At 56.6% G+C, this 57,144-nt stretch carries 51 protein-coding genes and 1 tRNA gene; 25 read left to right on the top strand and 27 right to left on the bottom strand.

The features are described from left to right. Nucleotides 1–124: 124 nt before the first annotated feature. The 5 genes from mnmH to ppiB form a co-directional block, all read right to left on the bottom strand. Nucleotides 125–1,198, bottom strand: coding sequence for a tRNA 2-selenouridine(34) synthase MnmH (mnmH, locus tag IAE48_RS22290; protein WP_200135618.1), 1,074 nt, complete (start codon nt 1,196–1,198; stop codon nt 125–127). Between the two features lie 163 nt (nt 1,199–1,361). Next, a complete protein-coding gene (purK, locus tag IAE48_RS22285; RefSeq protein ID WP_200135617.1) occupies nt 1,362–2,426 on the bottom strand; it encodes a 5-(carboxyamino)imidazole ribonucleotide synthase in 1,065 nt (354 codons plus the stop codon). Next, the gene (purE, locus tag IAE48_RS22280) at nt 2,423–2,932 is read right to left on the bottom strand and encodes a 5-(carboxyamino)imidazole ribonucleotide mutase (protein WP_094419569.1); all 510 of its coding nucleotides are present in this window, start codon (nt 2,930–2,932) and stop codon (nt 2,423–2,425) included. The genes purK and purE overlap by 4 nt, the downstream gene beginning before the upstream one ends. A gap of 128 nt (nt 2,933–3,060) precedes the next feature. Beyond that, the gene (gene lpxH / locus IAE48_RS22275) at nt 3,061–3,783 is read right to left on the bottom strand and encodes a UDP-2,3-diacylglucosamine diphosphatase (RefSeq protein ID WP_200135616.1); all 723 of its coding nucleotides are present in this window, start codon (nt 3,781–3,783) and stop codon (nt 3,061–3,063) included. Nucleotides 3,784–3,786: 3 nt separating this feature from the next. Continuing rightward, nucleotides 3,787–4,281, bottom strand: a complete 495-nt coding sequence (ppiB, locus tag IAE48_RS22270; RefSeq protein WP_023479044.1) for a peptidylprolyl isomerase B — start codon at nt 4,279–4,281, stop codon at nt 3,787–3,789. Between the two features lie 174 nt (nt 4,282–4,455). Between ppiB and cysS the strand changes: the two genes are divergently transcribed. Continuing rightward, nucleotides 4,456–5,841: a cysteine--tRNA ligase gene (gene cysS, locus IAE48_RS22265; protein ID WP_200135615.1), complete on the top strand. Its 1,386-nt coding sequence runs from the start codon at nt 4,456–4,458 to the stop codon at nt 5,839–5,841. Nucleotides 5,842–5,931: 90 nt separating this feature from the next. Here the strand turns inward: cysS and IAE48_RS22260 are convergent, their stop codons facing one another. The 5 genes from IAE48_RS22260 to folD form a co-directional block, all read right to left on the bottom strand. After that, complete coding sequence (locus tag IAE48_RS22260) at nt 5,932–6,453, bottom strand: metal-dependent hydrolase (RefSeq protein WP_124969296.1); 522 nt, start codon at nt 6,451–6,453, stop codon at nt 5,932–5,934. A 66-nt stretch (nt 6,454–6,519) separates the two neighbouring features. Continuing rightward, nucleotides 6,520–7,536 carry a substrate-binding domain-containing protein gene (locus tag IAE48_RS22255; RefSeq protein ID WP_023479039.1) on the bottom strand — a complete coding sequence of 339 codons (1,017 nt, stop codon included), beginning with the start codon at nt 7,534–7,536 and terminating at the stop codon, nt 6,520–6,522. A gap of 66 nt (nt 7,537–7,602) precedes the next feature. Beyond that, complete coding sequence (locus tag IAE48_RS22250; RefSeq protein ID WP_128483459.1) at nt 7,603–9,105, bottom strand: PTS transporter subunit EIIC; 1,503 nt, start codon at nt 9,103–9,105, stop codon at nt 7,603–7,605. 290 nt (nt 9,106–9,395) lie between these two features. Beyond that, nucleotides 9,396–9,608, bottom strand: a complete 213-nt coding sequence (gene ybcJ, locus IAE48_RS22245) for a ribosome-associated protein YbcJ (protein ID WP_023479056.1) — start codon at nt 9,606–9,608, stop codon at nt 9,396–9,398. A gap of 1 nt (nt 9,609) precedes the next feature. After that, the gene (gene folD / locus IAE48_RS22240; protein ID WP_042717786.1) at nt 9,610–10,476 is read right to left on the bottom strand and encodes a bifunctional methylenetetrahydrofolate dehydrogenase/methenyltetrahydrofolate cyclohydrolase FolD; all 867 of its coding nucleotides are present in this window, start codon (nt 10,474–10,476) and stop codon (nt 9,610–9,612) included. Nucleotides 10,477–10,989: 513 nt separating this feature from the next. Here folD and fimA point away from each other — a divergent pair. The 5 genes from fimA (at nt 10,990) to sfmF (ending at nt 16,382) form a co-directional block, all read left to right on the top strand. After that, nucleotides 10,990–11,544: a type 1 fimbrial major subunit FimA gene (fimA, locus tag IAE48_RS22235; protein WP_200135614.1), complete on the top strand. Its 555-nt coding sequence runs from the start codon at nt 10,990–10,992 to the stop codon at nt 11,542–11,544. 94 nt (nt 11,545–11,638) lie between these two features. Beyond that, nucleotides 11,639–12,325, top strand: coding sequence for a type 1 fimbria chaperone FimC (fimC, locus tag IAE48_RS22230; protein WP_200135613.1), 687 nt, complete (start codon nt 11,639–11,641; stop codon nt 12,323–12,325). 21 nt (nt 12,326–12,346) lie between these two features. Further along, nucleotides 12,347–14,872, top strand: a complete 2,526-nt coding sequence (gene fimD / locus IAE48_RS22225) for an outer membrane usher protein FimD (RefSeq protein ID WP_200135612.1) — start codon at nt 12,347–12,349, stop codon at nt 14,870–14,872. A gap of 4 nt (nt 14,873–14,876) precedes the next feature. Further along, nucleotides 14,877–15,872, top strand: coding sequence for a type 1 fimbria D-mannose specific adhesin FimH (gene fimH, locus IAE48_RS22220; RefSeq protein WP_200135611.1), 996 nt, complete (start codon nt 14,877–14,879; stop codon nt 15,870–15,872). 9 nt (nt 15,873–15,881) lie between these two features. Beyond that, entirely contained in the window at nt 15,882–16,382 is a 501-nt protein-coding gene (gene sfmF / locus IAE48_RS22215; protein ID WP_094419578.1) for a fimbria assembly protein, read from the top strand. A gap of 52 nt (nt 16,383–16,434) precedes the next feature. On the opposite strand, the gene fimZ is transcribed toward sfmF, so the two are convergent. Together fimZ and IAE48_RS22205 are read right to left on the bottom strand one after the other, a co-directional pair. Continuing rightward, the gene (fimZ, locus tag IAE48_RS22210; protein ID WP_042717797.1) at nt 16,435–17,067 is read right to left on the bottom strand and encodes a fimbria biosynthesis transcriptional regulator FimZ; all 633 of its coding nucleotides are present in this window, start codon (nt 17,065–17,067) and stop codon (nt 16,435–16,437) included. A gap of 612 nt (nt 17,068–17,679) precedes the next feature. After that, nucleotides 17,680–18,405, bottom strand: coding sequence for a response regulator transcription factor (locus tag IAE48_RS22205; RefSeq protein ID WP_042717839.1), 726 nt, complete (start codon nt 18,403–18,405; stop codon nt 17,680–17,682). Between the two features lie 356 nt (nt 18,406–18,761). Between IAE48_RS22205 and IAE48_RS22200 the strand changes: the two genes are divergently transcribed. After that, a tRNA-Arg gene (locus IAE48_RS22200) sits at nt 18,762–18,838 on the top strand. Nucleotides 18,839–19,023: 185 nt separating this feature from the next. Beyond that, nucleotides 19,024–19,491: an Hsp20 family protein gene (locus IAE48_RS22195; protein WP_200135610.1), complete on the top strand. Its 468-nt coding sequence runs from the start codon at nt 19,024–19,026 to the stop codon at nt 19,489–19,491. A 76-nt stretch (nt 19,492–19,567) separates the two neighbouring features. On the opposite strand, the gene IAE48_RS24185 is transcribed toward IAE48_RS22195, so the two are convergent. Then, nucleotides 19,568–19,801 (bottom strand): YnfU family zinc-binding protein, encoded by a 234-nt coding sequence (locus IAE48_RS24185; protein WP_308810495.1) that lies wholly within the window; start codon nt 19,799–19,801, stop codon nt 19,568–19,570. Nucleotides 19,802–20,089: 288 nt separating this feature from the next. On the opposite strand from IAE48_RS24185, the gene IAE48_RS22190 reads away from it, so the two are divergent. The 3 genes from IAE48_RS22190 to IAE48_RS22180 all read left to right on the top strand — a co-directional run bounded on the left by IAE48_RS22190 (nt 20,090) and on the right by IAE48_RS22180 (nt 24,001). Then, nucleotides 20,090–20,311: a hypothetical protein gene (locus IAE48_RS22190; RefSeq protein ID WP_023479079.1), complete on the top strand. Its 222-nt coding sequence runs from the start codon at nt 20,090–20,092 to the stop codon at nt 20,309–20,311. 280 nt (nt 20,312–20,591) lie between these two features. Next, nucleotides 20,592–21,995, top strand: coding sequence for a glycoside hydrolase family 1 protein (locus IAE48_RS22185; RefSeq protein WP_200135609.1), 1,404 nt, complete (start codon nt 20,592–20,594; stop codon nt 21,993–21,995). A gap of 122 nt (nt 21,996–22,117) precedes the next feature. Then, entirely contained in the window at nt 22,118–24,001 is a 1,884-nt protein-coding gene (locus tag IAE48_RS22180; RefSeq protein WP_200135608.1) for a glucose PTS transporter subunit IIA, read from the top strand. 148 nt (nt 24,002–24,149) lie between these two features. Here IAE48_RS22180 and IAE48_RS22175 read toward each other — a convergent pair whose 3' ends face one another. Further along, complete coding sequence (locus tag IAE48_RS22175; protein ID WP_023479043.1) at nt 24,150–24,554, bottom strand: H-NS family nucleoid-associated regulatory protein; 405 nt, start codon at nt 24,552–24,554, stop codon at nt 24,150–24,152. Nucleotides 24,555–25,413: 859 nt separating this feature from the next. Here IAE48_RS22175 and IAE48_RS22170 point away from each other — a divergent pair. Continuing rightward, a complete protein-coding gene (locus tag IAE48_RS22170) occupies nt 25,414–26,505 on the top strand; it encodes an NADH:flavin oxidoreductase/NADH oxidase (RefSeq protein ID WP_200135607.1) in 1,092 nt (363 codons plus the stop codon). A gap of 59 nt (nt 26,506–26,564) precedes the next feature. On the opposite strand, the gene IAE48_RS22165 is transcribed toward IAE48_RS22170, so the two are convergent. The 3 genes from IAE48_RS22165 to IAE48_RS22155 all read right to left on the bottom strand — a co-directional run bounded on the left by IAE48_RS22165 (nt 26,565) and on the right by IAE48_RS22155 (nt 29,330). After that, complete coding sequence (locus IAE48_RS22165) at nt 26,565–26,762, bottom strand: hypothetical protein (RefSeq protein WP_042717826.1); 198 nt, start codon at nt 26,760–26,762, stop codon at nt 26,565–26,567. A 93-nt stretch (nt 26,763–26,855) separates the two neighbouring features. After that, the gene (locus IAE48_RS22160) at nt 26,856–28,565 is read right to left on the bottom strand and encodes a pectate lyase (RefSeq protein ID WP_200135621.1); all 1,710 of its coding nucleotides are present in this window, start codon (nt 28,563–28,565) and stop codon (nt 26,856–26,858) included. Between the two features lie 63 nt (nt 28,566–28,628). Then, the gene (locus IAE48_RS22155; RefSeq protein WP_200135606.1) at nt 28,629–29,330 is read right to left on the bottom strand and encodes an oligogalacturonate-specific porin KdgM family protein; all 702 of its coding nucleotides are present in this window, start codon (nt 29,328–29,330) and stop codon (nt 28,629–28,631) included. Between the two features lie 779 nt (nt 29,331–30,109). On the opposite strand from IAE48_RS22155, the gene IAE48_RS22150 reads away from it, so the two are divergent. Continuing rightward, the gene (locus IAE48_RS22150) at nt 30,110–30,664 is read left to right on the top strand and encodes a helix-turn-helix transcriptional regulator (protein ID WP_200135605.1); all 555 of its coding nucleotides are present in this window, start codon (nt 30,110–30,112) and stop codon (nt 30,662–30,664) included. Here the strand turns inward: IAE48_RS22150 and IAE48_RS22145 are convergent. From IAE48_RS22145 to IAE48_RS22125, 5 genes are all read right to left on the bottom strand, one after another. Further along, the gene (locus IAE48_RS22145) at nt 30,661–31,593 is read right to left on the bottom strand and encodes a nucleoside recognition domain-containing protein (protein WP_042717832.1); all 933 of its coding nucleotides are present in this window, start codon (nt 31,591–31,593) and stop codon (nt 30,661–30,663) included. The genes IAE48_RS22150 and IAE48_RS22145 overlap by 4 nt on opposite strands. A 130-nt stretch (nt 31,594–31,723) precedes the next feature. Beyond that, a complete protein-coding gene (locus IAE48_RS22140; protein ID WP_042717833.1) occupies nt 31,724–31,822 on the bottom strand; it encodes a YoaK family small membrane protein in 99 nt (32 codons plus the stop codon). A gap of 118 nt (nt 31,823–31,940) precedes the next feature. Next, nucleotides 31,941–32,360 (bottom strand): helix-turn-helix domain-containing protein, encoded by a 420-nt coding sequence (locus IAE48_RS22135; protein WP_200135604.1) that lies wholly within the window; start codon nt 32,358–32,360, stop codon nt 31,941–31,943. Between the two features lie 62 nt (nt 32,361–32,422). Next, the gene (locus tag IAE48_RS22130; RefSeq protein ID WP_042717837.1) at nt 32,423–33,658 is read right to left on the bottom strand and encodes an EAL and HDOD domain-containing protein; all 1,236 of its coding nucleotides are present in this window, start codon (nt 33,656–33,658) and stop codon (nt 32,423–32,425) included. A 611-nt stretch (nt 33,659–34,269) separates the two neighbouring features. Continuing rightward, entirely contained in the window at nt 34,270–36,522 is a 2,253-nt protein-coding gene (locus IAE48_RS22125) for a TonB-dependent siderophore receptor (RefSeq protein WP_200135603.1), read from the bottom strand. Nucleotides 36,523–36,774: 252 nt separating this feature from the next. Between IAE48_RS22125 and fes the strand changes: the two genes are divergently transcribed. Genes fes through entF form a run of 3 tightly spaced genes read left to right on the top strand, consistent with a single transcriptional unit; the run spans nt 36,775 to nt 42,121 of the window. Beyond that, a complete protein-coding gene (fes, locus tag IAE48_RS22120) occupies nt 36,775–37,974 on the top strand; it encodes an enterochelin esterase (protein WP_200135602.1) in 1,200 nt (399 codons plus the stop codon). A 33-nt stretch (nt 37,975–38,007) separates the two neighbouring features. Then, on the top strand, nt 38,008–38,223 hold the full coding sequence (locus IAE48_RS22115; RefSeq protein ID WP_200135601.1) for an MbtH family NRPS accessory protein: 216 nt from the start codon (nt 38,008–38,010) through the stop codon (nt 38,221–38,223). A 10-nt stretch (nt 38,224–38,233) separates the two neighbouring features. Beyond that, on the top strand, nt 38,234–42,121 hold the full coding sequence (entF, locus tag IAE48_RS22110) for an enterobactin non-ribosomal peptide synthetase EntF (RefSeq protein WP_200135600.1): 3,888 nt from the start codon (nt 38,234–38,236) through the stop codon (nt 42,119–42,121). A gap of 539 nt (nt 42,122–42,660) precedes the next feature. On the opposite strand, the gene fepC is transcribed toward entF, so the two are convergent. Genes fepC through fepD form a run of 3 tightly spaced genes read right to left on the bottom strand, consistent with a single transcriptional unit; the run spans nt 42,661 to nt 45,448 of the window. Continuing rightward, nucleotides 42,661–43,458 (bottom strand): iron-enterobactin ABC transporter ATP-binding protein, encoded by a 798-nt coding sequence (gene fepC, locus IAE48_RS22105; protein WP_042713302.1) that lies wholly within the window; start codon nt 43,456–43,458, stop codon nt 42,661–42,663. Beyond that, nucleotides 43,455–44,447, bottom strand: a complete 993-nt coding sequence (gene fepG, locus IAE48_RS22100) for an iron-enterobactin ABC transporter permease (RefSeq protein WP_200135599.1) — start codon at nt 44,445–44,447, stop codon at nt 43,455–43,457. Before fepG ends, fepC begins: the two co-directional genes overlap by 4 nt. Further along, the gene (gene fepD, locus IAE48_RS22095; protein WP_200135598.1) at nt 44,444–45,448 is read right to left on the bottom strand and encodes a Fe(3+)-siderophore ABC transporter permease; all 1,005 of its coding nucleotides are present in this window, start codon (nt 45,446–45,448) and stop codon (nt 44,444–44,446) included. The genes fepG and fepD overlap by 4 nt, the downstream gene beginning before the upstream one ends. A gap of 112 nt (nt 45,449–45,560) precedes the next feature. On the opposite strand from fepD, the gene entS reads away from it, so the two are divergent. Further along, a complete protein-coding gene (gene entS / locus IAE48_RS22090) occupies nt 45,561–46,796 on the top strand; it encodes an enterobactin transporter EntS (protein ID WP_128483442.1) in 1,236 nt (411 codons plus the stop codon). 226 nt (nt 46,797–47,022) lie between these two features. Here the strand turns inward: entS and fepB are convergent, their stop codons facing one another. Beyond that, nucleotides 47,023–47,949 (bottom strand): Fe2+-enterobactin ABC transporter substrate-binding protein, encoded by a 927-nt coding sequence (fepB, locus tag IAE48_RS22085; protein ID WP_233631709.1) that lies wholly within the window; start codon nt 47,947–47,949, stop codon nt 47,023–47,025. Between the two features lie 218 nt (nt 47,950–48,167). On the opposite strand from fepB, the gene entC reads away from it, so the two are divergent. The 7 genes from entC (at nt 48,168) to IAE48_RS22050 (ending at nt 55,464) form a co-directional block, all read left to right on the top strand. Further along, the gene (gene entC, locus IAE48_RS22080) at nt 48,168–49,343 is read left to right on the top strand and encodes an isochorismate synthase EntC (protein ID WP_200135597.1); all 1,176 of its coding nucleotides are present in this window, start codon (nt 48,168–48,170) and stop codon (nt 49,341–49,343) included. A 9-nt stretch (nt 49,344–49,352) separates the two neighbouring features. After that, nucleotides 49,353–50,951, top strand: a complete 1,599-nt coding sequence (entE, locus tag IAE48_RS22075) for a (2,3-dihydroxybenzoyl)adenylate synthase EntE (RefSeq protein WP_200135596.1) — start codon at nt 49,353–49,355, stop codon at nt 50,949–50,951. A gap of 10 nt (nt 50,952–50,961) precedes the next feature. Next, nucleotides 50,962–51,813, top strand: coding sequence for an isochorismatase (locus IAE48_RS22070; RefSeq protein WP_200135595.1), 852 nt, complete (start codon nt 50,962–50,964; stop codon nt 51,811–51,813). After that, nucleotides 51,813–52,568 carry a 2,3-dihydro-2,3-dihydroxybenzoate dehydrogenase EntA gene (gene entA, locus IAE48_RS22065; RefSeq protein ID WP_200135594.1) on the top strand — a complete coding sequence of 252 codons (756 nt, stop codon included), beginning with the start codon at nt 51,813–51,815 and terminating at the stop codon, nt 52,566–52,568. Before IAE48_RS22070 ends, entA begins: the two co-directional genes overlap by 1 nt. After that, on the top strand, nt 52,568–52,981 hold the full coding sequence (gene entH / locus IAE48_RS22060; RefSeq protein ID WP_124969240.1) for a proofreading thioesterase EntH: 414 nt from the start codon (nt 52,568–52,570) through the stop codon (nt 52,979–52,981). The genes entA and entH overlap by 1 nt, the downstream gene beginning before the upstream one ends. Before the next feature lie 165 nt (nt 52,982–53,146). Then, on the top strand, nt 53,147–55,252 hold the full coding sequence (gene cstA / locus IAE48_RS22055) for a pyruvate/proton symporter CstA (protein WP_200135593.1): 2,106 nt from the start codon (nt 53,147–53,149) through the stop codon (nt 55,250–55,252). Between the two features lie 14 nt (nt 55,253–55,266). Next, complete coding sequence (locus tag IAE48_RS22050) at nt 55,267–55,464, top strand: YbdD/YjiX family protein (RefSeq protein ID WP_200135592.1); 198 nt, start codon at nt 55,267–55,269, stop codon at nt 55,462–55,464. A gap of 42 nt (nt 55,465–55,506) precedes the next feature. Here the strand turns inward: IAE48_RS22050 and IAE48_RS22045 are convergent, their stop codons facing one another. Further along, nucleotides 55,507–56,250: a 3-oxoacyl-ACP reductase family protein gene (locus IAE48_RS22045; protein WP_200135591.1), complete on the bottom strand. Its 744-nt coding sequence runs from the start codon at nt 56,248–56,250 to the stop codon at nt 55,507–55,509. A 107-nt stretch (nt 56,251–56,357) separates the two neighbouring features. Here IAE48_RS22045 and IAE48_RS22040 point away from each other — a divergent pair, with 107 nt between their 5' ends. Next, on the top strand, nt 56,358–56,951 hold the full coding sequence (locus IAE48_RS22040) for a TetR/AcrR family transcriptional regulator (RefSeq protein ID WP_233631707.1): 594 nt from the start codon (nt 56,358–56,360) through the stop codon (nt 56,949–56,951). Nucleotides 56,952–57,144: the final 193 nt, after the last annotated feature.

The raw sequence follows: 57,144 nt of genomic DNA, 5'->3' as shown, positions 1-57,144 counted from the left end.
GCCGCCATCCGGCAATTGAGTTCGGTGCGGCACATGCCTGATGGCGCTTCGCTTATCAGGCCTACAAAACCTATTGGCATCACGATATGTAGGCCGGATAAGCGTTAGCGCCATCCGGCACGCTTTACTGTGCTGCCAGCCAGGCAGAAACCTCTTTGAATGTGCCGCGAAGATGGACGATCGGCGCGCGTTTCTCCAGCTGGTAGCGATACATCGGATCGTAATAGACCTCCAGCAACGGGGCGAGCCAGGCGAAATGCGCCTCTGTGGTGCCGCGGCTTCGCTGCTCAGCCAGCGCCGCCTCCAGATGGACAGTCAGTTGGTCATAGCGCTGTAAACCGAGCCGGCGGCGAATGGCAAACAGCCCGTGGCGCAGATACTCCGCGTAAGTCTCCCATCCTGCCTCTTCACCGTCACGGTCAATAAAAGCCTGCAGGGTCTGCACAAAATACTCCTCGCGCAGCCGCTCAAGGCGCAACTCAAACGGATCGTCGACAATCACCAGCGGCGATTGCGCCATACGCTCGCGCAGAGCTTCGGGCAGATGGTTTGCGCCAATCGCCCGGCCTTCATCCTCCAGCAGCCAGAACGGCGGCGACACTTTTAGCAGCGCGGCCGCCAGGTGGTTTTCAAACGTCGCCTGCGCGTGCTGCGCCTGGGCAGTGCGGCCAAACGACGAACCGCGATGGTGGGCAAGCCCCTCCAGATCGATTCCGTTAGGGTGCTCGCGCACCAGCAGGGTTTTGCCGCTGCCGGTACAGCCGCCCACCAGCAGTAGCGGGCGCTGAATGCGCGCCTGCGTCGCCTCAATTGCCGCCTGGCGCAGTGCTTTATAGCCGCCTGCGACCAGAGGTAGATCAATCTTCCGCTCGCGCAGCCACTGCTGCACAATATGCGAGCGCTGGCCGCCGCGCGCGCAGCAGAGCAGGGCTTGTGGCGAGTTTTTATGGGCTGCGACCCACGCCGCAATTCGCTGCTCGCGGGTATCGCCATTAACCAGTTTGTGGCCGAGCTTCAGCGCGGCTTCTGCACCGTCGCGTTTATAGCAGGTGCCGACGGCAGCGCGTTCGCTGTCGTTCATCAGCGGCAGGTTGATGGCGGCGGGCATCGCGCCTTTGGTAAATTCAACCGGGGCGCGGAGATCAATAAGGGGCGTGTTATCCCGCAGGATGGCGAGATAATCGGTGGCGTCGTTCATCGGGCGTCCTTCTGCAAAAACTGGTGCCGATTTTACGCCGGAATGTGTCGGGTGTGGGGGAATTTTGCCTGATGGCGCTTCGCTTATCACGCCTACAAAACCCGTCGGTGTCATGCAATGTAGGCCGGATAAGGCGCAAGCCGCCATCCGGCAGCTGTGACCCTTACAGCTTCGACTGCGCCCAGGCAATGCCGCTGGCATACTCGGGTGGCAGTAACGGCACCAGCGCTTCCAGCGTCGCGCTGAGGCGGCCTGTATCGCTGTCATTCAGGTTGAGATGGCCCACTTTGCGCCCGGCGCGCACCTCTTTGTCATACCAGTGCAGATGCACCAGCGGCAGCTTCAGCCAGTCGTAGTTAAGATCGCTGCCGATCAGGTTGATCATCACCGACGGGCTGTTGACCACCGGCGGCGGCAGGGGTAAATCGACTATCGCGCGCAGATGCAGCTCAAACTGGCTGATCGAGGCACCATTTTGCGTCCAGTGACCGCTGTTGTGCACGCGCGGTGCCAGCTCATTGATCAGTAGACCGCCAGGGGTAACGAAACACTCCATTGCCATTACGCCGACATAATTCAGCTCATGCATGATCGCCGACAGCATCGCTTCCGCCTGCTGCTGCTGTTTAGCATTCGGCTGCGGGAAGACCACGCTGGTGCGCAGAATGCCGTCCTGATGCAGGTTGTGGGTCAGCGGATAAAAAACGGTGCTGCCATCGTGGGCGCGGGCACCGACTAGCGACACTTCGCCGGAGAAGTTGATCCCCTGCTCAACGATGCACTCGCCGTAGCACTCCTCGGGCAGCTGATCGATATCGGCTGCGCGTAAACGCCACTGGCCGCGACCGTCGTAACCGCCAACGCGGCGTTTCACGATCGCCAGTTCGCCCAGGCGCTCGAACACGCCTGGCCACTCGCTTTTATCGGCCAGCAGCTGCCACGGCGCGGTGGCAAGGTTAAGTTTGTCGAACAGCTGTTTTTGCGTGAAGCGATCGGCAATCACCGGGAAAACGTCGCGGTTCACAAACGCCGGATGGCGCGCCAGCTCGCGGGTTAACGCGGTTTCCGGCCAGCGCTCAATCTCGGCGGTAATCACGCTCTGCTGAAACGGCACCGCTTCCGGCGCGTCGTCCAGCCCGACCGGCCAGACGGCAATGCTTAACGGCTCGCCCGCCTGGCGCAGCATGCGCCCAAGCTGGCCGTTGCCTAATATGCAGACCTGTTTCATGCCGCACCCCGTGGATCCGGGTTATCCAGCACTTCATCCGTCTGCCCCTGGCGCCAGTCGGCCAGGCGCTGATGCAGTTCTGCATCATGCTGGGCAAGGATCTGCGCGGCCAGCAGCGCCGCGTTTGACGCGCCCGCTTTACCAATCGCCAGCGTACCGACGGGAATACCGCGCGGCATCTGCACGATGGAGTAGAGGCTGTCGACACCGCTTAAGGCTGCGGTTTGTACCGGCACACCCAGCACCGGCACCAGCGTTTTGGCGGCAATCATGCCCGGCAGATGCGCCGCGCCGCCAGCGCCTGCGATAATCACCTGAAAGCCGTTTTGCTCCGCCTGTTCAGCAAAGCTAAACAGTTTATCGGGCGTACGGTGGGCAGAGACGATTTCAACGTGGTGCGGGACATTCAGGGTATCGAGGATTTCTGCAGCGAATTGCATGGTGGCCCAATCGCTTTTAGAACCCATAACAATGGCGATGCGCGCCGGTTGGTTGCTTAAAGACATGCGTCTCAAAACTCCTGTGGGTGTGCTTCAGACTACTTCAGAGGGCAGAGAGAATAGCATGGAAAAAAGGCAAGGAAAACGGTTGCGCAATGAAGTTTGCCTGATTCGTGGGTAAGCCAGTTGGGGTTTCAGAAAGGGAATTGCACCAGTTCAACGTCGCTTTCGCTGACGCGGATCATTGAGCCTTCGCTGTGCCAGGCACCGAGTACGGCGCGAAAGGCGGGCGCCTCATTCGCGGTCAGTTGATGAACGGCCGGGCGGTGGGTGTGACCGTGGATCAGCCATTGGACGCGATGCTTTTCCATCGCCTCAATTACGGCCTGCTGGTTGACATCCATGATCGCCAGCGATTTGCTGCTGTTGGCTGCACGGCTGCCAGCGCGCATTTTTGCCGCCACGCGGTGGCGAATAAACAGCGGCAGGGCGAGAAACAGGGTTTGTAGCCACGGCTGATGCACTTTGGCGCGAAAGGCCTGGTAGCCAGCATCGTCGGTGCAAAGCGTGTCGCCGTGCATAATCAGCACGTTACGACCATAGAGATTGAGTACTTTTTCCTGCGGGAGAAGCTGCATACCGCTTTCGCGGGCAAAGCGTTTACCGAGCAGAAAATCGCGGTTGCCGTGGATGAAATAGCAGGGGACACCGCTGTCGACAAGGGCGCGGAGGGCGGCTGCGACGCGCTGGTGCAGCGGGTTGGGATCGTCATCGCCGATCCAGGCTTCGAACAGATCGCCCAGAATGTAGAGCGCATCGGCCTCACGGGCAACGCCGTCTAAAAAATGGAGAAAACCGGCGGTGATCGCCGGTTCTTCAGTGTGCAGATGCAGATCTGCGATAAAGAGTGTTGCCACGAATTACTCGCTGACGTCCACGCTTTCGATGATCACATCTTCTTTCGGAACGTCCTGGTGCATGCCGCTGCGACCGGTAGAGACCGCTTTGATTTTGTCGACCACGTCCATACCTTCAACCACTTCTGCGAAGACGCAGTAGCCCCAACCCTGCAGGTTTTCACCGCTGAAGTTCAGGAAGTCGTTGTCCGCAACGTTGATGAAGAACTGTGCGGTTGCGGAGTGCGGAGCCTGGGTACGCGCCATAGCCAGCGTGCCACGGGTGTTTTTCAGGCCGTTGTTGGCTTCGTTTTTGATCGCGTCTTTCGTGACTTTCTGATTCATGCCCGGTTCGAAACCGCCGCCCTGAATCATAAAGCCGTTAATCACACGGTGGAAAATCGTGTTGTTGTAGAAACCTTCACGGCAGTAGTCCAGGAAGTTTTTAACTGTTTCAGGCGCTTTGTCATCAAAGGTTTTGATTACGATATCGCCGTGATTAGTGTGGAAAGTAACCATTATTGCATCCTGTTCTGATAGTGTGGTGCGTAGACCCGCGTTTGGGTCAGAGATAGTGGCTTGTTATAGCATAACCGCGAGGCTGGATCACCTTGCAAAGTGAGCTGCTTCGGGTTTGAATTACAGGTAATATATACGGTTTTCACGCCCACACACGTCTACATGGAATCTTCGATGTTAAAAATTTTTAATACACTGACGCGCCAAAAAGAGGAATTCAAACCTATCCATGCCGGGGAAGTCGGCATGTACGTGTGTGGTATCACTGTTTACGATCTCTGTCACATTGGTCATGGCCGTACCTTCGTAGCCTTTGACGTCGTCGCCCGCTACCTGCGCTTCCTCGGCTATAAGCTGAAGTATGTGCGTAATATCACCGATATCGACGATAAGATCATCAAGCGTGCCAATGAGAACGGCGAAGATTTCGTGGCGCTGGTCGATCGCATGATCGCCGAAATGCACACCGATTTTGACGCCCTAAATATTCTGCGCCCGGATAACGAACCGCGCGCGACGCACCATATTCACGAAATCATTGAGATCACCGAAAGCCTGCTGGCGCGCGGCCACGCCTACGTGGCAGATAATGGCGATGTGATGTTCTCCGTGCCGAGCGATCCGAACTACGGCCAGCTTTCGCGCCAGGATCTCGACCAGCTGCAGGCAGGTGCACGCGTTGAAGTGGCAGATATCAAACGCAACCCGATGGATTTCGTGCTGTGGAAGATGTCCAAGCCGGGCGAGCCGAGTTGGCCGTCGCCGTGGGGCGAAGGGCGTCCGGGCTGGCATATTGAGTGCTCGGCGATGAACTGCAAGCAGCTAGGGTCGCATTTTGATATTCACGGCGGCGGATCGGATCTGATGTTCCCGCACCATGAAAACGAAATCGCCCAGTCGACCTGCGCCCACGATGGCGAGTACGTTAACTACTGGATGCACTCCGGTATGGTGATGGTTGACCGCGAGAAGATGTCAAAATCGCTGGGCAACTTCTTTACCGTGCGCGACGTGCTGAAGTATTACGATGCGGAAACCATTCGCTACTTCCTGATGTCCGGCCACTACCGCAGCCAGCTTAACTACAGCGAAGAGAACCTCAAGCAGGCCCGCTCGGCGCTGGAGCGTCTCTACACCGCGCTGCGCGGAACCGATGCGTCAGTCGCGGCTGAGGGCGGCGAAGCTTTTGAAGCGCGCTTTATTGAAGCGATGGATGATGACTTCAACACGCCGGAAGCCTACTCGGTGCTGTTTGATATGGCGCGTGAAGTGAACCGCCTGAAAACGGAAGATGCTCATTCAGCAAACGCGCTGGCGTCGCATATGCGTAAACTCGCGGGCGTGCTGGGTCTGCTGGAGCAGAACCCGGATCTCTTCCTGCAGGGCGGCGCGCAGTCAGATGATGGCGAAATCGCAGAGATTGAGCAGCTTATTCAGCAGCGCCTGGATGCGCGTAAAGCGAAGGATTGGGCAGCGGCCGATGCCGCGCGCGATCGCCTTAACGAGATGGGCATCGTGCTGGAAGATGGCCCGCAGGGCACCACCTGGCGCCGTAAGTAATCCCGCCAAACGGACAGCCGCTCGCGCTGTCCGCTGATCGAAGCCGCCATCCGCACTGTGCCGGATGGCGGCTTTTTCTTTCTACAGGCCTTACCGTCTGCGCCACCACAATAAACCCATCACCACCACGCCCGGCAGCCATACCCACATTAGCTCAGAGAGGATCACCTGATGCCCGTAGGGCGTGGTATAGCGTGACAGGGCGAACGGCGCGACTTTGATCACCTGCCATGGCGCGAAAAAGCGTTCATCAGACCAGGGCCAGAGCCAGCCAACCCCTTTCCCGCCGGTAGTGATGGAGTCCAGCAGGCTGTGCGACAGCAGGGAGAGGGTTAAAAATGCCCAACAGCGCGCGAGGCTTGCCTTAAAGCGCTTATGCCCAAGCCAGGCGACCAGTAGCGGAACGACAAAGGCGAAGAGCAGGGAGTGGGTAAAACCGCGGTGGCCGAGAACATCGCCGTAAGCGACGCCGAATTTAAACGCCAGCACATCGGCGTCCGGCAGCATGGCAAGTCCCATTCCCGCCAGCAGCAAACCCCGAGGGATGACTTTACTGCCGAGCCCAAGCCCGAGACAGAGTGGGACAGCAGCGTGAGTGACGATAGTTGGCATAAAGCATCTCCCTGAGAAAAAAGGGATTATAGCCAAAACGCGCCCTTTTCACGCCTGATTTGCGCGTCAGGCGGATTCACGCACGATGAGCTGCCCGGAGAGGGTTATGCGCTGCGTCTGTAACTGCGGCTCTTTGAGCTTGCGCATCATTAGCCCGGCGGCCTGGCGTCCGCTCTCTTCACTGGCGGAGGAGACATAGGTAAACGCTGGCGAGGTGAGATTGATGTGCAGCATATCCTCGAAGCCGACCAGCGCCACCTGCTGGGTCAAAAAGAGATCTTTACCGACGGTACGCCCGGTGTGATGAATGCCGCTTATCGAGCCAATCATCGCATCGGGTGAATGGCAGAGCAGGGCGGTGATGGTGTTGTGCTGTTCCAGCAGCTGACGAGTCGCACGGCTGGCGGCTTCCGTGTCGCCGTGGCAGGCGGGCGTCGCGCCGTCGCGCAGTACCAGGCCGTGCTGCGCCATGGCGTGGCGAAAACCGAGCAGCCGCTGCTGGCGGATTACATCTCCCTCAATACCGCCGATATAGGCAATATTGCGATGACCGCGTTCAATCAGGTAGCGGGTCGCCAGCGCGGCGGCCTGGCGGTTATCACGCATCACCAGATCGCAGGGCTCCTCCAGCAGCGATTGCGAGACCACCACCAGCGGCAGCGCGCACTGTTGCAGTTGCGCGGGCAGGGTGAGCGATCGCGTATCGCAAGAGAGGTAAATGACGCCAGCCACGCCCTGCTGTTTAAAAGAGAGCAGGCTGCGCTCGAGGTGCTCGCCATCATTCAGCGGCTGGCCGAGAAAGACCATAAAGCCGTGCTTTTCCAGCTCCTGCACGATGCTGGCCATTACTTTGATTGAGAAGCTGTCGCTGAAGTCGCGCAGGATAAGACCGATAAGATTGGAGGTGTTGGCGCGCAGATTCGCCGCCGCGACGTTATGCACATACCCGAGTGCGGCAATCGCTACCTGCACTTTTTCGATGGTCGCGTCGGAGATTTTCCCTTTCTGGCGCAGCACCAGCGAGACCGTAGAAACGGAGACGCCCGCGTGCTTTGCCACATCAATAATGCTGACTTTCTTCAACGCTGCTCCCTGTCGTTTACGCTGTTCAGCCGGGCCTGACACGCCGGTGCGTGCCAGGCCGTTATCTTATGCTTTGCCGATCTGTGTGGACATGCTCTGGGCAATAAATTGTGCCCTTGCGCCAAAAATGACCTGGATGCCGCTGTCGCCGACAAACACCACGCCACGCGCGCCAAGATTATTCAGCCCATCTTTATCCACTCTCTTGCTATCGGCTACTTCCAGACGCAGACGGGTGATGCAGGAGCCGACGGAGGCGATATTCTGCTCACCGCCCAGCAGGCCAATGATTTCACCGGCCAACTCGCTGTCGGTTTTATCATCTGCCGTCGCCGTTACGTCCGTGCGCCCCGGGGTTTTGACATCAAAACGACGGATCACAAAGCGGAAGGTGAAGTAGTAGATCACCGCCATCGGGATACCGACAATCACTGCGTTAAGGTAGTTGGTTTGATAGCCGTTAAACGACGGCAGGATGCCAAACGACAGATAATCGATAAAGCCTGCGGAGAAGGATTTGGCGATGTGGGCATGCAGCAGATACATCGACATATAGGCCAGGCCCGCCATGATGGCGTTAAAGACGTAGAGGATCGGGGCCACAAAGATAAAGGTGAACTCAACCGGCTCGGTGATGCCCGTCAGGAAGCAGGTCAGCGCGGCGGAGAAGAGAATACCGAAAGCGATCTTTTTGTTACGCGTATGCGCTTCGTGGTACATCGCCAGACAGGCCGCTGGCAGCGCAAACAGCATCAGCGGGAACTCGCCCTGCATAAACTTACCGGCGTCGTGGTAGCTGTCGCTGCTGAAGGATTTCACACCCTCTTCCAGCATTTTGAACCAGATTGTCTGATCGCCATGGATCACCTGGCCTGCCTGAGTGGTGTAATCGCCAAATGAGTACCAGAACGAAGGGTACCAGATGTGGTGCAGGCCCAGCGGGATCAGCGCGCGTTCGACCAGACCGAAGATAAAGGTCGATGCCGCCTGGTTATCGCCGTTGACCACCACCGACAGCGCATCAATACCGGCCTGAATATGTTGCCAGACATAGGGCAGCAGCAGGCCGAGCAAGAACGACAGAAAGGCGGTGGCGATAGCGACAAAACGCTTACCGGAGAAGAAGCCGAGAAACTCCGGCAACTGCAAAGTATGGAAGCGGTTGTAGCACCAGGCGGCGAGGATACCGCAGATAAGCCCGCCAAAGACGCCCATCTGTAAGGTCGGGATGCCGACCACCATCGCATATTTGCCGCCCTGGGAGGCCATCTCCGGCGTAATGCCGAGCATGGTGCCGATAGTAATGTTGGTGATAAATACCGAGACCGCCGCCGAGAGGGCAGCGATGCCCGATTCCGAGGCCAGACCAACCGCAGAGCCGATGGCGAAGAGCATGGGCAGGTTGTCAAAGATAACGCCACCGGCGTTCATCATTAACGGCAGGTGGAATTTATCGCCGAAGGCCAGTAACAGGCCCGCAGCGGGTAGCAGCGAGATAGGCAGCATTAAGGCGCGACCAATCATCGACAATTTAGAGAGCGATTTAACAAATCCAGATATCAGACTCATGCTGACTTCCCCCGAAGTTGCGCGTTTTGCGCGTTATTTTTGTTAGTAGAACGTTTTAGTAGAACGTTCTACTTATCGTGAGATAACTCTTAAAACGCCGCAACAGAAATTTGGTGTTCAGCCAGAGGAATTGGTGATTCTTTGAGGTTGATCGGTAATTGACCGTTATCGGTGAAGGGGCATTGGATAAGCATTGCCGGATGGCGGCTGCGCCTTATCCGGCCTACGCGGATCGGATCATCATGGGAGATCGTAGGCCCGATAAGCGCAGCGCCATCGGGCACAGGAGGTTACGCGGTGACGGTGACGCTCTGCCCGTCGAAGGTCACGGTTTGCCCGGCGACAATTTTGCAACGCTTACGCGTTTCAACCACGCCGTCGACCTTCACATAACCGTCGGCGATAACGATCTTCGCTTGCGCGCCGCTCTCGCTCCAGCCTTCCAGTTTCAGCAGATCGCACAGCTCAACGTGCGGGTGTTTACCAAGAGAAAATGTTGCCATCTTAATTGCCTTTTACATCGTGATATTCTTCACACGCCTGCAGCGTGTTCTGGATCAGGGTTGCCACGGTCATTGGACCGACGCCGCCGGGAACAGGCGTAATGTAAGCGGCACGCGCAGCGGCCTCTTCAAACACCACATCACCCACTACTTTGCCGTTTTCCAGCCGGTTAATACCGACATCGACAACAATCGCGCCCTCTTTAATCCACTCGCCGGGAATAAAGCCCGGTTTGCCCACCGCGACGATCAGCAGATCGGCGTTTTCCACATGGTGGCGCAGGTTTTTAGTAAAGCGGTGCGTTACGGTGGTGGTGCAGCCGGCCAGCAGCAGCTCCATACTCATCGGGCGGCCAACAATGTTCGACGCGCCAATCACCACGGCGTTCAGACCGAAAGTGTCGATGTTGTAACGCTCAAGCAGGGTGACGATCCCGCGCGGCGTGCAGGGACGCAGACGCGGTGCACGCTGACACAGACGTCCGACATTGTAAGGGTGAAAGCCGTCTACGTCTTTATCGGGCGCGATACGCTCAAGCACTTTAACGTTGTCGATGCCCGCAGGCAGCGGCAGCTGTACCAGAATGCCATCGATTGCGCTGTCGGCATTAAGCTTATCAATCAGCCCCAGCAGCTCGGCTTCGCTGGTGGTTTCCGGCAAATCGTAAGAGCGGGAGATAAAACCTACCTCCTCGCACGCTTTGCGTTTACTGCCGACATAAATTTGTGAGGCCGGGTTGCTGCCAACCAAAACGACGGCCAGACCGGGCGCGCGAAAACCGGCGGCAACGCGGGCACGAACTTTTTCAGCAACCTCAGAGCGCACCTGCTGCGCAATCGTTTTACCATCAATAATTTTTGCTGCCATCAGAGAGAAGATCCATCTGTTAAATTGCCTAAAGGGGATGCGCGCTATTCTGTCAGAAGCACGCCGCGCTGTCAGTTACCGTTTGCGGATTTCACTGGCCAGCCTGGAGGAGGCAGAGGGTTCCGTTCATGAATTAACAAAAAAGAAACAACTCATCACCCCTAGGAAACGTAAGGTTAAGCCTGCGTCTATGCGGTATTCGCCGCTATTTCATAAGCCCTCAATAAAATATGGCAGGGCTGTTTCTTAGCTCTTCTTAAGAAACCACTTAGGGGAAATGCAGCATTTGTGTCTATTTAAAAATTTGCGACAGGGATAATTTAATAGCGCAGCAAGAAATAATGATAATTACATAACTTTAATTCGTTTTGCTTGACCTGGGGGGCATACGAATGAGGAGTACTTCGTAATATTTTCATGGACGAGAATATCTTTCGGGCAGTTAATGCCTTCAGTCATCGGCGAAATTCAACAGGATGATGAACATCGCCAGACTAATTATAAGGATATGATATGAACACCAGACCCATAGTTATTTCGCTTGCAGCGAGCATGATGCTGTTATCCGGTGTAGCGCAGGCCCGCGGGCCAGTCGTTATTCCGGGTGGTAATATTCATTTTGAAGGTGAACTGGTACAACTTGCCTGCGCAATTAGCGTGCAGTCAAACACCCAGACCGTTGCCATGGGCCAATATCATACGACCTTGTTTAGCAATGTCGGTGATACGACGCCTCTGGTGCCGTTTACACTCACGGTAAATGACTGCGATCGCAGCGTTGCCACGCAGGCATCTGTCGCTTTCGCAGGCAAGGCTGATGATGTCGATCCGACGTTGTTAGCGCTCACTGCGGGCGACAGCGGCGGCAGCGCGAAAGGGGTGGCTATTGAGATCCTCGACAGTAACTCCCAAAAGCTGAAACCCGACGGTGCAACTTACTCTGTTGCGCAAAACCTGGCGACCGGAAGCAATACGTTGCAGTTCGCCGCCCGCTATAAAGCAACCTCGGCAGAAGTGACGCCGGGTTCGGCCAATGCTGACACGATGTTTATTATGAAGTACGAATAAGGAATGGGGGACAGGAGGCTACACTCTCAGGGATGAGTTCTTGTGGACATCTGTTTATTTTGTCTTGAATATTCTTATTACAAGAAAGTTGACCATGCAGAATTTATTACGAATGGGTATTGCGGCTATATTTATTATTTCCAGTGCCGTAAATGCGGAAGGTGGGATTTCTTTAGGTGCCACGCGTGTTATATATCCGGCCGAGGCGAAACAGACTTCTCTCGCGGTGAATAATAGTGACAAGAAATCCCGTTTTTTAATTAATTCATGGGTTGAAAATGAGCAGGGGCAGAGAGTAAAAACATTTGCTGTCACCCCGCCATTATTCGTTAGTGAACCGAACAGTGAAAATACGTTACGAATTATTTATGTCGGCCCACCGCTGCCCGGCGATCGGGAATCGCTGTTCTGGCTCAATGTTAAAGCGATCCCCTCGGTGGATAAGGAGAGCATGGCGGGCAAAAACGTGCTGCATCTGGCGATTTTGTCCCGCATCAAGCTCTTTGTGCGCCCCTCAACCCTCGTCGATCCGGCAAGAGATGCCCCGGCGGCGCTGAGCTTTGCCCACGAAGGGGACATGCTGAAGATCACCAATAAGTCGCCTTACTATATTTCGCTGGTGAATGTGCATATCAACCAGCGGAAGTTAAACAACGTCATGGTTGCGCCAAAAAAGAGTACGCAGGTGGCGTTGCCGCCCGATGCCCGGGGCGATCTCACTTTTCAGACAGTCAATGACTACGGTGCCGTTACGGCAGTAAGAACGGTTAGCCTGCGTTAGACGGGCGAGTGGTAAACATTTATGACCATAAAATATCCTCCGCGCCGGTTTGCGCTCCCCATGCTGGCCGCGCTATGCCCGCTGGATCTCTATGCTGAACGCTACTTCAATCCGGCTTTCTTATCTGACGATCCCGGCTCGGTCGCTGATTTGTCGCTGCTGGAAAAAGGGTTTCAGCGCCCGGGCAGTTACCGCGTCGATATCTGGCGCAACGATGAATTTATTACCACACAGGATATCCGCTTTGAGCGTGAGGCCAACAGCGCTGCTGGTGAAGCATCGGGCGGGTTAACGCCCTGTTTCTCAGAAGCGCTATTAGCGCGCCTTGGGGTCAATATGGCTGCATTTCCTGCAATGAAGCTTCAGCGAGATCGCGACTGTATTGATATAAGCCAGGCTATCCCCGGGGCACAAACTGCCTTTACCTTTTCAACGATGCGGCTCGATATCGGCCTGCCGCAGGCCTCAATGCATCTTCACGCCCGCGACTACATCCCGCCGGAATCATGGGATGAAGGCATTCCCGCCGCGTTGTTTAATTACAGCTTTAGCGGTAACCATGGCACGCAGCGCGACAGCTATTTTGTGACTCTGCAGAGCGGGCTGAATTATGGCCCCTGGCGGCTACGTAACAGTGGTGCCCTGCGCAACGCAGGCACCGGCAACCGACGCTGGGAAAACATTGCCAGCTGGTTACAGCGGACGGTTGTACCGCTGAAAAGCGAGCTGGTGATGGGGGACAGCAATACGCAGAATGCACTGTTTGATAGCATTGGTTTTCGCGGCCTGCGCCTCTTTTCAGCGGACGCCATGTACCCCGATAGCCAGCAGGGCTATGCGCCCACCGTACGCGGCATTGCACGAACGCCGGCGAGACTCACCATTCGCCAGAATGGCTATGTTATCTATCAAAGCACGGTTGCCGCCGGGCCTTTTACCATCACCGATCTCAATCCGACCTCCTCCAGCGGCGATCTTGACGTTGTGCTGGAGGAGAAAGATGGCAGCGAACAGCGTTATAGCGTGCCCTATTCGACGTTACCGCTGCTGCAGCGTGAAGGACGTATCAAATATGATGTGGTAGCCGGGCGCTATCGCAGCGGCAACCGTCAGTATGCTTCGCCCTTTTTTACGCAGGGGACGATCGTGGCCGGTCTGGCGCATGGTTATACCCTTTACGCGGGTACCCAGCTTGCCAGCGATTACACGGCGTTTGCCAGCGGTGCAGGCGTGAATCTGGGCGATCTGGGGGCGCTCTCACTCGATCTTACCCATGCGCGCAGCCGCCTTGCCCGCGACCACAAAGAGCAGGGTGAGTCGCTGCGCTTTATGTACGCCAAATCCCTCAATCAACTCGGCACACACTTTCAGTTTCTGGCATGGCGCTACTCGACGCGCGGTTTTCATACGCTGGACGAGGTGGCGTATCCGGCCCGCGAAAACGCCGTCGGCGAAGTAAAACCATCAGGCGAAGAGAGCGCGAACAAAAAGCGGCGCTTGCAGGCCAATGTCACGCATAGCTTCACCGATTATGGATCGCTCTATCTCTCCGGCATGCAGCAGACCTATTGGGATAAATCGCGTAGCCGGCGCTGGTTGCAGCTTGGCTATGCCGATGGCTGGCGAGGGATGAGCTACGCCCTGTCATGGTCGTGGAGCTACGCTTCCGGCGACAGGCGGGCGGAACGTATCGCAGCGCTCAATATCTCGGTTCCCTTTAGCGCCCTGGGATTTGGGGCGGGTGGCAGTGCGGCGCAAAACGTCTATGCCAGCGCCAACTTCAACCGCAGCAGCAGCGGGCAGTCCAGCTGGCAGACCGGCATTGGCGGGACACTACTGGAGGAGGGCAACCTCAGCTACAACCTCAATCAGGGGAGCAGTAATTCCCGCGGGTATAACGGCAGTGCCAATGCTCACTGGCAGGCAGCATGGGGCAGGCTTAATCTCGGCTACAACTACGATAAACAGCAGCGCGACTATAACTGGCAGTTCGGTGGCGGCGCGGTAGCCCATGCCGATGGCCTCACGTTTGCCCAGCCGCTTGGCGATACCAATGTGCTGATAAAAGCACCGGGCGCGCAGGGGGTACGCATTGAGAATCAGCCCACAATTACGACCGACTGGCGCGGTTATGCCGTCGTACCTTATGCCACCGTTTATCGCCATAACCGCGTTGCGCTCGATACGGCTACGCTCAGCGATCACACCGATATTGAGAGTAATGTCGGCAGCGTCGTGCCTACCCAGGGGGCATTAGTGCGCGCCAGCTTCACCACCCGCATTGGTGTGCGTGCGCTGCTTACTGTCATGCGCGGCGACCGCGCGGTTCCTTTTGGCTCGCTGGTCACTGAACGCGGCAGCGGCGTCAGCAGCATGGTGGGCGAGGAGGGACAGATCTTTTTAAGCGGATTACCGCTGCGTGGAGAGTTACTGGTGCAGTGGGGGGAGCGCGATCACGAACGCTGCTTCGCCCCGTATACCTTGCCGGAAGCCAGCCTGCAGCAGCCCATCACCCTCGCCAGTGCACACTGTGTCAGTAAAGGATAACGCGATGCGACCGATTTTTGCCGGCGTGTTATGGCTTGCGGCAACGCAGGCCTTCGCCGCCAGTTGTTACAACGCCAAAGGCACCCCTACAGATATTAGTTACGATTTGTCGGACAGCTTCGATAGCAACAGTAACCAGCTTAATAAAGTGGTTATGCGATCGGAGAAATCAGCGTGGATCGGCGTACGGGCAATCTGCCCGGCGGGAACCCGACAAACCCATACCTACCGCAGTTATGTGACCCGTTTCCCGGTGGAATTTACTGCGCACGGGTACCGTTATCTGCAAATCTCCCCGCATTTACAGGCGGCAATGCGCATCAGCGATAGCTACGCCGGTGAGTTTTATCCACCGGGTAACTATATCCGCATGGGGCAGGAGCCAAATGTGGCGAAGCATCGCCCATTTGGCGTGATGGACTCGCAGCTGCTGCTCAAGCTTCGGGTGACCGAGCGTTTTATGAACCGGGTGACTATCCCGCAGCAGACTCTTTTTACCGTTTATGTCACCACCGGGGTAAACGATCCGCTGATCACGCCGGTCTATACCATTAGCCTTGGCGGCGTGGTGGAAGTGCCGCAGCGCTGCGAGGTGAATGCCGGGCAGGTGGTGGAGTTTGATTTTGGTGATATTCGCGCCGCACTGTTTAGCGAGGCCGGCGCGGGGAATCGTCCGCGTGGTGTGACGCCGCAAAGCCAGACGGTTTCAATCAGCTGTACCAACGTTCACGCCCGGGCGCACATCTCGGTGCGGCTCGAAGCGGAGAAGTCGGACAACCACATTCTGCTCTCAGATAATCCGGATCTGGGCTTTGTGGTCGCCAATGAATCGGGCCAGCCTTTTATGCCCAATAATATCTTCAGTGTTATCCCGCTTCAGCTCGATAAGAATGCTGCGGCACAGGTCGGTATTCGTGCCTGGCCCGTTAGCGTTACCGGCAAGAAACCGGCAGAGGGGCCCTTCAGCGCCCGCGGATTTTTACGCGTGGAATATAATTAAGGAGCCGTAATGCCCCGGTTTTTACACTTTTTCTTGCTGCTCGGCTGCGGGATCAATGTTGCCGCTGCGCAAAGCAACATTGAACTGCGCGCGAGGGTTATTCACGCCGGATGTGCGGTGGAAAGCAGCGATAACCACAAAACCGTTTCGTTAGGACGCTGGCCGGTCAGGAAGTTGCAAATGGCAGGGAGTATCACCACCCCGGTCGCCTTTTCGTTGAAACTGAAGGGGTGCCCGCCGGGAAGTGTTTCGATAACCTTTTCGGGAAAAGCCGCCAGCAACCCTGCATGGTTAGCGCTCAGCGACGATAAGATGGCACATCAGGTGGCGATCCAACTGCGCGACCACGATCTGTCGCCTTTAGATCTTGAGGCACCCAGCCAGGCTATTAGCGTGGATGGTAATGGCAATTCGCTTTTGCAGTTCTTTGCCAATTACATTGCGCTGGTGAATAACCCTACGCCTGGCATTGCTAAATCAGATGCCACGTTTACCATTAATTATTATTAAGCTTTCTTTTTACGCGAGTGTTTATAAAAGGCCGCAGCTGTTGCGGCCTTTTTTATAAGAGTTCATGCGCCTTGGCATAATCAATCAGCTCAACGATGGTATGAACGCCCAGTTTAGAGAAGATATTTGATTTATGGGCGCTGATGGTTTTGTTGCTGAGAATCAATTGTTCCGCAATCTCTTTGTTCGAAAAACCGTTAGCCAGGTAGCGTAATACCGTAACTTCGCGATTAGAGAGCGGCATATCCCGCGTTTCCCCTTTACGTTTGCCAGGGTGATTAATGTAATTGAGCGTTTCGGAAGGAAAGAAAGAGTATCCGGCAAGAATCATCTTTACCGCATTATAAATATCGTTGAGATCTTTTCTTTTACTGACGAAACCATTCGCGCCTGCGCGGATTGCACGTGCGGCATAAAACGACTCTGATTTTGAAGAGAGAAAAAGCACGTTAACGTCTTCGCGTACTGCTTTGATTTTTCTCAATAAAGTAAAGCCATCAGTCTTCGGTAATTCAATATCCAGAATAACCAGATCAACTTTATTAGCGCGAATAAAATCAAGCGCGCTGCGGCTGTCATCTGTTTTCAGAACGACTTTTACATTCTGGCTTTTCTGTAACAGAACTTCTATCGACATCCTGACGATAGGATGTTCATCCATAATAATGACGGAAGCCGGTTTCATCTTTTTTAGCCTCTGATTGTTTTTTATGCCTCGTCTACGCAGGTGTGCCACAGACGTTAAGAAGAGTAATTGCCGTTGACGTTTTCTGTGACGAAGATAATTTTCATGGGAAAACCGGTAGCATCCTGGTGTCTGCCAGACTATTTCCCCTCGCAGACTGCGAAGGGGAGAAATAATCTATTCCGTATTAACGCAAGAGAAATGGCGTGCGAGTTAATGCGCTAGATCAATTATACCTGGTAAATATGTATGGAGAGGTCTTATGAGTTAGCGTGAGTTATTTGCCGACAGGAAATCCTGAAGAGTAAAAGAGCATAAAAGATATTTGAATCTATCTGTTATCAATTTTTATTGTTTTAGTGAATTATCATTTTTACGGCGAGCAAAACAAAATAACAAACTGATTGTTTTCAGCGTGTTAAGAAGATGAGTGGCACATTATTCGTGGCCTGAGTGGGTAAAGCATTGTGGAGAGCGGATACCAGAGAAAGCCAGGCGCTCTCTCTGGTTCCAGGATTAGTTTGAATTGTTATTGTCTTGTGAAAAAATTACTGCCGAACTGCGCGTTCTTCTCTCTTTTTACCCCGAAGGCAAGATGAAGAGTGGTTTTATTCATAGCGTCTGGTGATGCCTGTTAAGGGTCAGACGATGCAGGAGATGAATAAGACTCTGTCGATCGGGAAGGCCAAGCAGCTTAAGTTGGGTATTGAGTCGGTAAACAACGCGGTGATAGGGAAGGTTGAGTTGTCGTGCGATGCGTTTCATGGTTAATCCTCGCGCCAGAGAAGAGAGAATTTTCCACTCTGTGGCCGGAAAGAGCGGAGCGTGAATACTTCTTTCAGGAGGCACCAACAGCGCCTGGCGGAACGGAACAACGGAGAGATCGCGGGCAATAACATGAAAAGGGCCCGCTGCGCGCAGAAAGCTCATTTGCGCCGGATCGTCTTTTGACGTTAAGAGATAGATATGCAGACCGCGATTACATAAGTTGGGCTGCCGCAGGGTTTCCAGCGCCTCCAGCCGGGAGGTAGTCAGCGTCTCCATATCGACAATTAAGTGCGACAGATAGGGTTCGCAAAGCTGATGATTTGCCATCTCAAGCGATGGAAAGACCGCATTGCGTTTACCGGAGAAGAGGCAACTGCGCCAGGCATAACTCAAGTAGTGATCGGTGGAGATTAGCGTCTGGCTAATCATATATTCCGGTAGTGCGAAATTGAGCTGCTGAACGAGTTGTTCCAGCGTATCGAAAAGGGGAGGCGTTGCGCCCCGGTAAGGTAGAACCCGATGTGTCGGTTTATCGCTGCGATGTTTTTCTCTACGGATACGTTTTCGCATTTTTCCCTCGCCAACGTATTTTATTTTTCGGCTAAAACGCCCTGTCCATTGAGGCTTTGTCAGCAGCAAACCCACGCTGCATGTCCTGTTTTATGCCCTGTTAAGAGCAACATTTTTACAATCTGATTCATGCAGAAACAGGTACAGATACTTAAAGCCATCTGCGACATTTCCCAAGAAGTGGGCAGGGTTAAGGCGGGGACGTAGGCGTAACGGCGCATAAACTGGCGGATTGCCGGGAAAACGCGCAGGCGCGTTCACTTCGCAGGCAACCAGCCTAAAATACATTGACTCACCTGGTGCTCACCGTATAATTCCAGGCGTTTCCACCGTAAAGGTGGTGGCATTCGCGCAATGCGCCCTTAGCTCAGCTGGATAGAGCAACGGCCTTCTAAGCCGTAGGTCACAGGTTCGAACCCTGTAGGGCGTACCATCTTCCCGCCGATCCCGGCATCGTGTACTCCTCTTCCCACCGCTTCTTCTGCACACTGCACAGCCGCAAAAAAAAATTTTTTACCCACTCTTGAAAAACGTGCCGATGGCATTATTTTTATTAGCGGACAAGCAAGGCTTGCCTTTAACTTGAGCTTTTGAATTGATTATTCAGGAGGTTAACTTATGGCACTCAGAACCTTGTCAGCACTCCCTGGCTTTTCAGATTCGCTTTTTGCCGATCGCTTTAACCGTATTGATTCGCTTTTTAGCCAGCTCACCGGCAACACGCCTGTGGCGGCGACACCTGCTTACGATCTGAAAAAAGTTGATGCCAACAACTACCTGTTGCATGTCAGCGTGCCTGGCTGGAAGGAGGAGGAGCTGGAAATCGAGACGGTAGGGGGCAACCTGCATATTTCCGGTAAGCGCAGTGAAGAGGCTTCCGAGGAAGAGCAGGGGTGGATCTATAAAGGCATACGCCGCGCGGATTTCCGCCTGAGCTTCTCGCTGCCCGATCATGCCAAAGTGAGCAACGCGAAATTAGAGAGCGGCATTCTGGAGGTCTCCATTTATCAGGAGATCCCGGAGAGTGAAAAACCACGCAAAATCGCTATTGATAATAGTCAGAAGGTGATTGAGCACCAGGCATAATCGTGACGTTTTTTTAATCAGATGCTAAGGCCCGCCCATGCGGGCCTTATTTCTATCACCGAAGGTGATAGCGCACTCAGCTTGTTGCCTGAGCGAGAGCGTTCTTATCTTGATGGAAAATTTTGCTGCAGTGCGGGCACATTAACATTGCCCCTTTCTGGACGCGGGAGAAACTGTGTTCGGAATGTTGTGAGCAGTGAGGGCAGGAACATTTTACGAGGTAGTTACGGCGGCTTTTGGCATCTTTGCGTTGTGACATAGATTTTTTCCTGATGAATGGCCGGCAACCATACACGATTCTGCTGCGCATAGCTCGATATCATTATCTTAACTAATAACTTAGCCGCTCAGGCGCCTCCAGGATAAATCCCAATGTTAAGCAAGGTTTTTAATATAACGCTATGATTTGAATAGCTATCATCATTAACCCCTATTAACCCTGATACTGTTTCTGCGCCGCTCTTCCCGAGCGGCTTTTTTTTACCTCTTTAATCGCCAGGCGGCACTTTTATTCACATCTTAAAGGGATGTGATTGCATCCTGCTGCACCTGATGGTGTTATATCCGACCACTGGAAATGAAATCTGAGGAGCAAACAGTGTTAGAAGGATATTTTGATCTTGATGGCGCGACCGGTAATGACGCGCTGGAAAACAGAAAACGGTTACTGGCCGTACAGGCAGCACTGGAAATTTCGAAAGCGGCTGTCTCTGCAACAACGGCAAATTCCGGTATTCGCAGCCAGATGGATTTACGTAATGTCTCGCAGGAAGTCGCTACGCTTGCCGATGCGATTCAGGATGCGTTAGAAGCAGATTAACGCTTTAGCCCCGCATTGATGAAGCAGCCCGAATGGGCGTCTTCATCAATTTATCGTGATTTTCCTCTCCCCGTCATCCTTGATTATCATCACATTTCCCGTTTTGAGCGCTTGAGCCAGATAATGGGATTCGTTATAAAAGTCCACCCGGATCGTCATCAATAAACCGAGCGAAACCTGATCCCCTTAATGCCTGCCTGGCGTTAAGGGAATCAGGTTTTTTTTCGCCTGTCGTTCGACGTTCCGCGTCGAGGCGCTATGACAACAAGGAGAGAGAGCGATGAAAATGGTATTTCCCGACGGGTTTTTATGGGGGGGAGCGGTCGCCGCCAACCAGATCGAGGGGGCATGGAATAAGGGGGGGAAAGGGGTTTCAACCGCCGATCTGCAACCTCAGGGAATCGATGGCGAAATTGCAGTGCGCCCGGGCACAAACGGCAACCTCAAAGATATTGCCATCGATTTTTACCACCGTTACCCGCAGGACATAAAACTCTTCGCTGAAATGGGATTTACCATCCTGCGCACCTCGATTGCCTGGGCACGAATATACCCCAATGGTGATGAAACGGAGCCGAACGAAGAGGGGCTGGCGTTCTACGATCGGCTTTTCGATGAGATGGCACAGTATGGTATTCAGCCGCTGATCACTCTTTCACATTATGAAATGCCCTTTGGTCTGGTGAAAAAATATGACGGCTGGAGCAGCCGGCAGGTTATCGATTTTTTTGAACGTTACGCCCGCACGGTATTTACCCGTTATCGTCATAAAGTGAAATATTGGCTCACCTTTAACGAGATCAATATGGCGCTACACGCCCCTTTTACCGGCGCCGGCCTGATGGGAGAGCGCAGCAAGCAGGAGATTTATCAGGCGCTTCATCATCAATTGGTCGCCAGTGCGCGGGCCGTGAAAGCCTGTCATGAAATTATTGCGGAGGCGAAGATTGGCTGCATGCTGTTGGGGGCGGTGCGCTACCCCATCAGCTGTAAACCGGAGGATCTTTTGCAAGCGCAGCAGGAGAACCGCGAATGGCTTTTCTTCGGCGATGTTCAGGCGCGGGGGGAGTACCCGGCGTGGATTGCGCGCTATTTTCGTGAAAATGGCATCACGCTGCATGTGACACCGCAGGACAGGGAAGATCTTAAAGAGACCGTCGATTTTATCTCCTTCAGCTATTACATGAGCGGCTGCGCAGCGGCCAGGCCCGACCTCTATCAACGCGGTCATGGCACGCTCCTCAATATGATCCCCAACCCCTTTCTCTCTGCGTCGGAGTGGGGGTGGCAGATCGACCCGAAGGGTCTGCGTTTTCTGCTCAACGAACTCTACGATCGCTACCGCAAGCCGCTCTTTATCGCGGAGAACGGCCTTGGTGCGAAAGATGTGCCGGAGCTGAATGGATCGATTGAGGATGACTATCGCATTCACTATCTTCACGCCCACCTGGTAGAGATTCGCGAGGCGATTGAAGATGGTGTTGAACTGCTTGGTTACACCTGCTGGGGGCCGATAGATCTGGTCAGCGCCGGAACGGGGCAGATGTCAAAACGCTACGGCTTTATCTACGTCGATCGCGACGATGGCGGTAACGGTAGCCTGAGGCGTCAGCGCAAGAAGAGCTTTTACTGGTATCGCGATGTGATCCACAGCAATGGCGCCACGCTGAGCGAGCCGATTTAAGCCATAACCCTTATTACGCTATAAACGGTCGTCGCTGCATGCGATGGCCCTTTTGCTCACTCGTCAACGGACAGCGGCGACAAACGACGTTTCAGGTTGTTTGATAAAACGGAAGAAGAAGAATGAATAGCACGGTTCTGGCAGACAATATTCTGCGGATGGTGGGGGGCGAAAGTAACGTCGTAACGGTAATCCACTGCGCGACGCGCTTACGATTCACCGTTATCGATAATCGCAAAGTGAAACTGGCGGAGCTCAGGGCGCTGGATGGCGTGCTCACCGTCGTGAGTGAAGGCGATCGGTTACAGGTCGTGATTGGCAATCGCGTGGCGAAAGTGTTCCACGCCCTGAGCGTGCGTTGCGGTTTAAGAAGTGATGTAAAAAAGGTCGAGCAGCATGAAAGGGCGGGCTGCGCGCAACTGATGAAATGGATCGATGGTCTGGCCGATATAACGATGCCGCTGTTGGGGATCATGATGGCCGCAGGGATCCTGAAAGGCATTCTCATTATGTGTGTCGATGCCGGCTGGTTAAACCCCGGCAGACAACGCGCTGCGACCCTATTTGCCATTGCCGAAAGTCCTTTTAACTTTCTGCCGCTATTTCTCGCTATCCTCTGCGCGCGTAAATTTAAAGCCAATCTCTTTATTGCCGTCGCGATGGCGGGCGCTTCTCTTTCGCCGCTGGGCATGGGGATTTCGGCAGGCGGGCAACAAGAGGCTTTTCCAGGGCTACCGTTCAGGGCGATGAACAGTAGCGGTGCGGTGATCCCGGTCATTGTCGGCGTCTGGTTAATATCGCGCATTGAGCAGGTCATCGATCGCTATGTTGCCGCGGCAAAACGCGCGATAGTGACGCCCTGTTTCCTGCTGTTTATTATCGTCCCCCTAATCGTACTACTCCTCTTTCCGGTGGGAGTAAGCATAAGCCAGGCCATTAGCGCGCTATTTAGCGCGCTTTATAACGTCAGCCCCATTTTTACCTGCGCGCTAATGGCGGCCGCCTGGCCGCTGCTGCTGATGTTCGGTCTTCACCAGGCATTTATTGTGCTTTTTATTAATGATATTTCGGTGATGGAGCAGAGTTTTTTGCTGGCGGCGTGCGGCCCGGCAATATTTGCCTGCTCCGCTATGTTGCTGGCGGTCAATCTGCGTACGCGTAACAGTAAATTGAAAGCGTTGACCCGCAGCGCAATTATTCCTTCGCTTTTCGGTCTCAGCGAACCGGCTATTTATGGCGTAACGTTAAAACGTAAGAAAATGTTTTTATGCGTGCTGGTGGTCGCGGCTTTTGGCGGCGCAATGGTTGGCTACGGTAAAAATTCCGCTATCGCCATGGCAATCCCAGGGCTGCTGACAATCCCGGTTTTTTATGGCGAAGGCTTTATCACCTATATTGTTGCGTGCAGTCTCGCATTTGTAGGCAGCCTGGGATTAATCCTGCTAACAGGGATTGAGGAGAGTTCGCTGCCGGTGAACTGGGGTGAATCCCCGGACCGGGAAAATATAGTAGTCAGGCGTCCTCCACCTGCCGCGAAACCGGTTTCTGATATTACGGAGCAAATTATCGCCCCGGTTTCAGGTGAAGTGATCTCACTTGCCCAGGTCAATGATGGGGTCTTTTCTACTGGCAGCGTTGGGCCGGGTTTCGCAATTATTCCCGATGAAGGACGCGTTTATTCACCGGTGGATGGTTATATCGCCAGCACATATGCCAGCAGGCATGCAATCCGCATCTGCTCGGACGCCGGGGCAGAGATCCTGATTCACGTCGGGATTAATACCGTACAGCTGGCGGGAAAATATTTTTGCGTCGAGGTACAAACGGGAGAGGTGGTAAAACAGGGACAACTATTAATGACATTCGACCTGCTGGCTATTGCCGCTGAGGGTTATGACACGGTAACGCCCATCATCATCACCAATAGCGAAGCCTGGCGCTCATTAGGTGCCAGCGAAAAACCACGCTCGCGTAGCGGTGAGCGGAGCTCTGCATTATCGATATAACGTTTTGACGGCAGGGATAGCGGGAGAACTGCACAGGCGGTATTTGTCACAATGCTGATAAAAACTGGCGTGATGCCGTATTTGCAAAGGAGATGAGGACGTTGCAGAGCAGATAAAAAAGAGGGCGATATTATTATCGCCCTGCCTTTTAGATGGAGAAGTCTTCCAGCTTTTTGCCTTCTTCCAGCGCCTTAGCGATGACTTTCGGCGTACGGCCCTGGCCGGTCCAGCTTTTTTCAGTACCGTCTTCGTCAATATACTTATATTTAGCAGGACGCGGTGCGCGAACAGATTTGGTTTTAGTCGCCTGACCTTTCAAAGAGGATAAAAGTTCGGTTGGGTCGATACCTTCATCCAGCAACTTCTGACGGAATGCCGCCAGTTTAGCTTCTTTCTCTTCCTGCTCTTTACGTAAAGAAGATTCTTCTTCGCGGCGTTCTTCTACAACCACGGACAATTTTTCAAGCATTTCTTCCAGCGTTTCGAGCGTAACTTCACGCGCCTGTACTCGCAGGGTGCGAATGTTATTTAACGATTTAAGTGCTTCTGACATGATGTCACTCCGTGTGCGGGTAAATGAAAATCGATCGGAATTAATTTTTAGTGATAAAGAGATAAAAATCAACTTAGGATTATGTGTTTTATCAAATAGCGTGAGGAAATTGCAACCCTTGATGTTGGGTAGCTCTGTTGTACTAAGAAATTTAGTAAGATTGCGGCCTGATAAAGGCAGGGTCATTTAAGGGTTATTTTTAACTTAAGCCCTGGTTGAAGCTTAAGCAGTATTAAGAAAATAGCTTATAGGTTAGAAGGGCAGCGATTTCAGCGACACTGTAAGATTACTTAAACATTGCGCATGCGCTTTGTTCAACGACGTCGCAATAAGCGACAGAAAGTTTCACTTATATCCGTCATAACTGAGAATATTCTCACTTAGCGGCAAAATCTTACTTTCAGATCTTTCTCCGCTTCGAAACGGCTCAGGTTAATGCGCAATAGACAGCACTAATACTTCACGCTGCCAGAGTTGTGTTATTTGCTCGCCGCCGTTTAATCACCATTGCAATAAAGATCGCTATATGGTTGCGCTGATGCTGAAAAAATTCAGGTGATCTTCTGCCTTGCGCTGGCGGTTAAAAAATGACTTACGGCAATAATAACCCTCTCTGCGGCAGGATATCCTCCTCCTGCGCATCGCGATATATGTGCTTTTATCGCAAATTCGGAAAATTATTTTCAACTTAGCTTTCATAACGTTAACCAGACCATTGATTGCCTGAATATCGTTCAGCCTGCCGCTAACGGCACATCCCGCCAAAGACAAGCTATGGTAATTGGCTGACAGTTTCTTCTCTTTACTGCGCGCGGATGCCTGCAATTGCGCAGTGAACGAAGCCGGAAAAGGATGAGATATGAGCAAATTATTTTCAGAAGTGACGCTCGGGCGTGTGACGCTCGATAACCGTATTGTGATCGCACCGATGTGTCAGTATTCGGCTGACGAAGGTAAAGCGACCGCCTGGCATCGTATTCATCTCGGCAACCTGGCGCTCTCGGGAGCCGGTCTGCTGATTATTGAAGCGACCGCCGTTGAGCCGGAAGGGCGCATTTCGCCTGAGGATCTCGGGTTGTGGGACGATGCCACCGAAGAGGCGCTGCGCGTGGTGCTGGACGATATTCGCCGCTATTCGCCGATCAAAATCGGTATTCAGCTCGGTCACGCCGGGCGTAAAGCCTCTACCAGCGCGCCGTGGCTGGGCGGTAAGCAACTCTCGCTGGACGAGGGCGGGTGGGAGACACTCTCCGCCTCTGCGCAGGCATATGACGAAACAGAACGCCCACCGCACGCGATGAGCAAAGCGGATCTGGCGCGCGTTAAGCAGCGTTTCGTCGACAGCGCACTGCGCGCGGTGAAGCTTGGCGTTGAGGTGATCGAGATCCATGCGGCGCATGGCTACTTGCTGCATCAATTCCTCTCTCCGCTCTCTAATGAACGCGACGATGAATATGGCGGCAGCCTTGAAAACCGCCAGCGTTACACCGTGGAAGTGTTCCGCGCAGTGCGTGAAGCGGTTCCGGCTTCCGTTGTGGTCGGGCTCCGCCTGTCGGCTACCGACTGGGTGGAGGGGGGCTGGGATATCGAACAATCCGCAGCGCTCACCGAACAGATTGAAGCGGCCGGCGGCGACTATGTGCACGTCTCCAGCGGCGGGCTCTCTCCGCTACAGCAGATCAGCGTAAAAGCGGGTTATCAGGTGCCGTTTGCCAAAGCGCTGCGCGAAAGGACAAAGATGCCGGTTATTGCCGTAGGGCTGATCACCGAAGCAGAGCAGGCAGAAACGGTTCTGCAACAAGGCGAGGCGGATCTGGTGGCGCTGGCACGCGGCATGCTTTATGACCCGCGCTGGCCGTGGCACGCTGCCGCAAAACTGGGCGGTGCCGTCAATATTGCGCCGCAGTATCAGCGCGCGGAGCCGCACGGTATTAAAGGTACAGTGAAATAGAAACAAACAGGCGAGTTTGCCGCTGTGGCAAACTCGCCTGTTGTGATTAATGGGCGTGGCTACACGCCTTTACTGACCAGCTCCGCGGCTTTGAGAAACACCTCTTCCTCAACGCCATCTCCCCGGTCCCGTCCTTGCCGCTCAATTTCACGCACAATATTGTCCCGACTGAGAGGCTCGCGCGCCGCAACCAGGCCAATCACCGCTGCACCAATGGCTAATCCAATGAGTCCCGTGAGCTCATCATTGAACTTCATACCCTGTCCTCCCTTCTTGCCCCTCCCAAAAATAGCACAACCTGCTTCATTTGTAGCCAGCCTGCCGGTAAAGGGGAAAGGGAGTAACGTTCTCTACTTTTTGCCGTTCGGCTTCAGTTGCTCGCCTTCCTGCAACTTGAACAGCTCATCATCACGCGTGGAATAACGTACGCTGCCATCCGCCATCAGATAGGCACCTTCGGTGAAACCTGCCCCATTCAGGAAGGGGGCAACGGCATCTGGCTTACCGCGATGCGCGGCCTCCAGCGCCAGCAAGGCATAGGGGGCGATGTTGTCAATATTGGCGTAAACATAGCGGCGATCGTCGATGAATAAGTTATTCAGCCGTTTGCTGGCTAAAATATTGTCGGCGACCTTATCCGCCAGCGTGAGATAGCGTTTATCACCGGTTGCCTGCGACAAATCAATCAGCGCAAAAATCGTGTACGGCTCGCTGTTTTGCGTCTGCAGATTGAGCTGGCTGTTTTTCCCGCCCGGTTCACCAATATCGCCAAGCCCCTGGCCGCGTGCAATGCCGCGTGCCACTTTCCATATCTCATCATCCTGCGCCAGCGTCCAGGCGCGGGCATAAGAGAGCAGAAATTCGTTGCCCGCCGGGTAGGGCTTCAGCTCGGTGCCCTTTTTACCGTAATAACCGTCACGCTTCAGGTGGTAACCCGAGAGATCGGTGCCGTTGGCCAGCATTGGCCGGAAAGTGTTGGTTTTCTCATCGTAGGCGTAGTGGGCAAACGCCTTCAGGCCATCCAGCGTCCATTTTTTGAGGTCATCCCCTTTATTGCCCAGCGATTTTGCCAGCGCCAGCTGCATTAACGCATTCTCCGAGTAGAGAGTGCTGGTTCTGCCTTTCAGCATCATGTTGCCTTCCAGCGCCGCAGCGCCAAACTCCGGGCCAAACTGACGCTGCGCGCGGTCGCCATACTTCGAATTGGTATCGCTATCGTCGGTGGTTTCAGCGCGTTTCAGCGCCTGGGTGAATTGATAAACGCCAAGCCCGGTCTTTTTATCGCGCGGCAACACATACTGCTCTGCCAGCCTTGTTGCCCAGGTCAGCGCGCCTTGTTCGCCCTCATATTGATAAAGCATGGCGGCGGAGTAGATCAGGTCATTACCGGCATTGAGGAAACTGAGCCCTTTGGTGGCGAAAAACGGCGGCTGCTGTTCAAATTCGCTGACCCATAATTTGCCCATTGGTTTGCCATATTCACCGTGGCGACTGGTTTCGAGTATCTTCCAGTCATAAACATGCGCATTCCAGAAGGCGCGAATAAAACGCGCCGTCGCCGCTTTGTCGACAGAGAACATTAGCGCATACCAGGGATAGGCATTTTTCAGCTCATGCACCTGCTCTTTTTCGCTCGGTCCTTCGGGCTGTAGCGTATTGAGATCGATAAAGCGATGCCCGCCCCACAGCAGTAACCCGCTCTCATCCTGATAGTGCTGGAAGTAGTAACGGACATTATCCTCCGCGCGCTTCTTATACTTCTCATCGCCGGTTAACTCACTCAACCCGACCAGCACGCGCATAAAATTTTGCTGCGCAGAGAAGTTCGACAACACCGCCTTTCTGCCATCCGGGAAGACCCACTCCAGCTGCTTGCCGGTTCGCGGATCGACGCCATCGGCCAGCAGGGGAACATCCGGATGCTGTTTATCGCTGGCTTTAGCAATAACCGCATCGGCGAAAGCTTTTACACTCTCCAGCCGCGCATTTTCTTGCGCCAGCGCGTGAGTTGAAAATATTGCCGCGATGCTTACCGCAAGCGCAACACTGCTCTTTATCATCATTAGGCTGTTCCTTATAAAAATAGGGGCTTCAGGAGAAACCCCTATTTAGCGATGCGGTTATCAGAAATTATATTTCACCCCAACGCGATAACGCGTCTGGCGTTCATCGGTATATTTACTGCCGGAGACATTACCAATTGCGGCGTAAGGCGACCAGTTTTTATCCAGCTTATAGGTCAGTTTGACATCGTGGGTCCAGTCATAATTCTCGTTATCCGCAATCAACACGCCCGCAGAGGTGGCATGTTTATAGTCGAGTTCATAATCGAGTTGATAATCTTTAAATAGCTTCCAGGAGATCGCTGCCGTCAGGTTGTAGCCGTTCTCGCTGGTCTGTTTATTAGTGCCGATATTATTGGAGTTACGCTTAAAATAGGGGCGATAACGCAGGGTCGCGCTAACATCGCTGTCAAAGTTCACTTTGCCGCGCAGGTAAGGGCGGTAGTTGTTAGCAGACGAGCTGCTGTCCAGTGAGAAACCCGGCTCCAGCTGGAAAGTGGGGTTGATCTTGTAGATATAGCTGGCCACCACTTCGGTGCCGTTACTCAGGGTCTCATGGTAGGCTTTATCTTTATCCTGCGAGCCTTTCCATTTCCCCTCCAGCGACAGACCAAAGCCGTTAGCGAAACGGTGAGACATTAATAAGCGGTCTTTGTGATTATTCCCTCCGCTGTCATTCATTTCGTGGCGATAATCAAAGGTGACGGCGTGGGTAGCAAGAGTGATAAAAGGTAATGTGGCTATTAATAATGTGCGCAACATAAAATCCCCTATTATTTTTCTCAAAGGTACAAGATGTTCTCTGCATTAACGCAGACGGTTGTTATAAACATGGTTCGCATGAAAAAGCCGGATCTAAGCCGGAATTATTAGCAAGCTTAATAATGATTTTTAATATAATAAAGCATTGATAATTACCGCATAAAAAATGCCAGCCTGTTCACTATAAATGGGTGTGTGGTGCCGGGTGCCTCCCGGTGAATTGGGGGCCGATAACCCCAATCCGTCCATAAAAATGAAACGCTACTGAGCGTGAACGTATATCAGCATGACCCCGCCGCTGAGGGGGATTCACCACACAAAATACGGTGTTAAAAAGCGTTAGCGCTCTTCAGAGATAAATTCTGTAAAACATGCTCTCTAAAAAGTAGTTCGTGGAACACACTTTTACACAATTTGAAATAGTGTTTTGAGACTGCGATCGAACATTTGATATGCATGATTATTTTAATTTTTAAGTTTTTTTAAAGATAATCCTGGTCTTTTAAAGTTTATAAATAACAATGGGTTATCTATTTTTACTGGCTTTTGTGATTTCAGGTTTTTTTATGGCTGACCGCAAGCAGAATAAATTTATTCCTGGCGTAAATTCTCTGCCGCAGGAAAAAAGTAGCGTTGGAATTCACACTCCGGAAAGTTAAACAAAGCCTAAACGAAGTGAAAAAGCTATATTGCGTTGATTCAGGACATCCCTAACACTCAGGAAAAAAATAGCCTGCGCGCCTCGCAGGATAAATAAGATAATAACCTCTGGAGCTATCATGACAATCTACGGAAAGGATCGCCTTTTCATCTTTGGTATTGAGCAAATCATCCGGCAATTGCGTAAGGAGAGGGGCGAACCATATCAGAGCAGCGAACTGGCGATTTATGTCACCGCCGGGATGGATATTGTGGAGATGTACGGGCTCTTTTTCTCCCGTCCGCCGACGCACTATGCGATTTTTATCTCCGCCGAGCGCCATTTTGAATCCCTGAGCTTGCTCTTCCCGGGGATGGTGAAACTCTGCCTTGCAGAGAATCTGCGGGTTGACGAGCTGCGTCAGGCGTTGGCCGTCATGAACATGCTCTCCAGGCAGAATAGTCCGCCCGGCTATCGCCACGACAGCCTCAAGTTTACCCGCGCCGAGCAGCAAATCATGCGGCTGATCCTCGGCGGTCACTCCCTTGACGACATTGCCCGTATCCGTGGCGTCAGCCCCACGACCATCAGCGTGCAGCGTAACAGCCTGATGAAACGCACCGGCACTAAAAGCCTGCAGGCGCTCTGCTCCCTCTACAGTGCGATGCGCAGTGACGGGGCGCTGGCCTCCTAAAACAGTAACGCGTGCAGCAGCGTGCGCAGCAGAATGCCCACAATCGCGCCCGCAAGCGCGAAGCGGAAGAGGCGTACAAAGCGGCTGGCGATACCGAGAAAAATCCCGATCCCCGGCAGATCGAGGGTTTGTACCAGAAAGCCTGCCGAGGCGTTAATCTGCGCCGCTGTCAGCTGCCCGTGCTGCGCCATTTCGGATGCAACACCAAAATAAGCAGTACCGCCGGCCAGACATTTGGTCAGCGTCAGCAACACGTAGACCGTTGAGATGTGAAAGAAAGACATCAGCGGCGTCAGTAGCGACGTCAGTGCTTCCACCACGCCCGCTGCTTTTAATATGCCGACCACCGTCAGCGACAGCAGCAGCATCGGCAGTGAGCCCAGCGATAAGCGAATCGCATCTGCCCCTGCGCCGTTAATCACCGCAATCAGCCCGGCGCGCGGCTTCTCCTGCGAAAGCTCGCCCTCTTCGTCACGCAGCGTGGCGCTGGAGAGCCTGCGACCGGCAAGGTAGTAGGTAAACGACGAAGCCGCCAGCCCGCCAATCAGCGAAATGCCAATCGCCGCGCCCCAGTGCAGACCAAAGGGGGTGAGAGGGTAGAAGACATTGGCCTGGCCCATGGCAAAAACCATGGCCAGCGTGGCGGCGAGATGACGATCGGAGGTTCCGCGCCGCTCCATAATCGCCAGCGCGGCGAGCGGAGCAGCAAAGCTGACAAAGTTAAGCTGAATAAGGGCAAATATGCCCATCCCGCTAATACCAAAAGGTTTGAGAGCCGGGGAGGTGAGGCGGACAATCGCGTCCAGTACGCCCTTCTCCTCGAGGTACTTCATAATGATGAGCATCACCACCATGATCGGCAGCAGGGTATAAAGGGCAACATCTACGGATACCCGACCCGCCGACATGATGATTTCGATGATATTCATTAACTGCTCCGGTGAACTTGCGTGCCCGGCATTCTACACCCGCCAAAAGGCGAGCAGGATCACAAATTAAAGTGGTTGAACGGCAAGTGATGCGCTGTATTGAATAACGCAGCCGGGAGGCCTCTTAATATTAAACGCCCGGTGTGGCGTAGCCGCCGACAATAAACCAGGTCAGGAATGCCACGGCGACAATAAATACCAGCACGGGAAACGCGATACCAATTCTCATAAAGCCTCATTCAATTTTGCCAGCAGGGGGAGTGGAGGGTGCCGCATCGCCTGCGGCGGCACAACGTTAGCATAAATGGCCGGATAAGGCGGATAAAAATAGGGGGCTTCGTTAGCCATTAACGCGTCACGCCCGCATGTGGGGGGTGTTCACCGGCGGCAAAAAAGGTCTGGCGGCAGTAGAGTTGCAGCACTTTCTCTTCGGGGATCAGGTAGCCTTTACCCTCGACGCGCAGAATAAAATCCTCAGGCAGATCAAACGCTGCCAGCTTACGCTTCAGGTTATTCATCACCTGCCACAGCCGCTGGCTGGAGCAGCTCAGGCCATTGTTTTCCCACACCTGGGTTTGCAGCGTTCTGTCTGCTACCACGCGACCGACGGCGTGCGTCAGCAGAAAGTGGAGCAGGTTTGCCATGGTAGTGCGTAAATAGTCAGCCTTACCCGGCGAAGCGTAGTTAATCAGGCGTTTTTTAAACGGCAGATATTCCACCTCATGATCGTTGCCGAGGCGGTAGCCATATACCGAGAGTGATTCCATCGTGTTCGTCCAAAGGGATGCGTTCTGTTAATTACATCGGCCTTTTGACGCAGAAACTAAAATTAGCGGCGGGTTGAGGGGATCGCCTGCGTCCATTCGGTCGCGGTTTTGACCAGCTCAGCCACCGTGCCGCGATGAAAACCGAGGCGATGGCCGAGCGCGCTCACCTCTTCCCACTGATGGTTTTCATACAGCTCAATCAGGCGCAAATAGGGATAGAGCGGCCCTTTTTGCGCTTTCAGCGCCATCATCACATTGTTGGAAATATCAATCTGGCCAATCAGATCGGCCATCGGCATTTCAAAAATGCTGTCGAGTTGCGAAAAAAGACCGACGATAAAGGCATCATCCGCCGAGTGGCGCGTAATAGAGTGTGACGAGGCAAGCTCGCAGAACCTGGCGCGGATCAGGCTCTGCTGATAGATCTCGCCAATCTCCTCTTTATTTACCGAGGTCAGGCAGGAGACCAGCACGAAACGGCGCAGCTCATTGGCACCGAGATAAAAAATAATATCTTTTAACGACTGGCTGCGGACGTTTTTAATTCCGCGCGCGTTAAAGACAATATTTTGCGCATAGCGCATCAGCTTGAAGGAGAGGGCGAGATCCTGTTTTAACAGCGCCTCGATGCGGGTGAAATCGGGCTTATCGGCATTCACCTCTTTCATTAGCCGGAGGGTGATTGCCTGGTTCTGAATCAGTTTGTTCGCCGCATGGATCACCGGGCGGCTGAAGAAGTGGCCCTGAAAAAGGGTGCAGCCGAGGTTTTTGTAGCACTCATACTCCTGCTGGGTCTCCACCTTTTCGGCGAGAAACAGCGTGTTGCGCAGTAGATGAGCTTTGCCCTTGATATAACCGCCAATCTCCTCCGGCGTATTATTGCGCACGTCGAATTTGATAATGTGAATAAAGGGCAGGAAGTCGTTCCACGTATCACCGAGCGCAAAATCATCCAGCGCAATGCGAAAACCCTGCGCGGAGAGTTTTTTGATGCTTTCCAGCAGCAGCGGCGTGGGCTCGGCGGTTTCGAGGATCTCAACAATCACCCGATCTTTCGGCAACGTTTCCGCCATTCCCTGTACCAGCAGTTCATAGGGGAAGTTGACGAAAATCGCACTGTACTCTTTTAACCGCCCCAGCGGTGCGCCAAGAAACTGTTCAACAATAATTTGCGCAGTGGCGTACTCCGGTGTGACGTCAGGAAACCGGTTGGTCATACTGTCCCTGAACAGCAACTCGTAGCCGACTGTGTTCATATTTGCATCAAAAATCGCCTGGCGGGCGACAAAAGAGAACATTCGATACTCCACTCACAGATGCCTGCAAATTATAGAAACGTCGGTGGCGCGCAAACCTGAACCGGGCGAACCTTTGCTATTTTTCCAGCGCCTGAAAGGCAAGCCTGGACGAAAACCGCAAAGACGCAAGTCGGATAGGGGAAAGGCGGTATCTTTTGTAAACTTCTGCAGAATTTAAGTCAAATTCCGCAGTGCAAAATAATATCTGCTGCTGCATTTTCAGGCAACTAAAGCAAAAAATCAGCACACTTGCGGCGATCGTGCTGAGAGAGAGGCTTTAGCCGGGTCATCATTTTTACGCCGGTAAACAGGTTGACGACTGCGTGAAAAAGCGTCGTGACGCTCATCACACCAGCAGATGAACTGCAGCAAGAAAGTATGATCGATATCATATATTCACGTACAGGTATTATTTTCCTCTTGTTAGGAATTTTCCGATGGCTTATTGTTATTTCACCCCAGCAAAGAGCTAACACCACCTTAGAGTGAGTGCCGGAGATAAGCGCCGGGCGGGGTATAACAGTGTCAGATATTCCACACCCAGGTAATCAGTAATAAAAGGCCCCGCCAGCAATGACGGGGCCTTCTCTTTGTAGCAGTTCAGGCTCTTATCAGAAGTGGGTGTTGATGCCCATAAACCAGGTTCGGCCCGATTCGTTATAGGTCTCTGCGCCCGCGCCATACATATAGCCGGTAGTGCCGCCGGTGCTCTGGGCATTGCCCGCGCGCCAGTGGCGCTTATCAAACAGGTTATCGACGCCGGCGGTCAGGCTGACGTTTTTGTTCACGTCCCAGGTGCCGCTGAGTCCCACAATGCTGTAGGGGCTCACTTCGTTGGTCGCAGAGCCGGTCACGCGCTGGCCTTTGTAGTCATACTTCTTCGGCTGCTGTTTGCCGTACCAGGTAAAGGTCGATTGCAAAGAGACATCCTGCGTCACCTGCCAGCTCAGCGTTGAGTTCAGCGTATATTCCGGAATGATGGAGAGCCGCTCGCCGGTGGTTTTGTTCTTGCTTTGCAGCATATAGGTGAAGTTGTTGCTCCAGGCCACCGTTTCAGAAACCGGCACGTTCAGCGTACCCTCCAGCCCTTCAACCACCGCTTTCGGCACATTTTCCCACTGGTAGATATCGGTTTTAGTCGCGCCCGCCGCCGTTTGCGCCATCGGCGAATAACCCGCCTCAATCTTATTGCGGTAGTCGTTACGGAACCAGGTCACACCGGCCAGCCAGTCATCATGTTTGAACTCAAGGCCAATCTCTTTATTGATACTGGTCTCCGCTTTCAGGTCGTCGTTACCCATCATGTAACAACCGACGCCGTTGCCGCTGGCGTAGCACCCCTGGCCCTTGCTGTAGAGAATGTAGTTCGGGTTGGTCTGGTAGAGGCTCGGTGCTTTATACGCGCGGCCAATGCCCATTTTCAGGGTGAAATCGTCGCCTAATCCCTGCGAGAGGTTCAGCGACGGGCTCCAGTTATCGCCAACGATGGTATGATGATCGAAGCGCAGCGCCGGGGTCAGCATGGTGCTGTCGGTCAGCTCCATATTGTCTTCGGCAAAAATGGAGTAGATATCGGCACTGGAGTAGGGGCTGCGGTTGGTGCTGCTCAGCCCGCTAATCGCCCCGCCCTGGAAGGCCTGGGTATTAGAGGCGAGATCTTTCATCCGCTGCTGGTTCCACTCGGTGCCCAGCGTCAGGGTCTGGTTAACCAGCAGATCCAGCGGCAGGTTCACCTCGTTGTGCAGCATCACATCGGAGAGGTCGATATCGGTGAATTTATTACTGTTGAACAGCCCTTCCAGCCCGCCCGCCAGACCTTCGCCCAGACGTGAGTTACGCGTGTGCTCATACTGGATCCAGTTGCTGGTGGTAATGCCGTTATCCCAGCCGCCGTTCCAGGTGACGGAGTAGTTCTGGCGATAGAGACGGTTGGTCTCTTTGCCGTAGTTCTCGCGCACGTAGTTATTGCTGCTGCTGTCGTTATTGGTGTTTTGCGTATCGCCCGCGTAGAGGTTGCCCTGGCGGCTGTAGCCCGCCTGGAACTCCAGCGACTGCAGCGGTGCGAAATCCCAGCGCACCACGCCATTAATATCTTTATTGATTGAGCCTTCGCGCCCGGCGGCAAGGGTATTGGCGTAAATCCCGGTGCGTTCAGACTGGTGATCGCGGTTGATATCCCACGCATCGGCCTGGGTTTTCGCCAGGTTGCCATAGAGGCGGAAGCTGACATCATCGCCCAGCGGGCCGCTGAGGCTAAAGTCGGTGCGTTTGGTGGCGCCTTCCGCTTTATGCTCCGGCGCGTTGACGTAGGCGTTCCATGATCCATGCCACTCCTGGGCGCTATCTTTTTTGGTGATGATATTCACCACACCGCCCGCCGCGCCGTTACCGTAGCGCACGGCGGCCGGGCCGCGGATCACTTCGATGCGCTCAATCATCTCTGCTGGCACCCAACTGGTGTCGCCGCGGCTGTCACGCTCGCCGCGCCAGCCTAAGCGTACTGAGTTACGGCTGGTGACCGGTTTGCCATCGACCAGGATCAGGGTGTTTTCCGGGCCCATACCGCGAATGTCGATCTGGCGGTTGTTGCCGCGCTGGCCGCTGGTGGCGTTGCCGGTTAAGTTAACGCCCGGCATCTTGCGGATAATTTCCGACACATCACGGGCTGGCGGGTTCTTACGAATTTGATCGGCGGTGATGGTCGACACGCCGGGTGCCTGGAGGTTTTGCTGTGCCGCCGTGACGACGATAGTGTCCGCGCTGCTGGCGTCGCTGCTTTTCTCATCCGCCGCCATCACGGGCATTGCCGCGCCGTAGATCCCGAGGTTGACCAGCAAGGTCAGGGATTTCATCTTCTTATTCATTATGTTACCTGCGTTCCTTTGCCGTATCCCCGTAACTCTCCATTCCTAGGGGAGAGGAGACGGCAGTGATGAAGCCCGCGCGCGGCAATTCTCTCAGCCCTGAGAAAAAAGGCCTGCGACAGGCAGAGTTAGGTGAAAGACGCGCTTCCCACAGCGCGCCAATACGCTATTGCAAATAAGAATAGTTATCAATAATATTATCTATAAATTTTGATCGATAAAAATAAGTCCGCAGCGATTTGGGGTTAAACCGTGACGTCAACGACGGGAAGCGATGCCTGGTGGGCGTCAAAACAGGGGCCGGAGTGGGTTAAAACCGCCGACGGGTGCTATGAAGTGACCTTCTGGTGGCGCGATCCGGCGGGGTCAGAGCAGACTTCGCGCCTGCGCCGGGTCTGGATCTACATCACTGGTGTTACCGATCACCATCAACAAGCGCAGCCGCAATCACTGGCACGCATCGCCGGAAGCGATGTCTGGTGCTGGAAAACCACCTTCGAAGCGGGCTGGCGCGGCAGCTACTGCCTGATCCCCTCTGAACAGGATAACGATTTCGCCGCTACCGTTTTCGCCAGCGTGCCGCCAGATCGCGCGGCGCTGCGTGAAGGGTGGCGCAAACTGCTGCCGCGTGCGGTTGCCGACCCGCTGAATGCGCAAAGCTGGCGCGGCGGGCGTGGTCATCCGGTCTCGGCGCTGGAGATGCCCGATGCACCGGCTCAGCCTGGCTGGCAGGCAACCAATACCGCTTTCACACCCCCTCATCTGCTGCACTGGCAGAGCCAGCGGCTGCAAAACCGCCGCCGCGTCTGGGTCTATGTCACCGGCGAGGCGCAGGATACCGAACGGCCGCTGGCGATCCTGCTCGACGGCCAGTTCTGGGCCGAGAGCATGCCGGTGTGGCCTGCGCTGGCGGCGCTGACTAACGCCCGCCAGTTGCCGCCCGCGGTCTATGTGTTGATTGACGCCATCAATAATGCTCAGCGCAGCCAGGAGCTGCCCTGTAATGCCGATTTCTGGCTGGCGGTGCAGGAGGAGCTCTTGCCGCAGGTACGCGAAATTGCCTCCTTCAGCGATCGCGCCGATCGCACGGTGGTGGCGGGGCAGAGTTTCGGCGGGCTTTCAGCGCTCTATGCCGCTCTACACTGGCCGACGCGCTTTGGCTGCGTGCTGAGCCAGTCCGGCTCTTACTGGTGGCCACATCGCGGCGGCGAGGGTGAAGGGCTGCTTATCCAACAACTCAAACGGGGTGAAATAGGCCCGCAGGGGCTGCGCATTGTGCTTGAAGCCGGGGTGCGCGAGCCGCTGATTTTTCGTACCAACCAGACCCTTTTATCCCTTTTACAACAAACACAGCAGCGGGTTTTCTGGCGTCAGGTTGACGGCGGACATGATGCGCTTTGCTGGCGCGGCGGGCTGACGGCGGGGTTAATCACCCTCTGGCAGCCGCTCTAACGCCGGGGCGCTTTTCCACGACAGGAGTTTGCTATGGAGTTCACCAACCTCTTCGATCATCCGCAAGGGCGGTTTTATATTCTGCAAAACAGCGCGCAGCAGTGCAGTTTGTGGCCCGCGCAGTGCGCGCTGCCCGCAGGCTGGCATATCATCTGTGAGCCGCAATCGCAGGCGGACTGTAACAACTGGCTGGCAGCACACTGGCAGAGCTTAACCCCGGCGCACTATGCGCACCCCCACGCGCAATAAGGAGCGGAAGATGAGCGAACGTTTACCGCTGGTCGCCGCCCAGCCGGGGATCTGGATGGCAGAAAAACTCACCTCGCTGCCGAATGCCTGGAGCGTGGCGCACTATGTTGAGCTTGAGGGCGATATCGATGCCGTGCAGCTCAGCGAGGCGATTGTCACCGGCCTGATGCAGGCTGACACGCTGCGCATGCGTTTCACCGAAGATAACGGCGAAGTGTGGCAGTCTGTCGATGAGACGTTGACCTTTGCCGCGCCCGCCATTGCCGACCTGCACCAGCAGGGCGATGCACACAGCGCCGCGCTGGCGCTAATGCAGGCAGATCTGGCGCAAAACCTGCGCGTGGAGAGCGGCAAACCGCTGGTGCACCACCAGCTGATGCGCGTCGGCGAGCGGCGCTGGTACTGGTATCAGCGTTATCACCATTTGCTGGTTGATGGCTTCAGTTTCCCCGCCATAACCCGCCAGATTGCCGCTATTTATAGCGCATGGCGACGTGGCGAGCCGACGCCCGCCTCACTATTTACCCCCTTTGCTGAGGTTGTGGAAGAGTATCAACGCTATCAGGGCAGCGATGCCTTTACGCGCGATGCCGCTTTCTGGGCAGAGCAGCGGCGCGCGCTTCCGCCACCGGTATCGCTCTCCAGCGAACCGCTGCCAGGGCGCGCGGCAACTACCGATATTCTGCGCCTCAATGTCGCCCTGGAGCGCGCAGCCTTTCGCCGCCTGAGCCAGGCGATGGCAAACACGACGCCCGCCGATCTGGCGCTGGCCTTAGTGGCGCTCTGGCTGGGTCGGCTGTGCGGACGCACCGATTATGCCGCCGGGTTTATCTTTATGCGCCGCATGGGATCGGCCGCGCTCACCGCCACCGGCCCGGTGCTTAATGTCCTGCCGATGGGTATTCATCTGGATGGCACGCAAACGCTGCCGGAGCTGGCCAGCGACCTTGCCCGAACGTTGAAAGCGATGCGCCGCCACCAGCGTTACGACGCAGAGCAGATCGTGCGTGACGCCGGGCGCGCGGCGGGGAGTGAGCCGCTGTTCGGCCCGGTGTTGAACGTCAAACTGTTTGATTACCAGCTCGATCTTGACGGCATCCCGGGCATTACCCACACCTTAGCCACCGGGCCGGTCAACGATCTGGAGATCGCGATCTTCCCGGATGACACGGGCGGGCTGTCGCTGGAGGTGCTGGCGAACCGCAGCCGCTACGACGAGGCAACGCTCAACATCCACGTTGCGCGCCTTGCCCAGCTGTTGCAGCAGTTTGCCGACAACCCGGCGCTGCGCTGTGGCGATGCGGAACTCTTAACCGCGAAAGAGGCGGAAAAACTCACACAGCTCAACGCCACCGCCGTGTCGCTGCCGCGGGCTACCCTGAGCGAGCTGGTGGCACAGCAGGCAGCGAAAACCCCCGATGCCCCGGCGCTATCCGATGCCCGCTGGCACTTCAGCTACCGGGAGATGCGCGAGCAAGTGGTGGCGCTGGCGAACCAGCTACGCGCGCTGGGCGTGCAGCCTGGCGACAGCGTGGCGGTTGCGCTGCCGCGCTCGGTTTTCCTGACGCTCGCGCTGCATGGCATTGTTGAAGCGGGCGCCGCCTGGTTGCCGCTCGATACCGGCTACCCCGACGATCGCCTGCGCATGATGCTGGAGGATGCTGGCCCGCGTCTTTTAATCACCACCGACGATCAGCATGCGCGCTTCGCCGATATTCCGGGGCTGGCGCACTTCTGCTACGACGCGCCGCTGGAGAGCAATGGCGCTGAGCCGCTCAATCTGGCCCGCCCGGAGCAGACGGCTTATATCATCTTCACCTCCGGCTCTACCGGGCGACCAAAAGGGGTGATGGTCGGGCATACCGCCATCGTCAACCGCCTGCTGTGGATGCAGGCAGCCTATCCGCTTAGCGCTAAGGACGTGGTGGCGCAAAAAACGCCGTGTAGTTTTGATGTTTCAGTATGGGAGTTCTGGTGGCCGTTTATCGCTGGCGCCAGCCTGGTGATGGCCGAGCCGGAGGCGCACCGCGATCCGCAGGCGTTACAAGCCTTCTTTGCTGAAGCGGGTGTGACGACGACCCACTTTGTACCGTCGATGCTGGCGGCCTTTGTTGCCTCGCTGACGCCGGAAAGCGCGCAGCAGAGCTGCCGCACGCTGAAGCAGGTTTTCTGTAGCGGCGAAGCGCTGCCCGCCGATCTCTGCCGCGAGTGGGAAGCCTTAACCGGCGTGGCGCTGCATAACCTCTATGGCCCGACGGAAGCGGCGGTGGATGTCAGCTTCTATCCGGCGTATGGCGAGACGCTGGCGCAGGTGCGCAGCAATAGTGTGCCGATTGGTTACCCGGTGTGGAACACGGGGCTGCGCATTCTGGATGCGATGATGCGCCCGGTGCCGTTCGGCGTGGCGGGCGATCTCTATCTCACCGGCATTCAGCTGGCGCAGGGCTATCTCGGTCGCCCGGATCTGACTGCCAGCCGCTTTATTGCCGATCCCTTTGCGCCGGGCGAGCGCATGTACCGCACCGGGGATGTTGCCCGCTGGCTGGAGAATGGCGCGGTAGAGTATCTGGGGCGCAGCGACGATCAGCTAAAAATTCGCGGTCAGCGCATTGAGCTTGGCGAGATTGACCGGGCGATGCTGGCGCTGCCGGATATCGCTCAGGCGGTGGCCCACGCCTGCGTCTTTAATCAGGCGGCGGCGAGCGGCGGCGATGCCCGCCAGCTGGTTGGCTACCTGGTCTCTTCTTCTGGTCAGCAACTGGATACGGCTGCACTGCTGGAGCAGCTGCGTGCGCAGTTACCGGCGCATATGGTGCCGGTGCTGTTAATGCAGGTGAGTGCGCTGCCGCTCAGCGCCAACGGTAAGCTGGATCGCAAAGCGCTGCCGCTGCCCGTGTTACAGGCAGAGCAGGGCGGTCGCCCGCTCAATGCCGGGATGGAAACGCAGGTGGCGCAGGCCTTTGCCGCGCTGCTGGGCTGTGAAGTGAATGATGCGCAGGCGGATTTCTTCGCCCTTGGCGGCCACTCGCTGCTGGCAATGCGGCTTGCTGCGCAACTTAGCCGCGAGTTTGACCGCCAGGTGACACCGGGACAGATTATGGTCGCGCCGACGGTGGAGAAACTGGCCGCGCAGCTTGAACAGCCGCTCTCAAACGAGCAGGCCGGGCGGCTCGGGCTGGAAGCGGTGCTGCCGCTGCGCGAAAGCGCGGGGCCGACGCTCTTCTGCTTCCATCCGGCCTCCGGTTTTGCCTGGCAGTTCAGCGTGCTGGCACGCTATCTTGCGCCGCGCTGGTCGATTACCGGTATTCAGTCTCCGCGCCCGGATGGGCCGCTACAGCAGGCGGCAACGCTGGATGAGGCCTGCGATCAACAGTTAGCAACACTACTGGCGCAGCAGCCGCACGGGCCTTACTACCTGTTCGGTTACTCCCTTGGCGGTACACTGGCGCACGGCATCGCGGCGCGGCTGCGCCAGCGCGGTGAAGAGGTGGCGTTCCTCGGGCTGCTCGATACCTGGCCGCCGGAGACGCAAAACTGGGCAGAGAAAGAGGCCAACGGCCTTGATCCCGCCGTGCTGGCGGAGATTGAGCGCGAGCGCCAGGCGTTTCTCGCCGCGCAGCAGGGGCAGGCCTCCACGGAGCTTTTCTCGCAGATTGAGGGGAATTACGCCGATGCGGTGCGCTTGTTGACCACTGCGCACAGCGTGCCATTTGATGGTAAAGCCACGCTGTTTGTCGCCGAGCGCACCCTGCCGCCGGGCACCGACCCGCAACGCGCCTGGGCACCCTGGGTGCGCGAGCTGGCGGTGTACCGTCAGGATTGCGCCCATGTCGATATCATCTCCCCGCAGGCGTTCGGGCAGATCGGGCCGGTGTTGAGGGAGTTATTGGAGAGGTAAAAAATGTTGTAGGCCGGATAAGCGTTTACGCGCCATCCGGCGATGGGATTACCTCGGTGGAATGGTTCCGTTCACCAGGCGCTGGGGAGTTTCATTAATCTCTTCTGCGGTGAACGGGACAAGGGAAGCGGCCGCGCTCCCCTTGTCAATCCCCGCGGCCCCGCGAGGAAATCGGTGCTGCGCACTGCGCTCACCTCCCGCGTGCCTGACGGCGGCCGGCTCGACTCGACATCCTGTCTCGGTTCGCCTCTGTCCGCCATCCATGGCGTCCAGACCTTGTCATTCACGCTTCGGTTCGCCGATTTCAGCGGGGACACAACCCCTCGCTGTGATATTGCAGATAAAAACAAAGTCGGTGTCGCTGTGGGCTCGCTTTTGTAGGCCGGATAAGGCGAAGCCGCCATCCGGCAATTGGTGCCGCGGAGATAATGCCGGATGGCGCGTAACCGCTTATCCGGCCTACGCGGTTTCAGCGGCTTCGTTACCGTAGGCCGGATAAGGCATAGCCGCCATCCGGCAATGGGATTTGCCAACAACGTTCAACCGCTGCGCCCCAGCGGCACCACCAATGGTGTATGCGCTACCGGATCGTCAATGATCATGCAGCGCAGCCCGTACACCTCTTCGATCAACCCGGCGGTGACAATCTCTTTCGGTGCGCCCTGCGCCACAATCTTCCCGTCGCGCAGCGCAATCAAATGGGTGGCGTAACGGCATGCCTGATTCAAATCATGCAACACCGCCGCCAGCGTATACCCCTGCTCGCGGTTCAGCTCGCTGAGCAGCTCCAGCAGATCGATTTGATAACTGATATCAAGCCAGGTGGTCGGCTCATCAAGCAGCATAATCGCCGTCTCCTGCGCCAGCACCATGGCGATCCACGCCCGCTGGCGCTGGCCGCCGGAAAGCGTATCGACACTCTGCTGCGCCAGGCTCTCCACGCCCGTAGCTTTCATCGCCCGCTTAACCGCCTCGTCATCCTCTTTGCGCCAGCGGGTAAAGAGCGGCTGATGCGGGTAACGCCCGCGCGCCACCAGCTCCTGCACCGTAATATCGCCAGGCGTGGTAGCGTTCTGCGCCAGCAGACCAATACGTCGCGCCACCTCTTTGCTGGCAAAACGCTGGATCTGCTCGCCGTCCAGGTAGACATGTCCTTCGCTCGGCGTCATCAGGCGGCTGAGGGTACGTAAAAGGGTCGACTTCCCGCAACCATTCGGGCCGATGATGGCGGTGAAATGGCCATCGGGAATGGCGACGCTCAGCTGCTCGGCAATCACTTTTTTGCCGTAGCCCAGGGTTAACGCTTCGCCGCGCAGACGGGGAGATAAGGCGCTCATTTCTTGCGGGACTCCTGAATTAACAAGGCGATAAGGTAAATACCGCCGAGGCTGACGGTGACCACGCCAACCGGTAGCTGATAAGGCGTAAAGCCGCGCTGGGCGATCATATCCGCCAGCAGCAGTAGCAACGCGCCGCAGAGCGCGGACTGGGTTAACCCCCAGCGCGCCGTGCCGCTCAGGCGGCGGGCAATATGCGGTGCCACCAGCGCGATAAAGGAGATCGGCCCGGCAAGCGCCGTGGCGGCTGCGGTCAGCGCCACCGCAACCAGCATCAGCAGCAAACGCGAGCGCTCAACGTTGACACCCAGCGCACAGGCGCTGTCGTCGCCCATCTCCAGCAGGCGCATGCGCCGTGCCAGCAGGGCGGCGAAAAAAAACATCGCCAGCATAATCGGCACCGACGGCAGCGTTTTTGCCCACGTCAGGCCATTGAGCGATCCGGCGTTCCACAGCCCGGCGGAGAGCGCCGTTTCAAGCGACGCTTTCAGCAGCAGCCAGGTGTTGAAGGCCACCAGCATCGCGCGTACGCCAATGCCGACAATAATCAGGCGGAAGGTTTCAATGCCGTTGCGCCAGGCCAGCAGCCACACCACCAGCGAGGTAAGAATGCCGCCCGCCATCGCTGCCAGCGCAATTGCCGTCAGATGCTGACCAAACAGCACCATCGCCACCAGCACGCCGCTCCACGCACCGGTATTAAAGCCCATGACATCCGGGCTGCCGAGCGGGTTACGCATCAGGGACTGGAAAATCGCGCCGCTGACGCCAAGCGCCGCGCCAACCACCAGCGCCATTAACACTCGCGGCAAGCGCCACTCCATCACCACCAGCTGCATCGCGCGCGGCGCAGTACCGCTTAGCGCGTCGAAAACCTGCGTAAAGGTGAGCATCACCGTACCGCTGCGCAACCCGAAGGCTGCGAGCAGCAGGGCGGCGATAACCATCAGCAGGCAGCTGGCCACTAAACGGCGGGAGGGGGCGATCATAAGCCGCCTCCGCGCGCGCGGCGCACCAGCAGAATCAGCATCGGCGCGCCGATGAAGGCGCTCACTACCGAAACGCGCAGTTCGCCCGGTACGATCACACGACCAATAATATCGGCAAACAGCAGCAGAGCAGGGGTGGCAATTAACGTGACAGGAAGCGACCAGCGGTGATCGGCCCCAACCAGCCCGCGCGCGAGGTGGGGCATCATCAGGCCGATAAAAGCGATGGGCCCGACGACCGCCGTTGCGCTGCCGCAGAGCACGGTTATCGCCAGCAGGCCCAGCAGCTGGGTGCGCGCCACTCTGCTGCCAAGCGCCGTCGCCGTGTCACTGCCGAGGCTCAGGCTATTAAGTGCCCGGCTAAGCAGTAATGCCACACCCGCAGCCAGCAGCACCGGGATCAGCACCACGCGCAGGGTTGCCAGCGTGCGAATATCAAGGGAACCGGCCTGCCAGAAACGCAGCTGATCGTAGACATCAGCATTGAGCAGCGAAATGCCGCTGGAGAGACCATCGAGCACGGCGGTGAGCGCCACGCCAGCCAGTGTTAAGCGCACCGGGCTAAGCTGGCCGCCGCCCTGGCTGCCGGTAAACGCCACCAGCAGCGAGGCGGCGAATGCGCCGCAAAAAGCGAACATCAGCTGCTCCGTTGGCGTGGTCGCGCCGAGCAGCGCGGCGCCGAGCACAATGGCGAAACTGGCGCCCGCATTGACGCCTAAAAGGCCCGGGTCGGCCAGCGGGTTGCGCGTCAGGGTTTGCATCAGCGCACCGGCAAGGCCAAGCGCGCCGCCGGCGAGTAAGCCTGCCAGCGTGCGCGGCAGGCGCGCATCGCGAATGATGGTGCAATCTGCACTGTGGCAAGCGCCAAAGAGGGCGTCGGTGATAACTGCGGCAGGCATCGGTTTTGCGCCAATAAACAGGCTCAGTGCCGCAGCAAATATAAGCAGTATCAATAGCCCGACGAGAACCAATAAACGCGCCGGGGAAGCAGAAAACGACATAAAAATCCCAATTTTGATAATGATAGTAATTATCGTTATCGATCCTGTTTTGTTATGTTACCATGCGCAGCCTGAGATTGGACACAGAAAGTATGGAATACAAGGTCTTGTAATGAAGCAACACTCCTGGCTGCTGAATCTCAGCCTGCTGCGGACACATCCGGCTTATCGCGCCGTTTTCCTCGCGCGTTTTATCTCAATCTTATCGCTGGGCTTACTGGGCGTAGCTGTGCCGGTGCAGATCCAGGCGATGACCCACTCCAGCTGGCAGGTCGGGCTTGCCGTGACGCTGACCGGCGGCGCAATGTTTGTCGGCCTGATGCTCGGCGGCGTGCTGGCGGATCGCTTTGAACGTAAAAAGCTGATTCTGCTGGCGCGATCCACCTGCGGTATCGGCTTTATCGGCCTCTTTCTCAATGCACTGTTACCCGCGCCGCTGCTGTCGGCGATCTATCTGCTTGGCGTGTGGGATGGCTTTTTCGGCGCGCTTGGCGTGACGGCGCTGCTGGCGGCAACGCCTGCGCTGGTCGGGCGGGAAAACCTGATGCAGGCGGGGGCGATCACCATGCTCACCGTGCGCATCGGTTCGGTGATTTCGCCGATGGTTGGCGGCCTGCTGCTGGCCTCCGGCGGCGTGGCGTGGAACTACGGTCTGGCGGCGGCAGGCACCTTTATCACCCTGTTGCCACTGCTGACGCTGCCCGCGCTTCCGCCGCCACCGCAACCGCGCGAACATCCGCTTAAATCTCTTGCCGCTGCGCTGCACTTTCTGTTGCGTAACCCGTTAGTTGGCGGCATTGCGCTGCTCGGCGGTCTGCTGACGATGGCCAGCGCCGTGCGGGTGCTCTATCCGGCGCTGGCGATGAGCTGGCAGATGTCGGCAGCGGAGATTGGCGTGCTCTACGCCGCGCTGCCGCTCGGTGCGGCCATCGGCGCATTGACCAGCGGCAGGCTGGCGCACAGCGAGCGGCCCGGCATCATTATGTTGCTGACCAGCGTCGGCGCGTTTATCGCCATTGCGCTCTTTAGCCTGATGCCCGTCTGGCCGCTCGGCGTGCTCTTTCTCGCGCTCTGTGGCTGGCTGACGGCGGTGAGTTCACTGCTGCAATACACCCTGCTGCAAACCCAGACCCCGGAAGCGATGCTCGGGCGCATTAACGGCTTATGGACGGCGCAAAACGTTACCGGCGACGCCATCGGCGCGGCGCTGCTGGGCGCAATGGGATCGATGCTGACCCCCGCCGCCTCGGCGAGCTTCAGCGGGCTGGCGTTAGCGATAGTGGGATTAGTGCTGGTTCTCATACTCGGCGAACTACGCCGTTTCCGACAGGTTCAGTCCGGCGCATAAAACGCACCGGTGGCGTTAACGTCACCGGTGATTCAGCGTTACGGCGATCTGATCACCCCTTGACTGCAAACGGGATGCCTTCACAGGCCGGATAAGTCACGACCCTTATCCGGCAAAGTGCAGTTTGTCGTAGGCCGGATAAGCGCCAGCGCCATACGGCAGGGGTGAGGATTTTGTAGGCCGGATAAGCGCAGCGCCATCCGGCAATCAGGCTTGCGCCAAACCCTCAGCCAAACAGCGCCGACAAACGCTGCAACACGCGGGTTGCGCTGTAGTAATCAAGCCGGAAGGTCTCGGCACCCAGCGCATAAACCCTCTTATTGCGTACCGCGGGAAGGTGCGCCAGCAGCGGGTTAGCGCTCAGGGCGTCGGTCTCTTTTTGATCGCCAGCGAACAGGAACAGCGCTTCGCCATTCAGCCCGGCGGCGAGGTTTTCACCGCCGAGTTGCACGATGTCATGGCGCTTACCCTGGCTCTGGCTCGCCTGAATGCCCGCTGGCAGCGGCGCGAGGGTAAAACCGAGCTGCTGCATTAGCTGGCCCTGCGCGGAGTCACGGGTCCAGAGATTCGCGCTGTGCGCGGCGGGCGTATAAACCAGCGCGCTCACCGGCTGCGGCGGCAGTTTCATGTGCGCTTTTGCCGCCGCCAGCTGCTGGTTGAATTCAGTGATGCGCGCGGCGGCCTGCTGCTCGTGGCCGGTGATTTCGCCAAGCTGGGTAAGCAGCGCCTGCCAGCTCTTATCGTCGTAATTGATGATTAGCGTCGGCGCGATGGTCGAGAGCTGATCGTAGAGCGCCAGCGCCGAGTCGCCGCCGGTAGCGCTGATCAAAATCAGATCCGGCATCTGCGCGGCTACCGCTTCGGCATTGGCTTCGCCGATGTAGAGACGCGCGACGTTGCGCTGTCTGGCAATGTCGCCCCACTGGCGCAAAAAGCCCTGATCGTCGGCAAAACGGTTATTTGGCGTCGTTGCGCCGCTGGCGACCACGGGCGCATCAATCGCCAGCAGCGAGCCGGTCAGGGTAACGCTTGTGGAAACAATGCGCTGCGGCGCGCTGGCAAGCTGATGCACGCCGCGGCTGTCGGTCACCTGGCGCGGCCAGTCGGCAGCGCAGGCTGAGTTAAGTCCTAAAACGAAAACGCCCACTAACAGAGCGTGTTTACGACACCAGCTAAGAAAATTCACAACGTGAGTCCTGTTTCTGTTGAAGTTAATGCTTCTCATTTTCATCGTTGAGCGTCATGGATGCAAGTTGTGGCAGTGCGAGAGGAGATTCTGCTGTTGACATCACCGGCAATAACTTTTTATCTTACTGCACCAAACAAAAATGATAATCATTCTTAATACATTTATCATTGCCGGAGGATGATATGGATACGTCATTGGCTGAAGAGATCCAGCTGTCTGCTACGACACTGGCCGCCGATCAATTTTTCTTTATGTCGCCGTACCGCAGTTTCACCACGTCGGGGTGTGTTGCGCGTTTCTCAGAGCCGGCAGTGGGGGGCGATGCGCCAGACAGCGCCTTCCAGCAAAAACTGGCGCAGGCGTTTGCCGATGCCAAAGCGCAGGGCATCGCGCGGCCGATTATGGTCGGCGCTATCCCGTTTGATACCACGCAGCCTTCGGCGCTCTTTATCCCTCAACGCTGGCAGAGCTTCTCCCGCCCGGAAAAACAGCGCGCTGCGCGCTACTTCAACAGCGGCGCGATGCCGAATGTGAAGGCGCAGACAGCGGTGCCGGAGCAGGATCTGTTTATGGAGATGGTGGCGAATGCCTCCGCGCGCACCGCAACGCCGGAAGTGGATAAAGTGGTGCTCTCGCGCCTGATTGAGATCGCAACTGACCGCCCGGTCGATAGCGGCGTGCTGCTTGAGCGCTTAATTGCGCAGAACCCCGCCAGCTTCAACTTCCACGTTCCGCTACCCGATGGCGGTGCGCTACTGGGCGCAAGCCCCGAGCTGCTGCTGCGTAAAGAGGGCGATCACTTCAGCTCTCTGCCGCTGGCCGGTTCGGCGCGCCGTCAGCCCGATGACATGCTCGATCGCGAAGCGGGCAACAAACTGCTGGCCTCAGAAAAAGATCGCCATGAACACGAACTAGTGACCCAGGCGATGAAAAAAGTGCTGCAACCGCGCAGCCGCATGTTGACCCTGCCGTCGTCGCCGCAGCTGGTGAACACGCCGACGCTGTGGCACCTGGCAACGCCGATTGAGGGCACGGCAAAAGAGGGTGAAAACGCCCTGACGCTTGCCTGCCTGCTCCATCCGACGCCTGCGCTGAGCGGCTTCCCGCACCAGGTTGCGAAGAAAATTATCGCCGAGCTTGAGCCGTTTAACCGCGAACTCTTCGGCGGCATTGTCGGCTGGTGCGATGCGGAAGGAAACGGCGAGTGGGTGGTTACCATCCGCTGCGCGCGCATCCGCGACAACAACGTCCGCCTGTTTGCCGGAGCCGGGATTGTCCCCGCCTCGTCGCCGCTCGCTGAATGGCGCGAAACCGGCGTCAAACTGACCACCATGCTGAACGCCTTCGGTTTGCATTAAGGAGCCACTGTGACCATTCCTTTTAGCCGCTGGCCGCAAGAGTTTGCCCGTCGTTACCGTGAAAAGGGCTACTGGCAGGATCTGCCGCTGAGCGACATTCTGGCCCGCCATTCTGCCAGCGAAGCCGTTGCGGTAATCGACGGCGATCGTGAGTTGAGCTACCGCCAACTGAATGCCGCCTCGGACAATCTCGCCTGCGCATTACAGTCGATGGGCATTACGCGCGGCGATACCGCGCTGGTGCAACTGGGCAACGTCGCCGAGTTTTACATCACCTTTTTCGCCCTGCTGAAACTCGGCGTCGCGCCGGTGAACGCGCTCTTCAGCCATCAGCGCAGCGAGCTCAACGCCTACGCGGCGCAAATCAAACCCGCGCTGCTGATTGCCGATCGCGCCCACGGGCTGTTTGCCGATGACGCTTTCCTCAGCGCGCTGGAAAACGATCACCCGTTGCTGCGCGCTATTTTGCTGCGCGGCGAGTCGCTGGAGCAGGCGATTGCCCGCCCGGCAGATAACTTTTCCGCTACGCCAACCCCGGCAGATGAGGTGGCCTTCTTCCAGCTCTCCGGCGGCAGCACTGGTACGCCGAAGCTGATCCCGCGCACGCACAATGACTATCTCTACAGCATTGTGCGCAGTAATGAGATTTGCCATTTCACGGCGCAGACCCGCTACCTTTGCGCCTTACCGGCGGCGCACAACTACCCGTTAAGTTCGCCCGGCGCGCTCGGCGTCTTCCTTGCCGGTGGCTGTGTGGTGCTGGCGAGCGACCCGAGCGCCACGCTCTGTTTCCCGCTGATTGAAAAACACCGGATTAACGTCACCGCGCTGGTGCCCCCGGCGGTCAGCCTCTGGTTGCAGGCGATTGCCGAGTGGGGCAGCAATGCCCAGCTGGCGTCGTTGAAATTGCTTCAGGTGGGCGGCGCGCGGCTCTCAGCGACGCTGGCGGCGCGTATTCCGGCGGAGATCGGCTGTCAGCTCCAGCAGGTGTTTGGCATGGCCGAAGGGCTGGTGAACTACACCCGGCTCGACGATCCGCTGGAGCGCATCATCAACACCCAGGGCCGCCCGATGTCGCCGGATGATGAAGTGTGGGTCGCCGATGAGAACGGCAACCCGCTGCCCGCAGGCCAGACCGGACGCCTGATGACGCGCGGTCCCTACACCTTCCGCGGCTACTTCAACAGCCCGCAACACAACGCCAGCGCTTTTGATGCTGAGGGCTTCTACTGCTCGGGCGATCTCATCGCCATTGATGAGCAGGGCTACATCACCGTGCAGGGGCGGGAAAAAGATCAGATCAACCGCGGCGGCGAGAAGATTGCCGCCGAGGAGATCGAAAACCTGCTGCTGCGCCATGAAGCGGTGATCCACGCCGCGCTTGTGAGCATGGAGGACAGCCTGCTCGGCGAGAAGAGCTGCGCGTATCTGGTGGTGAAAACCCCGCTGCGCGCGGTGGCGATCCGCCGCTTCTTGCGCGAGCAGGGCGTGGCGGAATTTAAGCTGCCGGATCGCGTCGAGTGCCTTGAAGCGCTGCCGCTGACGCCGGTAGGAAAAGTTGACAAGAAACAGTTACGCCAGTGGTTAGCACAACGCACCCCGGCGTAAAGGAGAGAAGATGGCAATCCCAAAACTACAGGGCTACGCGCTGCCCGCAGCGGCTGATATCCCGGACAACAAAGTGAACTGGTCGTTTGAGCCCGCCCGTGCGGCGCTGTTGATCCATGATATGCAGGACTATTTTGTTAATTTCTGGGGCGATAACTGTCCGATGATGCAGCAAGTGGTGGCGAACATCGCCGCGCTGCGTCACTTCTGCAAGCAGCACAATATTCCGGTCTACTACACCGCGCAGCCGAAAGAGCAGAGCGATGAAGATCGCGCGCTGCTGAACGATATGTGGGGGCCGGGTTTAACCCGCTCGCCGGAGCAGCAGCAGATCGTCAGCGAACTGGCACCGGACGAGGCCGACACCGTGCTGGTGAAGTGGCGTTACAGCGCCTTTCACCGCTCGCCGCTGGAGCAGATGCTGAAAGAGACCGGCCGCAACCAGCTGCTGATCACCGGCGTCTACTCGCATATCGGCTGTATGACCACCGCCACCGACGCCTTTATGCGCGATATCAAGCCGTTTATGGTGGCCGATGCGCTGGCAGATTTCAGCCGCGAAGAGCACTTAATGTCGCTCAACTATGTCGCCGGGCGTTCCGGCCGCGTGGTGCTGACGCAAGAGCTGCTGCCGCTACCGGCAAGCAAAGCGGCGCTGCGCGAAATCATCCTGCCGCTGCTGGATGAGTCTGATGAGCCGCTGGATGACGAAAACCTGATTGATTACGGCCTCGATTCGGTGCGCATGATGGCGCTCGCCGCCCGCTGGCGCAAAGTGCATGGCGATATCGATTTTGTCACGCTGGCGAAAAACCCGACCATTGATGCCTGGTGGGCGCTGCTCGCGCGCGGGGTGCAGTGATGGCGAGCCTCGATTTCAGCGGACGCAGTGTCTGGGTGAGCGGGGCAGGGAAGGGGATCGGCTATGCCACTGCGCTCGCCTTCGTCGAGGCGGGCGCGCAGGTCACCGGCTTCGATCTTGCCTTTAACGGCGAGCACTATCCGTTTGCCTGCGAAACGCTGGATATCGCTGACGCCGCGCAGGTCGCCGCCGTCTGCGAGCGCCTGCTGGCAAACAACGCGCCGCTGGATGTGCTGGTCAATGCCGCGGGCATTTTGCATATGGGCGCAACGGATGCGCTCTCTGACAAAGCGTGGCAGCAGACATTCACTGTTAACGTCGGCGGTGCCTTTAACCTCTTTCGCCAGACGATGGCGCACTTTCGCCGCCAGCAGCGCGGGGCGATTGTTACCGTCTGCTCTGACGCCGCGCACACGCCGCGTATCGGCATGAGTGCTTATGGCGCGTCGAAAGCGGCGCTGAAAAGCCTGGCCCTAACCGTCGGTCTTGAACTGGCCGCCAGCCATGTACGCTGTAATATCGTTTCGCCCGGTTCGACGGATACGGATATGCAGCGCACGCTGTGGGTGAGCGACGATGCGGAGCAGCAGCGCATTCGCGGCTTCGGCGAGCAGTTTAAGCTCGGCATTCCGCTGGGGAAAATCGCCCGTCCGCAGGAGGTGGCGAACACCATTTTGTTCCTCGCCTCCGATCTCGCCAGCCACATCACATTGCAGGATATCGTGGTGGATGGCGGCTCGACGCTGGGGGCCTGATGATCTGGAAACGTCACTTAACGCTGGAGGCGCTGAATGCCACCAGCGATAACACCCTGATTGAACATCTGGCGATTACCTACACCCGCATCGGGGATGATTTTCTCGAAGCGGAGATGCCAGTCGATAGCCGCACGCACCAGCCGTTTGGCCTGCTGCACGGCGGCGCATCGGCGGCGCTGGCGGAAACTTTGGGGTCGATGGCCGGTTTTATGATGACCAGCGACGGTCAGTGCGTGGTCGGCACCGAGCTGAACGCCACCCATCACCGCGCGGTGGCGCACGGCAAAGTGCGCGGCGTTTGCCAGCCGCTGCATCTTGGCCGCCAGAATCAGAGCTGGGAGATCGTGGTGTTTGATGAACAGGGGCGGCGCTGCGCAACCTGTCGCCTCAGCACCGCAGTGCTTGGCTAACCCTTCGCCCTCCGGCTCAGGAGGGCATTCTTGCGATCCCGTTAACACAATCAACCAAATGCCGTGCGGCAGGCCGCCTTTCCTGTGTTTCAAAGTTGTTAAGTTCTTTGAGTTGATATAGAAACAAAATGTAACATCTCTCTGTCTCTCAAACGGATAACCGCTATGAACAACCCAGGGAAATACCTTGTTTGGGGCGCGCTCTCGCTTGTTGGCGCGTTTGCCCTCGGCTATATCGCTCTGAATCGCGGCGAACCGATCAACGCACTCTGGATCGTGGTCGCAGCCGTCTGTATTTACCTCATTGCTTACCGTTTTTATGGTCTCTATATCGCCAAAAATGTGCTGCAGGTTGACCCGACGCGCATGACCCCGGCGGTGCGCTACAACGACGGCCTCGACTATGTGCCGACAGACAAAAAAGTGCTGTTCGGTCACCATTTTGCAGCGATTGCAGGCGCAGGCCCGCTGGTTGGCCCGGTGCTGGCGGCGCAGATGGGTTATCTGCCCGGCATGATCTGGATCCTCGCAGGCGTGGTGTTAGCCGGTGCGGTGCAGGATTTTATGGTGCTGTTTATCTCCACCCGCCGCGACGGGCGCTCCCTTGGCGAGATGGTGAAGGCAGAGATGGGGCCAACCGTCGGCGTGATCGCGCTGGTGGCGACCTTTATGATCATGGTGATTATCCTCGCGGTGCTGGCGATGATTGTCGTCAAAGCGCTGACCCACAGCCCGTGGGGCACCTATACCGTGGCCTTCACCATTCCGCTGGCGGTATTTATGGGCATCTATATTCGCTATCTGCGCCCGGGGCGCATTGGCGAAGTGTCGGTGATTGGCCTGGTGCTGCTGGTGTTTGCCATTATCTCCGGCGGCTGGGTCGCCGAAAGCCCGACCTGGGCACCGTGGTTTGATTTTACCGGCGTGCAGCTCACCTGGATGCTGGTCGGCTATGGTTTTGTCGCCTCGGTGCTGCCGGTGTGGCTGCTGCTGGCCCCGCGCGACTACCTCTCCACCTTCCTGAAAATCGGCACCATTATTGGCCTGGCGATTGGCATTCTGATTATGCGCCCGACGCTGACGATGCCCGCGCTTACCAAATTTGTCGATGGCACCGGCCCGGTGTGGACCGGTAATCTCTTCCCGTTCCTCTTTATCACCATCGCCTGCGGCGCGGTCTCCGGCTTCCATGCGCTGATTTCCTCCGGCACCACGCCGAAGATGCTCGCCAGCGAAGGGCAGGCCTGCTTTATCGGCTACGGCGGCATGTTGATGGAGTCTTTTGTGGCGATCATGGCGCTGGTCTCGGCCTGCATTATCGATCCGGGCGTCTACTTTGCGATGAACAGCCCGATGGCGGTGCTGGCACCGGCGGGCACTACTGATGTGGTCGCCTCGGCGGCACAGGTGGTGAGCAACTGGGGCTTTACCATTACGCCGGATGCGCTGCGGCAGATTGCCGATGAAGTGGGCGAGCAGTCGATCATCTCGCGGGCGGGCGGGGCACCGACGCTGGCGGTCGGCATGGCCTATATTCTGCACGGCGCGCTCGGCGGCCTGATGGATGTCTCCTTCTGGTATCACTTTGCGATTCTGTTTGAGGCGCTGTTTATTCTGACGGCGGTGGATGCCGGCACCCGCGCGGCGCGCTTTATGTTGCAGGATCTGTTGGGGGTCATCTCTCCGACGCTGAAACGCACCGAGTCGCTCCCCGCTAACCTGCTTGCCACCGCGCTTTGCGTGCTGGCGTGGGGCTACTTCCTGCATCAGGGGGTGGTCGATCCGCTGGGCGGTATCAATACGCTGTGGCCGCTGTTTGGTATCGCCAATCAGATGCTGGCCGGCATGGCGCTGATGCTCTGCGCGGTGGTGCTGTTTAAGATGAAGCGCCAGCGCTATGCGTGGGTGGCGTTAGTGCCAACGGCCTGGCTGCTGGTCTGTACGCTGACCGCTGGCTGGCAGAAGACCTTCAGTCCGGATAACAAAGTGGGCTTCCTGGCGATTGCCAATAAGTTCCAGGCGATGATCGACAGCGGCAATATTCCGGCGCAGTATACCCAGTCTCAGCTGGCGCAGCTGGTGTTTAACAACCGTCTCGATGCCGGGTTAACGCTCTTCTTTATGGTTGTGGTGGTGGTACTCGCCTTCTACTCGCTGAAGACCGCGCTGGCGGCGCTGAAAGCGGATCACCCGACGGTGCAAGAGACACCTTACGAAGCGATGCCGGACAACGTTGATCAGGTTGTGGCGCGCGCCAAAAACGCGCACTAAGCGAAGGAGCAGATATGTTCGATACGCTCTCAAAAGCGGGCAAATACTTAGGCCAGGCGGCAAAGATGATGATTGGCGTGCCGGATTATGACAACTACGTTGAGCATATACGCGTCACTCACCCGGACCAGACGCCGATGACCTACGAGGAGTTCTTCCGCGAGCGCCAGGATGCGCGCTACGGCGGCAAAGGCGGCGCACGCTGCTGTTAACGACAAAAGGCGGCACAATGTGCCGCTTTTTTTTGCCTGCCGTCAGGCATTAGTGCCGCCATCCACCACAATATCCGCGCCGGTAATATGCTTCGCCGCCGGGCTGGCAAGAAATGCCACCGCTTCGGCAATATCCTGCGGCTCGCCGTAGTGGCCTAACGCCGTGAAACTGCGCTGCTCGTCTGCCTGCGCGCCATCCGCCGGGTTCATATCGCTGTCCGTCGAGCCGGGTTTCACCATATTGACCGTGATGCCGCGCGCGCCCAGATCCCGCGCCAGCCCGCGCGTCAGGGAGTTAAGCGCCGATTTGGTCATGGAATAAATCGTGACGCCTTTAAACGGCACCTGGTCGGAGAGGTTACTGCCGATGTTAATGATGCGCGCGCCATCCGGCAGGTGTGCCAGCGCCGCCTGGGTGGTATAGATCACGCCGCGAATATTGACGTTAATCAGCGCGTCGATATCTTCCTGCGACATCGACTCCAGCGAACCGCCGCGCGCAATCCCGGCGTTATTGACCAGGATATCCAGCCCGCCCAACTGCGACACCGCTTGTGCAACGGAGTCCTGCGCCGCCTGCGGATTGGCGCTGTCCGCCTGAATAGCGACGCCGTTGCGCCCAAGCGCGCGGATCGCTTCAGCAACCGCTTCGGCTTTCTCTGCCGATTTTTCATAGGTGATGGCGACATCCGCCCCGGCGCGCGCCAGCGTTAAAGCGATGGCTTTACCGATACCCCGGCTTGCGCCGGTGACCAGCGCGCGTTTACCTGACAGTGAATATGACATGATGACTCCTGGATTATGTGTCGATTGATACATAATTAAAATAATCAGGCTTCCATCTATTCGTCAATATTATTAATATACCGATCAGCACAAAATGTGAGGAGCTGATGATGAGCCGGGGAAGACCGCGCGAGTTTGATCGAACAGAAGCGCTGAACAAGGCGATGTTGCTCTTCTGGCGCAAGGGGTATACCGCCACCTCGATGAGCGATCTCTATGAGGCGATGGGCATTAAGTCGCCAAGCCTTTATGCGGCGTTCGGCAGTAAAGAGAACCTCTACGATGAGGTGTTGCAGCACTACGAGCAGTGTGTTGCGCCGCTGATTTGGGGCGATATGGAGCAGGAGCCCTCGCCAAAACGCGCTGTCGCAAGCTGGCTTGAACGCTCAGCCGAAATGCTGACGCGCTGCGATCTGCCGCACGGCTGTATGGTGACGCTCTCCGCTGTTGCCAGCGAAGGTAACGATCGGCTTGGTCAACGCGTGCAGGCTATGCGCAACGGCGGGATGGCGTTACTGAAAGCGCGTCTGGCGCAGGCACAAGCGCAGGGCGAACTGCCCGCCGATACCGATATTGATGCCCTGACCCGGCTTTACACCAGCATCCAGCAGGGGATGTCGATCCAGGCCCGCGACGGCGCCAGCCGCGAAACGCTGCTCGGTATCGCCCGCATGGCGATGGGGCTGTGGCCGACGGAATAAATACCGGTGGTTTGTAGGCCGGATAAGCGTAAGCGCCATCCGGCATATTCCGCGGCACCGATTGCCGGATGGCGGCGATGCCTTATCCGGCCTACAAAAGCGAGCCTACAGCAACACCGATATTGCCTTTACCTCCGGTCTCACAGCGGCGGTGTTGACCCCCGCTGAAATCGGCGAACCGAAGCGTGAATGA

This window comes from Kosakonia sp. S57 (genome assembly GCF_016516575.1).
Classification (GTDB): domain Bacteria; phylum Pseudomonadota; class Gammaproteobacteria; order Enterobacterales; family Enterobacteriaceae; genus Kosakonia; species Kosakonia cowanii.
The sequence above is the reverse complement of the archived record's forward strand: the minus strand, read 5'-3'. Positions and strand labels throughout refer to the sequence as shown.

Coding starts and splice junctions, on each gene's coding strand:
- folD (WP_042717786.1), bottom strand. CDS start 10,476: ATGGCAGCAAAAATTATTGATGGTAAAACGATTGCGCAGCAGGTGCGC.
- cstA (WP_200135593.1), top strand. CDS start 53,147: ATGAACAACCCAGGGAAATACCTTGTTTGGGGCGCGCTCTCGCTTGTT.
- IAE48_RS22040 (WP_233631707.1), top strand. CDS start 56,358: ATGATGAGCCGGGGAAGACCGCGCGAGTTTGATCGAACAGAAGCGCTG.
- IAE48_RS22175 (WP_023479043.1), bottom strand. CDS start 24,554: ATGTCAGAAGCACTTAAATCGTTAAATAACATTCGCACCCTGCGAGTA.
- IAE48_RS22045 (WP_200135591.1), bottom strand. CDS start 56,250: ATGTCATATTCACTGTCAGGTAAACGCGCGCTGGTCACCGGCGCAAGC.
- sfmF (WP_094419578.1), top strand. CDS start 15,882: ATGCCCCGGTTTTTACACTTTTTCTTGCTGCTCGGCTGCGGGATCAAT.
- entF (WP_200135600.1), top strand. CDS start 38,234: ATGAGCGAACGTTTACCGCTGGTCGCCGCCCAGCCGGGGATCTGGATG.
- entC (WP_200135597.1), top strand. CDS start 48,168: ATGGATACGTCATTGGCTGAAGAGATCCAGCTGTCTGCTACGACACTG.
- fimA (WP_200135614.1), top strand. CDS start 10,990: ATGAACACCAGACCCATAGTTATTTCGCTTGCAGCGAGCATGATGCTG.
- fimH (WP_200135611.1), top strand. CDS start 14,877: ATGCGACCGATTTTTGCCGGCGTGTTATGGCTTGCGGCAACGCAGGCC.
- cysS (WP_200135615.1), top strand. CDS start 4,456: ATGTTAAAAATTTTTAATACACTGACGCGCCAAAAAGAGGAATTCAAA.
- IAE48_RS22140 (WP_042717833.1), bottom strand. CDS start 31,822: ATGAGAATTGGTATCGCGTTTCCCGTGCTGGTATTTATTGTCGCCGTG.
- IAE48_RS22145 (WP_042717832.1), bottom strand. CDS start 31,593: ATGAATATCATCGAAATCATCATGTCGGCGGGTCGGGTATCCGTAGAT.
- IAE48_RS22125 (WP_200135603.1), bottom strand. CDS start 36,522: ATGAATAAGAAGATGAAATCCCTGACCTTGCTGGTCAACCTCGGGATC.
- fepD (WP_200135598.1), bottom strand. CDS start 45,448: ATGTCGTTTTCTGCTTCCCCGGCGCGTTTATTGGTTCTCGTCGGGCTA.
- IAE48_RS22135 (WP_200135604.1), bottom strand. CDS start 32,360: ATGGAATCACTCTCGGTATATGGCTACCGCCTCGGCAACGATCATGAG.
- IAE48_RS22070 (WP_200135595.1), top strand. CDS start 50,962: ATGGCAATCCCAAAACTACAGGGCTACGCGCTGCCCGCAGCGGCTGAT.
- fimD (WP_200135612.1), top strand. CDS start 12,347: ATGACCATAAAATATCCTCCGCGCCGGTTTGCGCTCCCCATGCTGGCC.
- IAE48_RS22205 (WP_042717839.1), bottom strand. CDS start 18,405: ATGCGAAAACGTATCCGTAGAGAAAAACATCGCAGCGATAAACCGACA.
- mnmH (WP_200135618.1), bottom strand. CDS start 1,198: ATGAACGACGCCACCGATTATCTCGCCATCCTGCGGGATAACACGCCC.
- IAE48_RS22150 (WP_200135605.1), top strand. CDS start 30,110: ATGACAATCTACGGAAAGGATCGCCTTTTCATCTTTGGTATTGAGCAA.
- IAE48_RS24185 (WP_308810495.1), bottom strand. CDS start 19,801: ATGCGCAGCAGAATCGTGTATGGTTGCCGGCCATTCATCAGGAAAAAA.
- IAE48_RS22155 (WP_200135606.1), bottom strand. CDS start 29,330: ATGTTGCGCACATTATTAATAGCCACATTACCTTTTATCACTCTTGCT.
- fepG (WP_200135599.1), bottom strand. CDS start 44,447: ATGATCGCCCCCTCCCGCCGTTTAGTGGCCAGCTGCCTGCTGATGGTT.
- fepC (WP_042713302.1), bottom strand. CDS start 43,458: ATGAGCGCCTTATCTCCCCGTCTGCGCGGCGAAGCGTTAACCCTGGGC.
- entS (WP_128483442.1), top strand. CDS start 45,561: ATGAAGCAACACTCCTGGCTGCTGAATCTCAGCCTGCTGCGGACACAT.
- purK (WP_200135617.1), bottom strand. CDS start 2,426: ATGAAACAGGTCTGCATATTAGGCAACGGCCAGCTTGGGCGCATGCTG.
- IAE48_RS22130 (WP_042717837.1), bottom strand. CDS start 33,658: ATGTTCTCTTTTGTCGCCCGCCAGGCGATTTTTGATGCAAATATGAAC.
- IAE48_RS22165 (WP_042717826.1), bottom strand. CDS start 26,762: ATGAAGTTCAATGATGAGCTCACGGGACTCATTGGATTAGCCATTGGT.
- IAE48_RS22195 (WP_200135610.1), top strand. CDS start 19,024: ATGGCACTCAGAACCTTGTCAGCACTCCCTGGCTTTTCAGATTCGCTT.
- IAE48_RS22160 (WP_200135621.1), bottom strand. CDS start 28,565: ATGATAAAGAGCAGTGTTGCGCTTGCGGTAAGCATCGCGGCAATATTT.
- fimC (WP_200135613.1), top strand. CDS start 11,639: ATGCAGAATTTATTACGAATGGGTATTGCGGCTATATTTATTATTTCC.
- IAE48_RS22050 (WP_200135592.1), top strand. CDS start 55,267: ATGTTCGATACGCTCTCAAAAGCGGGCAAATACTTAGGCCAGGCGGCA.
- fimZ (WP_042717797.1), bottom strand. CDS start 17,067: ATGAAACCGGCTTCCGTCATTATTATGGATGAACATCCTATCGTCAGG.
- IAE48_RS22170 (WP_200135607.1), top strand. CDS start 25,414: ATGAGCAAATTATTTTCAGAAGTGACGCTCGGGCGTGTGACGCTCGAT.
- IAE48_RS22185 (WP_200135609.1), top strand. CDS start 20,592: ATGAAAATGGTATTTCCCGACGGGTTTTTATGGGGGGGAGCGGTCGCC.
- entA (WP_200135594.1), top strand. CDS start 51,813: ATGGCGAGCCTCGATTTCAGCGGACGCAGTGTCTGGGTGAGCGGGGCA.
- IAE48_RS22180 (WP_200135608.1), top strand. CDS start 22,118: ATGAATAGCACGGTTCTGGCAGACAATATTCTGCGGATGGTGGGGGGC.
- ppiB (WP_023479044.1), bottom strand. CDS start 4,281: ATGGTTACTTTCCACACTAATCACGGCGATATCGTAATCAAAACCTTT.
- entH (WP_124969240.1), top strand. CDS start 52,568: ATGATCTGGAAACGTCACTTAACGCTGGAGGCGCTGAATGCCACCAGC.
- IAE48_RS22260 (WP_124969296.1), bottom strand. CDS start 6,453: ATGCCAACTATCGTCACTCACGCTGCTGTCCCACTCTGTCTCGGGCTT.
- IAE48_RS22115 (WP_200135601.1), top strand. CDS start 38,008: ATGGAGTTCACCAACCTCTTCGATCATCCGCAAGGGCGGTTTTATATT.
- IAE48_RS22250 (WP_128483459.1), bottom strand. CDS start 9,105: ATGAGTCTGATATCTGGATTTGTTAAATCGCTCTCTAAATTGTCGATG.
- ybcJ (WP_023479056.1), bottom strand. CDS start 9,608: ATGGCAACATTTTCTCTTGGTAAACACCCGCACGTTGAGCTGTGCGAT.
- purE (WP_094419569.1), bottom strand. CDS start 2,932: ATGTCTTTAAGCAACCAACCGGCGCGCATCGCCATTGTTATGGGTTCT.